We start from the raw sequence: 56,630 nt of genomic DNA on the forward strand, positions 1-56,630 counted from the left end.
GCCGTCGCGGCATGGTCGGTGGCCAGGAGGACATGATCGAGGATACGGCCATCACTATGGCCCGCGAGCGGGGGCTGGCAGCATGAAACTCGATACCAAGACCATCGCCCAGTTGGCCGAACACCTGGAGACCTGCCAGCTGGAAGCCCGCGACACGCCGAAGATCACTGACCAGCATCCGGACATGGACTGGGACGATGCCTACGCGATCCAGCGGGAAATCCTCCGCCGCAAGCTCGGGCGCGGCCGCCGCGTGATCGGCCTGAAGGCAGGCCTGACCTCCCACGCCAAGATGAAGCAAATGGGCGTCACCAGCCCGGTGTTCGGCTTCATGACCGACGACTACGTGGTGCCGGACTGCGGCGAGGTGAAAGTTGCCGAGCTGATCCACCCGAAGGTCGAGCCGGAAATCGCTTTCGTGCTCAAGCACCCTCTGCGCGGCCCGGGTTGCCATGTGGGCGCCGTGCTGGCGGCCACCGAATACCTCCTGCCGGGCGTCGAGGTCATCGACAGCCGCTATCGCGACTTCAAGTTCGACCTGAAGAGCGTGATCGCCGACAACACCTCGGCCAGTCGCTTCGTCGTCGGTGGGGTGCCCACCGCTGCAGCCGGCATCGACCTGACCACCCTCGGCGTGGTCATGGAGAAGAACGGCGAACCGGTCGCCATGGGCGTCGGCGCTGCGGTGCTGGGCAACCCGGCCTCCGCCGTAGCCATGCTCGCCAACCATCTGGCGAGCCACGGCGAAGAAATCCCGGCGGGCGCCGTCGTGCTCTCCGGCGGCATCACGGAAGCCGTGGCCGTGGCAGCGGGAGACACCGTCACGTTGCGGGTCCATGGCATGGGCGCCACGACCCTGCGCTTCGTTTGATCCCCCCCACCGAGAAAAGGAAAACAGCAATGCCGTTCGCACAAATCTACATGATCGAAGGCCGCAACGAAGAGCAGAAGCGGGCCGTCATCGAGAAGGTCAGCCAGGCGCTGGTGGAAGCCACCGGTGCGCCAAAGGAGGCGATCCGCGTCTGGATCTCGGAAGTGCCCAAGACCAACTGGGGCATCGCCGGGCAGACGGCGAAGGACCTGGGGCGCTGAACCCGCGCTCCCCGGACCACAACAATGTGGCGGCCCTCCCCGGCCGCCACATGAACATCCGGCGTCGGGCTCCTGCAGCCCCCACACGCCGGCGACGGGAAAGGCTCCACCAAGAAGAGCGTCCCGGCAACGATCCAGACGGAGGAGACCATGGCGGCACGCCATTCGATTCATCTCGCCAATACCCACGAGCGCTACACCTGCGCCGAGAGTCAGGACATCCTGCGGGCCATGGAAGTCCTCGGCCGCAAGGGCATCCCTGTCGGCTGCCGCGGCGGCGGATGCGGCATCTGCAAGGTGCGCATCACCCACGGCCCGTATGAGATCAGGAAGATGAGCCGGGCCTTCGTCAGTGAATGCGACGAGGACTCCGGCGTCGTCCTCGCCTGCCGCGTCTTTCCGCGTGGCGACCTGCACCTGGATGCACTGGATGTGCTCGCACGTTGCGTCGAGCGCAAGGCGAAGATCGGCGCACCGTAATAGACACCCGATTTCCGCTCCCCACGGCAACGTTCAGGTCTGCCGTGCGCGCAAAGGAAAAAGGCCCAAGCTTTCGCTTGGGCCTTTTTATGAATCTTTATGGTGGAGGGGGAAGGATTCGAACCTTCGAAGGCAGTGCCGTCAGATTTACAGTCTGATCCCTTTGACCGCTCGGGAACCCCTCCACGGGGTGCTACTGATTAAAAATGCCAGCAAGTCGGGCCTGTTGGCATTTTTTAAACCTTGGTGGACCGAATGAGGATCGAACTCACGACCTCCGCATTGCGAACGCGGCGCTCTCCCAGCTGAGCTATCGGCCCACGTGAAGCGCGCATTATAGCGAACTTGAGCGCAGATGCAAATGCTTAGCGTCCGTTCAGGTCTCGTCGTCTTCGCCTGAGCCCACCGCCGCACGCCCCAGGCGATCGGCCACCGCGGCCCATTCGGGCGCATCCGGCAAAGCTTCGACGAAGATGCGCACCGCTGGCGATTCGTCGAGACTACGCAGCGCAGCATACAGATCATGGCCGTAACCGGCCGGATCGGCGGGCGCGACAATCCAGGTCACGTCGGCCGGCAAACCTGCCGGTGCGGTACGGCGGGCGAGCACCGCATCCCCCGCACGAACCCGGGCGGCAATGTCCTCTGCCGACACCAACTCCAGCGGCGTCCGCGGCGCGTAATGAGCCGCGAGGGCGCCGGAGACGCGCGGAGCCGCGTCAGGCTGGACCTCCTCGCCGCGCAGGCGCGGACGGCGCCCGATGACACGGGCGATGTCATCCACGCCGATGGCGCCCGGACGCAGGATGACCGGCACGTCCCGCGACAGGTCGAGGATGGTGGATTCCAGGCCGACCTCGCAGGGTCCGCCGTCGAGGATCAGGGCGACGCGATCGCCCAGTTCCTGCCGTACGTGCTCGGCGGTGGTCGGGCTGATCCGTCCGAAACGGTTGGCCGACGGCGCAGCAATGCCGGAACCGAAGGCCCGCAGCAGTTCCAGCGCAACCGGATGATTGGGCACCCGCAGGCCAACGGTGTCCTGTCCGCCTGTAACCACATCGGGCACGCCCTCCTCCTTCTTCAGGATCAGGGTCAGCGGCCCGGGCCAGAAAGCGCGGGCCAGTGCGATGGCTTCCTTCGGGATGTCCCGCGCCCAGGTGGTGAGCTGTTCCGCATCGGGCAGATGGACGATCAGCGGGTGGTCGGCCGGACGCCCCTTGGCGGCGAAGATCCGTGCCGCCGCATCGGGGTTCAGCGCGTCGGCGCCGAGGCCATAGACCGTCTCGGTCGGCAGGGCGACCAGTTCGCCCTGCCGCAGCAGTTCGACTGCGCGCCGGATATCGTCGCCCATCGCCATTGCTGCTTACTCGTCGCGGATGCCGATGGCCGCGCGGGCTGCCATGGCCTTGGCCAGCACCTCGGCGGGATCGTCGCCGATCACCGTGAAGTGGCCCATCTTGCGGCCGTGGCGGGCGTGGTGCTTGGCGTACAGATGCAGGCGCAGGCCGGGCACGGCGTGCAGCAAGGCCCAGTCCGGCTCCCGGTAGCGGCCTTGCGGCGAACCGCCTTCGTACCACAGCTCGCCGAGCAGGTTCACCATCACCGATGCGCTGTGCTGACGCGCCTCGCCGAGGGGCAGGCCGCACAGGGCACGGACCTGCTGCTCGTACTGGCTGGTGACGCAGGCGTCGATGGTGTGGTGACCGCTGTTGTGCGGGCGCGGCGCCATTTCGTTTACATAGAGCTCGCCACGGGACACGAAGAACTCCACCGCCAGGGTGCCGATGAAGCCCAGCCGCTCGGCGATGCGCTCGGCGTATTCCTGGGCCGAATCCCGCTGGCAGGCGGAGGTCCGCGCCGGCGCGATGGAGACGTCGAGGATGCCGCGGCTGTGCTGGTTCTCGACGGTCGGGAAGCATTTGACCTTGCCACTCTCGTCGCGAGCCAGCACTACCGACACTTCGTAGTCGAGGCTCAGCATGCGTTCCAGCACGCAGGGCTCGCCCTTGAACTGGCGGAAGGCGGCCAGCGCCTCGGCAGCATTGGCGACGCGGGCCTGGCCCTTGCCGTCATAGCCGAAGCGCGCCACCTTGAGGATTGCCGGATAAAGGCCGGCATCCGCCGCGGCGATGTCGGCTTCCGCCTGGATCACCGCGAACGGCCCGTGGGGCAGTCCGTTATCGCGCAGGAAGGATTTTTCCGCGATGCGGTTCTGACACACCGCCACCGCCGCCGCGCCGGGACGCACCGGCACGAACTTGGCCAGGTAATCGAGGGTCGCCGCCGGTACGTTCTCGAACTCGGTGGTCACCGCGGCGCAGGCTTCGGACAGCTGGTCGAGAGCGGCGAAATCGTCGTAACCGGCCTGCAGGTGGCGGTCGGCGATCAGGCCGGCCGGGCTGTGGGGATCCGGGTCGAGGACCCACACCTTGTAGCCCATCTCGTGGGCCGCTGCGACGAAGAAGCGGCCGAGCTGGCCGCCGCCGAGCATGCCGAGGGTGGCGGGCGGAAGAATCATCGTTTCAGTCCTGTGAAATCAGACCGGATCGAGGGTCATCGCCAGCACGCTGGCGGTCTGTTCGGCGCGGAAGGCCTCGAGCTTGTCGGCCAAGGCTGCGTCGGTACCGGCCAGCAGCGCCACCGCGAACAGGCCCGCGTTGGCGGCACCCGCCTCGCCGATGGCGAAGGTGGCGACCGGGATGCCCTTCGGCATCTGCACGATGGACAGCAGCGAGTCCTTGCCGGACAGCGCCTTCGACTGCACCGGCACGCCCAGCACGGGCAGCGTCGTCTTGGCGGCGATCATGCCCGGCAGGTGGGCCGCACCGCCGGCACCGGCGATGATCGCCCGCAGGCCACGCACGCGGGCCTGCTCCGCGTACTCAAACATCAGGTCGGGGGTGCGGTGGGCTGAGACCACACGGGCCTCGAAGGGCACGCCGAAATCCTTCAGCACCTTGGCGGCGGCCTGCATGGTGGGCCAATCGGAATTGGAGCCCATGACGATGCCGATGACGGGTTGTTGCTCGCTCATTGTTCAGGCCTTCCGGGCTGCGCGGGTTGCCGACTCGACGGTGTTGGCGAGCAGCATGGTGATGGTCATGGGGCCGACGCCGCCGGGCACCGGGGTGATCGCGCCAGCCACGTCCTTGGCGGACTCGAAATCCACGTCGCCGCACAGCTTGCCCGCATCGGGGCCATCCTGCAGGCGGTTGATGCCCACGTCGATGACGACCGCGCCGGGCTTGACCATGTCGCCTGTGACGAACTTCGGCTTGCCGATGGCAGCGACCAGGATGTCGGCGCGGCGGGTGTGGAAGTTCAGGTCACGGGTGCCCGAGTGGCAAACGGTGACGGTGGCACCGGCAGCGGTGAGCAGCATCGCCATCGGCTTGCCGACGATGTTGGAGCGACCGATCACCACGGCTTCGGCGCCACGCAGCGGCACGTCGATGCTCTTCAGCATTTCCATCACGCCATTCGGCGTGCACGGCACGAAGGCTTCCTGGCCTTGGGACAGGCGGCCGACGTTCTCGGCGTGGAAACCGTCCACGTCCTTCTCGACAGAAATGGCTTCGAGCACGGCCTTCTCATCGAAATGCTTGGGCAGCGGCAGCTGCACCAGGATGCCGTGCACCGACGGGTCGGCGTTGAGCTCGGCGATCTTGCCCAGCACGTCGGCCGGCGCCGCATCCTGCGGGTATTCGAATTTGAGGGACTTGATGCCAGCCTTCTCGCAGCCGGCCACCTTGTTCCGGACGTACACGGCGGAGGCCGGATCGCCGCCCACCAGGATCACCGCGAGACAGGGCTGGGTGCCCTGGGCGGTCAGTTCAGCCGCCTTCGCGGCGAGTTCTCCGCGCAGTTTCGCGGAAAGCGCGTTGCCATCGATAATGCGAGCCGTCATGCCGCTGCCCCTCAGGAAAAACCCGTGAGTTTACCATGGCTTGCGCTGGGGGCGAATTTGGCTTTTGAATGAACGCGCAAAGCATCACGAGGGCTGAAAGCGTGCGCCCCCACAAAAGCACGGCACCCTACCCCGCGTCGACGCTCAAGCCCGGTTCACCTCAATGGCCATAACGTTCTGCACCAGCTCCGCCAGGGACTGCGCCGCCATCTTTTCCATCACGCGGGCGCGATGGACTTCGACGGTCTTGATGCTGATCCCCAGCACGTCGGCGATCTGCTTGTTGAGCTTGCCAGCGATGATCAGCTCGAGCACCTCGCGCTCCCGTTGGGTGAGCTGGTCGAGGCGGCGGGCCACCTCCGCATCCTGGCGGCGGCGGGCGCGGCTTTCCTGTTCCTTGGTCAGGCACTGGGTGACGAGGCGCAGCAGCTCGGCGTCATTGAAGGGCTTCTCGATGAAATCCACCGCGCCTTTCTTGAGGGCGGCCACCGCCATCGGCACGTCGCCATGGCCGGTGATGAAGATGATCGGCAGCGTGCAGTACTGGGCGCGCAGGCGCTCGTGCAACTCCAGGCCGCTCATGCCGGGCATGCGTACGTCGAGCAGCAGGCAGCCGTTGAATTCGGGACGCCAGGCTTTCAGGAAGTCCTCGGCGGAAGCAAAGCCCTCGACCTTGAAGCCTTGCGACTCGAGCAGCCAGACGAGGGAGTCGCGCAGGGCTTCGTCGTCATCCACCAGGTAAATGATCTGTTCAGGCGTCGAGGCTGGCGGTTTCACGGGTTGTCTCCAGAGGCAAAGTGAAGCGGAAGATACATCCTCCCGCGGGGTTGGCGTCTACCCACAGACGACCTTCATGAAATTCGACGATGGACCGGCAGATGTTGAGCCCCATGCCCATACCTTCCGGCTTGGTGGTGTAGAAGGGCGTGAACAGGCGCTCCCGCGCCTCGTCGGAGAGCCCGGGGCCGTGATCGGCGATCTCCACCTCCACCTGGTCGTGCTCGGTGCGGCGGGCCGATACGGTCAGCACACGCTCCTCGGCCGGCGTGTCGCGCATCGCCTCGATGCCGTTCTTGACCAGGTTGAGCACCACCTGCTCGACCATCACCGCATCGACGAACACCGGCGGCAGATCGGCCGGCAGCTGGTTCAGCACCTGCGCACCGTGGCGGCGGGCGTCCACCTCGAGAAAGCCGATCGCGTCGTCCACGATGCCCGCCAGGGACACCGACGCCCGCCGAGGCTCGCTCTTGCGCACGAACTCGCGCACCCGGCGGATGATCTTGCCGGCCCGCTCGGCCTGGGCGCTGGCCTTCTGCATGGCGGTGAGGATGTCCTCGCGCCGGTATTCGCCGGATTGCAGGCGATTGACGCAGCCCATCGAGTAGTTGGCGATGGCCGCCAGCGGCTGGTTGAGCTCGTGGGCCAGTGTCGATGCCATCTCGCCCATGGTGATCAGACGCGACGTGCGCTGCAGGCGCTCCTGCTGGGCCCGGTTCTCCTCATCCACGCGCTTGCGGTCGGTGATGTCGGTGGCGATCGCCATGCGCACCACCCGGCCATCCACCCAGCGGATGGCCCGCTCGCGGATGTGGTACCAGCGGCCTGACAGGGCATTACGCAGTTCGCCGTCGTAAAGTTCGCGAGGCACGTGGTCGGGCGTCAGGCGGCGCGGATCAACGTCGTACCACTGGGTATCGGGCGGCGTCGGCAAGCCGTAACTGCCGACCCGTTGGCCTACCGCGTCGAAGCCGTAGATGCTCTTGAAGGCCCGGTTGGCAAAGAGGATCTCGTCATTGGCCGCATCGGCCACGTACACCGCCGCATCGAGGCCGTCGAGCACCGCCACGAAACGTTCGTGGGCCGCCTCCAGCTCGGCGCGCACCCGCTTGGGCTCGGTAATGTCGGTAATGGAAGCCATCCAGCCGGTCTGCCGCCCTTCCCCATCGATCAGCGGCGACAGGTAGAAGCGGGTATCCAGGCGCTGCCCGTTCTTGCGCCGGATGCGCATCTCGAAACCGGTGTTCGGCGCATTGCCGGCGAGGGTCAGTTCCAGATTGCGCTGCAGCGGATCGTAGCTGTCCTTCGGCCAGTAGGGGAAAGGCGCCCGCGAGCCGACCAGTTCCTCCCGCGACCAGCCAGTCATGCGGCAGAAGGCCGGGTTCACATAGATGATCTCGCCGTTCAGGTCGATGGCGCGCAGACCGGTGACCAGGGATTCCTCCATCGCCTGGCGGAAGGCGTACTCGGCGCGCAGCGCCTCTTCCGCGGCCTTGCGCCCGGTGATGTCGTGGGCCACGGCGTACATCAGCTTTTCCTCGGGCACCGAATTGACGCTCCAGGCCAGCCACTTGTAGCTGCCGTCGGCGCAGCGGCAACGGTTCTCGAAGGCCCCCGGCGTACCCGAGGCGAGGCTGCGCAGGTGCTCGATGGTCTCGGCCACATCCTCCGCATGGATGAAATCGATGATGGAACGCCCCGGCAGCTCGTCCGGGAGCTGACCGAGGACCCGCTCGAAGGCCGGGTTACAGCGCCGGAACACCCCGTCCAGACTTAGGATGGCCAGCATGTCGAGGGACAGGTTGAACAGCCGGTCGCGCTCCTTCTCGACGCGTACCCGGCGGCGCATGTGGGCACGCAGAAGCCACAGGCTCCACAGCACGAACACCGACAGCCCGACGATGACGATGATCGGGAAGCCCTTCGGCAGATCGCTGGCCACGTGATAAGCCGTCGCCTGCAGGGACAGGCCGTTCCCCGGCGGATCCAGTTCCACCGAGAAGGCCAGGCTTTCGTCGAGAGGATGGACCGCCGAGTTCATGCCCAGCACCTCGCCCTCCGGCCCGGTGAAGGAGAGGCGGTACTTCTCGCCGAACCAGCTCGGCACCAGGTGCGTCACCATGCGCTCGATGGAGTACACCGCGACGATTGCGCCCAGCGGCGTGCGCCCCTGCTGTACCGGCACGTATACTTCCAGCACGGCCATGTTGCGGCCGTTCACATAGGCATCGGCATACACCGGCCGCCCCACTTCCCAAGAGCGCGCCAGAGCCGCGGCCTGGGTGCCCGACAGTGCATCGCCAGCCAGCCAGTCGGTGGTATCGAAGGGCGCCGTCCACTTGACGCGCTGCCCGCCGGCCACCCACACCACATTGACCAGCTCGGGGTTGTTGGCAATGTGCTGATTGGCCCGCACCTGGAAACCGTCGGCATCCAGGCTGCCCGCCGCCAGCTCGCGGGCCAGCTGGGACAGGAACTCCTCGGTGCCCTGCATGTGCAGGCGCATGGTCTGCTCGGCCCATTGCACGTCGCGCGCCAGCGCGTTGCGCTGGGTCTCGCGCTCCTGGTGCTGAAGTGTCCAGACGATGACCAGCATCGCCAGTGCGAACACCAGCACCGCAATGTAAGGCGCCGTCCAGTACCAGTCGGCACGGGGCAGCGCGGAAGTTCGAGACTTGTTCAGCATTTGCCTTTCATCCTGCTTGGGTCGGCCGAGGCGGGGCATCCGGGCTAACCCTAACCGGGGCGCCTCTGCCCGGCCGGGGCTGACCGCCCGGAGCTACGGGTTTTTACCAATATCCGCCCCCCAGTCGAGGGAATAGCTTGCGGCGTTCATCCGCAGCGACTCGCAACAACACCTACAACGACAGGCGGAGACACCCTTGCTTCAAATCGTGCGCCTGGCCGGCATCGTCGCCCTCAGCCTGACTGCGCTGTGCGCCAGCGCCGTCGAGCCGATCAAGGTCGGCGTGTCCGGCCCCTTCACCGGTGGTTCGAGTCCGATGGGCATCGCGATGCGCGACGGCATCCGCCTGGCAGCGCAGGAGATCAACGAAGCCGGCGGGATTCTCGGCCGGCCGCTACAGCTGATCGAGCGGGACGATGAAGCACGCCCCGAGCGCGGTGCCCAGGTCGCCCAGGAAATGATCAACCGGGAACGCGTCATCGCCGGCCTCGGCATCGTCAATACCGGCGTTGCGCTGGCCAGCCAGCGCTTCTACCAGCAGGCCCACATCCCGATGATCACCTCGGTGGCCACCGGCTCGATCATTACCAAGCAGTTCCTGCCCCCCCAGTATCCGGACAACTATATCTTCCGCGTGTCGGCGCCGGACTCCATCCAGGCGGCGATGATCGTCGAGGAAGCGGTCGAGCGACGCCACCTGCGCCGGCTGGCGATCTTCCACGACAGCACCAATTATGGCCAGCTCGGCCGCGAGGACCTGGAGCGCGCCCTCGAACGCCACGGCATCAAGCCGGTCGCCATCGAGCGCTTCAACATCCGCGACGTGGACATGACGCCGCAGCTGACCCGCGCGCGGGCCGCCGGCACCGAAGGCATCCTCACCTACGGCCTCGGCCCCGAGCTGGCCCACCTCGCCAACGGCATGGTACGGATCGGCTGGAAGGTCCCGCTGGTCGGCAGCTGGGCGCTGGCCATGTCGAACTTCATCGACAACGCCGGCCCCAACGCGGAAGGCACCCGCATGCCCCAGACCTTCATCCAGGAAGGTGAGACGCCACGGCGCAAGCGTTTCATCGAACGTTACCGCAAGGCCTTCGGTGTGGAGCGCATCCCGGTGGCCCCCGCTGCCGCCCAGGGCTACGACTCCATGCTGCTGCTCGCCACCGCCATCCGCCAGGCGCGCAGCACCGAAGGCCACCGCCTGCGGGAGGCGCTTGAATCGCTGAAGGAACATGTAGAGGGCATCGTCATGGTATATGATCGGCCCTTCTCCAAGACCGACCACGAGTCCATCGATTCGACGCGCATTCCGGTCATGGGGGAAGTACGCAACAGACAAGTGGTCTTCGCCTACGACGAAGACCGGAAGCGGGACGCGTTTCACAAATGATCCCGCCACGCGGAACACCTATTTCCGCAAGCGGCCGGGGGTTTTCTCCCTCCCTCCCTCGCCCCCGGCCGTTTTTTTTCCTTACCCCGTCGAACGAAGCTTCGCCGGCCGGAGCCCTCGGGCCCGGCCGGCGCTAAGCCTTGCGGACACCCGCTGATGTCCGCAATTCCGCTCTTCGCCAATCCACACAGTCGTCGTTCCGCACGGGCGCAGTCGCGCCCTGAGTCCGTCCACCGCAACTCTCTGCACGCGGAAAAAAACAAAAATTTACTCAGAGTAGAACTTCGTTCTTATTGCACAATGCGATAGATCGTTTTATATTGCGAAAAATCAGGACCGCGATCCGGTCCATGCAGGTTTGCAGCGAAGCCCTGCTGCCGCCACCCGCGGCAGCTATCCACAACCCGCAAGTCATGAGGAGACAAGACCATGGCCGCGAATACGCAAAACATCCTGGCGGACATCGATGCCCAGGAAACCAAGGAATGGCTGGACGCGCTCGAAGCAGTCGTCGCACAGGAAGGCTCCGAACGGGCCCACTTCCTGATCGAGAAGCTGATCGAAGCGGGGCGTGAGGAAGGGATCGACATCCCCTACTCCGCCAACACCCAGTACATCAACACCATTCCGGCCGACCAGCAGCCCAAGTACCCGGGCGATCCGGACATGGAGATCAAGCTCCATTCCTACATCCGCTGGAATGCCATGGCCATGGTCGTGCGCGCCAACAAACACACCAACGTGGGCGGCCACATCGCCTCGTTCGCTTCGGCCGCAGCCCTCTACGACGTCGGTTTCTCCCACTTCTGGAAGAGCGTCGACCACGAAAGCGGTGGCGACCTGATCTTCTTCCAGGGCCACTCGGTGCCGGGCGTCTACTCCCGCGCCTACATGCTCGGCCGCCTCACCGACGAGCAGATGGACAACTTCCGCCAGGAAACCGACGGCAAGGGCATCTCGTCCTACCCGCACCCCTGGCTGATGCCGGACTTCTGGCAGTTCCCCACCGTCTCCATGGGCCTCGGCCCCCTGTGTGCGATCTACTCCGCGCGCTTCATGAAGTACCTGGCCAGCCGCGGCCTGATCGACGCCGCCAAGGCCGAGCAGCGCAAGGTGTGGGCCTTCCTGGGTGACGGCGAGACCGACGAAGTCGAGTCCCTCGGCGCCATCGGCATGGCCGCCCGCGAGAAGCTGGACAACCTGATCTTCGTCATCAACTGCAACCTGCAGCGCCTCGACGGCCCGGTGCGCGGCAATGGCAAGATCATCCAGGAACTGGAAGCCGAATTCCGCGGCGCCGGCTGGAACGTCATCAAGCTGATCTGGGGCACCCACTGGGACGCCCTGCTGCAGCGCGACACCAAGGGCATCCTCAAGAAGCGCATGATGGAATGCGTGGACGGCGAATATCAGACCTTCAAGGCCAAGAACGGCGCCTACGTCCGCGAGCACTTCTTCAACACGCCCGAGCTGAAGGAACTCGTCGCCGACTGGACCGACGACGACATCTGGCAACTGAACCGCGGCGGCCACGATCTGTTCAAGATCTTCTCCGCCTACAAGGCCGCCTCCGAGCACAAGGGCCAGCCGACCCTGATCCTCGCCAAGACCATCAAGGGCTTCGGCATGGGCCAGTCCGGTGAGGCGATGAACATCTCCCACCAGCAGAAGAAGCTCGACATCGAGTCGATCAAGCGCTTCCGCGACCGCTTCGGCCTGCCGGTGCCCGACGACCAGCTCGCCGAGCTGCCCTACCTGAAGTTCCCGGAAGACTCCGCCGAGTACAAGTACATGCGCGACCGCCGCATGGAACTGGGCGGCTTCCTGCCCAGCCGCCGCCGCAAGGCCGAGGCGCTGCCGGTGCCGGCCCTCGACACCTTCGGCGCGCTGCTGAAGGCCTCCGGCGAAGGCCGCGAGCTGTCCACCACGATGGCCATCGTGCGCATCATGAACACCCTGCTGAAGGACAAGCAGATCGGCAAGAACATCGTCCCGATCGTGCCGGACGAGTCCCGCACCTTCGGCATGGAAGGCATGTTCCGCCAGTACGGCATCTGGAACCAGCAAGGCCAGAACTACGTTCCGGAAGATCATGACCAGCTCATGTTCTACAAGGAAAGCGTCACCGGCCAGGTTCTGCAGGAAGGCATCAACGAAGCCGGCGCGATGGCCGACTGGATCGCCGCCGGCACCGCCTACAGCGTGCATGGCGTGCAAACCATCCCGTTCTACATCTTCTATTCGATGTTCGGCCTGCAGCGCACCATGGACCTGTGCTGGGCGGCAGCCGACCAGCGCACCCGCGGCTTCCTGATCGGCGGTACCGCCGGCCGCACCACGCTGAACGGCGAAGGCCTGCAGCACGAGGACGGCCACAGCCAGCTCCTCGCCAACATGATCCCCAACTGCATCAGCTACGACCCGACCTTCCAGTACGAAGTCGCCGTGGTCGTGCAGGACGGCCTGCGCCGCATGTTCGCCGAGCAGGAGGATGTCTACTACTACATCACCGTGATGAACGAGAACTACGAGCACCCGGAAATGCCGGTGGGTGCCGAAGCCGACATCATCAAGGGGATGTACCTGTTCCGTAAGGGTGGCGAGTCGACGCAACTGAGCGCCCCGCGCGTCCAACTGCTGGGCTCCGGCACGATCTTCAACGAAGTCATCGCTGCCGCCGACCTGCTGAAGAACGACTGGGGCGTCGAGGCCGACATCTGGGGTTGCCCGAGCTTCAACGAACTGGCCCGTGACGGCCAGGACGCCAGCCGCTGGAACCTGCTGCACCCGCTCGAAGCACCGCGCAAGTCTCACGTCGAACAGAAGCTCGAAGGCGCCGTCGGCCCGGTCATCGCCGCCACCGACTACGTCAAGCTGTTCGCCGAGCAGATCCGTCCCTTCGTCAAGAACCCCTACGTCACGCTGGGCACCGACGGTTTCGGCCGCTCCGACACCCGCGAGAAGCTGCGCCACTTCTTCGAAGTGGACCGCCACTGGGTCACCCTGGCCGCCCTCAAGGCCCTGGCCGACGAAGGCAAGATCGACCGCGACAAGGTTGCCGCCGCACTGGTCAAGTACAACCTTGACCCGTCCAAGCCGAACCCCCTGTCCGTCTGATCGCCGAGGAGTACAAACATGAGCCAACTCATCGAAGTCAAAGTCCCCGACATCGGCGATTTCTCCGACGTGCCGGTGATCGAACTGTTCGTCAAGGTCGGTGACACCATCAAGGTGGACGACGCCATCGCCACGCTGGAATCCGACAAGGCCACGATGGACGTCCCGTCCTCCGCCGCCGGAGTCGTCAAGGAAGTGCTGGTCAGCCTCGGCGACCGCGTTTCCGAAGGCGCCGTGCTGATCAAGATCGAAGCCGCCGGCGCTGCCGCTGCGGTGGCCGCTCCGGCCCCTGCTGCAGCGGCCCCGGCTCCGGCGCCCGCTCCTGCCGCGGCGCCCGCCGCCGCAGCCCCGGCTGCCGCGCCGGCCGCTGGTGGTGGCGTGGTCGAGGTGAAGGTGCCGGACATCGGTGACTTCTCCGACGTGCCCGTCATCGAGCTGTTCGTGAAGGTCGGCGACAGCATCAAGGCAGAAGACGCCATTGCCACGTTGGAATCCGACAAGGCCACGATGGACGTGCCCTCCTCCGCCACCGGCGTGGTGAAGGAAGTGCTGGTCCAGCTCGGCAGCCGGGTGTCCGAAGGCGCCGTGCTGATCAAGGTCGAAACCGGTGCCGGCGCAGCCGCTCCGGCTGCGGCTCCGTCCCCTGCCGCCGTCGCCGCGGCCGCCACGCCGGCAGCCGCCCTGCTGGTGGACGGTGCCCCGGCACTGGCCGCTCCGGTCGCTGCCGCGGCTGCCGCCGCTGCAGCCGCCCCGTCCGCCGTCAAGCTCGGCGGCAAGGTGCACGCCAGCCCGTCCGTCCGTGCCTTCGCCCGCGAACTGGGTGTCGATCTAGCCCAGGTCAAGGCCACCGGTCCGAAGAACCGCATCCTGCAGGCCGACGTCACCGCCTTCGTGAAGGGCGCCATGAGCACTGGCGTCGTCCCGGGCAAGACCGTCGCCGCCGCTGCCGTCGGCAGCCTGGGTGGCGGGCTCGACCTGCTGCCGTGGCCGAAGGTCGATTTCGCCAAGTTCGGCGAGGTCGAGGTCAAGCCGCTATCACGCATCAAGAAGATCTCCGGCCAGAACCTCGCCCGCAACTGGGCGATGATCCCGGCGGTGACGTATCACGAAGACGCCGACATCACCGACCTGGAAGCCTTCCGCGTCCAGATGAACAAGGAGTACGAGAAGTCCGGCAAGAAGCTGACCATGCTCGCCTTCATCATCAAGGCCTCGGTGCGCGCGCTGCAGGAGTTCCCCGAGTTCAACACCAGTCTCGACGGCGACAACCTGGTCTACAAGAAGTACTTCAACATCGCCTTCGCGGCCGACACCCCCAACGGCCTGGTCGTACCGGTGGTGAAGGACGCCGACAAGAAGAGCGTGTTCGACATCGCCGCCGAAACCGGCTCCCTGGCCAAGCTCGCCCGTGACGGCAAGCTCAAGCCGGCCGACATGTCCGGCGCCTGCTTCACCATCTCCAGCCTCGGCGGCATCGGCGGCACCTACTTCGCGCCGATCGTCAATGCGCCGGAAGTGGCCATCCTGGGCGTCAACAAGTCGGTGATGAAGCCGGTGTGGGACGGCAAGCAGTTCGTGCCGCGCCTGACCCTGCCGATGTCCCTGACCGCCGACCACCGCGTGATCGACGGCGCCCTGGCGACCCGCTTCAACGTGTACCTCGCCCAACTGCTGGCCGACTTCCGTCGGGTCATGCTCTAAGGAGATCGCCATGAGCCTCGTAGAAGTCAAGGTTCCGGACATCGGCGATTTCTCCGACGTCCCGGTCATCGAGCTGTTCGTGAAGGTCGGCGACACCATCAAGGTGGACGACGCCATCGCCACCCTCGAATCCGACAAGGCCACGATGGACGTGCCGTCCTCCGCCGCTGGCGTGATCAAGGAAGTCCGCGTCGCCCTGGGTGACCGGGTCGGCGAAGGCAAGGTGCTGATCGTCGTCGAAGCCGACGGCGCCGGCGCCAGCCCGGCTCCCGCCGCAGCCCCGGCTCCAGCCGCAGCGCCTGCCGCCCCCGCGGTGGCCGCACCGGCTGCCGCCAGCCACGCCGGCGCGGCCGACGTGGAGTACGACATGGTCGTCCTCGGCGCCGGTCCCGGCGGCTACTCCGCGGCCTTCCGCGCCGCCGACCTGGGCCTCAAGACCGCCATCATCGAGCGCTACGCCACCCTCGGCGGCGTGTGCCTGAACGTGGGCTGCATCCCGTCCAAGGCCCTGCTGCACGTGGCGGCGGTGATCGAGGAGGCCGAACACGCCTCCGTCGCCGGCGTCAGCTTCGCCAAGCCCTCCGTCGATGTGGACGCCCTGCGCGCCCACAAGGACAAGGTCGTCGGCAAGCTCACCGGCGGCCTGGCCGGCATGGCCAAGGGCCGCAAGGTGGACGTGATCCGCGGCTACGGCAGCTTCCTCGACCCGAACCACATCGAAGTCGAGGAAACCACCGGCGACGCCCAGGACAAGACCGGCGCCAAGAAGGTCGTGAAGTTCAAGCAGGCCATCATCGCCGCCGGCTCCGCGGCGGTGCACCTGCCCTTCATCCCCCGCGACCCGCGCATCGTCGACTCCACCGGCGCGCTGGAACTACGCTTCGTGCCGGCCAAGATGCTGGTCATCGGCGGCGGCATCATCGGTCTGGAAATGGCCACCGTCTATTCGACCCTCGGCGCCCGCGTCGATGTGGTGGAAATGCTGGACGGCCTGATGCAGGGCCCGGACCGCGACGCCGTCAAGGTGTGGGAGAAGCAGAACGCCAACCGCTTCGACAAGATCATGCTGAAGACCAAGACGGTCGCCGTGGATGCCAAGGAAGACGGCCTCTACGTAACCTTCGAGGGCGAAGGCGCGCCGACGGAGCCGGTCAAGTACGACCTGATCCTGCAGTCCGCCGGTCGCGCGCCCAACGGCAAGAAGATCGGCGCCGACAAGGCCGGCGTGATCGTCACCGACCGCGGCTTCATCCCGGTGGATGCGCAGATGCGTACCAACGTGCCCAACATCTTTGCCATCGGCGACGTCGTCGGCCAGCCCATGCTCGCCCACAAGGCGGTGCATGAAGCCCACGTGGCGGCGGAAGTCGCAGCCGGCCACAAGGCAGCCTTCGACGCCACCGTGATCCCGGGCGTGGCCTACACCCATCCGGAAGTGGCATGGGTCGGCTACACCGAAGCCCAGGCCAAGGCCGAAGGCAAGAAGGTCGAAACCGCCAAGTTCCCGTGGGCCGCCAGCGGCCGCGCGATCGCCAACGGTGCCGACTACGGCTTCACCAAGCTGATCTTCGACGCGGAGACCCACCGGGTCATCGGCGGCACCATCGTCGGCCCGTCGGCCGGCGACATGATCGGCGAAGTGTGCCTGGCCATCGAGATGGGTGCCGACGCGGTAGACATCGGCAAGACCATCCACCCGCACCCAACCCTTGGCGAAACCGTCGGCATGGCCGCGGAAGTCGCCCACGGCAGCTGCACCGACGTGCCGCCTGCCCGCAAAAAGTAAAACGCCCAACGTTCCGATCCCTGTTGCAGCGTTGTTTTGGCGGCCCTTGGGCCGCCATTTTTTTCGCCTGTTCCGGGCTAGAGCGACCTGTCCGAATTTTTATGGGGGCTGGCGTCACCGCGATACGGGGTAAGCCGACACCGCCCCGCTTTAACGCGCCGGCAGCTTAGCGCCACACGCCACTCCGCGGCGTGAAACTGTCGAGCACCTTGATGTAGCTGCGCCGGGCCACCGCGTCCGGATCGCGCAGGTTGGACTGGCACATGCTGCCCTTCAACTGCGTGATGGAGTGATACTCCCGCTCGGCCATCCAGGCCTCGATGTCCCGCAGGATCAGACTCAAGCGCTCGGAACCATGGCTCAGCAGGCAGGACGCCAGATGCACCACGTCGGCGCCAGCCAGCAGCAGCTTGAGGGCCTCGTCAGCACTATGCACGCCGCCGGTGGCGGCCAGCGTCATCTGCGTCTGGGCCCGCAGGATGGCGATCCAGCGGATGCGCAACAAGGCCTCCTCACGGCTTGACAGGTGCAGTTGATCCACCATGCGCAGGCTGTCCAGGTCGATGTCCGGCTGGAAGAAGCGGTTGAACAGCGCCACGCCGCTCGCCCCGACCAACTCCAGGCGCCGCACGAAATGCGGCAACGACGAGAAGAACGGCGGCAGCTTCATCACCACCGGGATCGTCACCACGCTGCGCAGTTCCGCCAGCAAGGCCACGTAGCGCGCCTCGACGGAATCGCCGCTTTCGGCCGGATCGGCGGCCACGTGATAGACATTGAGTTCCAGCGCATCGGCACCGGCCTCCTGCAGCGCGCGGCCGAGATCCACCCAGCCGGACGGCGTCACCCCGTTGAGGCTGGCGACGACCGGGATGGACAGCCGCTGCTTGACCCGCCGCAGGTGCTCCAGGTAACGCTCCAGCGCCCCCTGGAAATGGCCGTGGTCAGGCAGGAAGCCGGACGACTCGCCGTCGTGGAAATCCGCGTGCAGCAGAAAGCGGTCGCTCATCGCGTCTTCGGCGATGATTTCCTCCTCATAGAGGGAATGCAGCACCACCGCCGCCGCGCCGGCGTCCTCCAGGCGCAGCAACGAGTCGAGCTGCTTCGACAGCGGTGAGGCGGATGGCACCAGCGGGTTCTTCAGCTTGAGGCCGAGGTATTCGGTTGTGAGGTCGATCATCGCAAGTCTCCGTCGTCAGGCGCCCGTCTTGGGGGCCTCGGCGTGGCCCTGGGCCAGTTCCTGGTAGGCCTTGAAGCGCCGGTCGGCTTCCTTCTGGGCCTCGGCGAGCAGGCGCTCGGCCGCTTCCGGATGGCTGCGGGCGAGCATCGCGAAGCGGGTTTCGCTGTCCATGAAGGCCTTGATCGGCTGGCTCGGCGGCGCCGAGTCGAGCTTGAAGGGATTGGCGCCGGCCTCTTCCAGCCGCGGGTCGTAGCGGAACAGCGGCCAGTGGCCCGACTTTACCGCCATGTCCTGCTGGCGCTGGTTGTAGAGCAGGTCCACGCCATGGGCAATGCACGGGCTGTAAGCGACGATCAGCGACGGACCGGCATAGGACTCGGCCTCGTGGAAGGCCCGCAGGGTATGCACGTCCTTCGCGCCATAGGCCACCGTTGCTACATACACGTGACCGTAGTCGGAAGCCAGCCGGGCCAGATCCTTCTTGGCAGTCGGCTTGCCGCCCGCCGAGAACTTGGCCACCGCGCCGATCGGCGTGGCCTTGGAGGTCTGCCCGCCGGTGTTGGAATAGACCTCGGTGTCGAGGACCAGCACATTCACGTCGTAGCTCAGCGCCAGCACGTGGTCGAGGCCGCCGTAGCCGATGTCGTAGGCCCAGCCGTCGCCGCCGATGATCCACACCGATCGGCGAATCAGCCATTCGGCGAGGGAATCCAGCTCCTTCGCGCGGGGATGGGCGCAGCCCGCCAGCACGCGGCGCAGCTGGGCAACCCGCTCCCGCTGGGCGCGCAGGCCGACCTCCTGGCGCTGGTCGGCAGACACCAGCCCTTCCGCCAGATCGCCGCCGATGACCGTGGCAATCTCCTTCACCAGGCTCTGCGCGTAGCCCATCAGTTGGTCCGACGCCAGGCGCATGCCAAGGCCGAACTCGGCGTTGTCCTCGAACAGGGAATTGGACCAGGCCGGTCCGCGTCCGGCGCCATTCACGGTGTAAGGCGTGGTCGGCAGGTTGGCGCCGTAGATCGACGAGCAGCCGGTGGCGTTGGCCACCAACATCCGGTCGCCGAACAGCTGGGTAGCGAGGCGGATGTACGGTGTCTCGCCGCAACCCGCACACGCCCCGGAGAACTCGAACAGCGGATCGAGCAGCATCGCGCCGGGGATGGTCGCCTGCTTGAGCTGGCTGCGGTCGAATTCCGGCAACTTCAGGAAGAAGTCGAAGTTGGCCCGCTCCTGTTCGCGCAGCGGCGCCTGGGGCGCCATGTTCACCGCCAGCCGGCTGACGTTCGACTTGTCGTGGATCGGGCAAGCCTCGACGCAGTCGCCGCAGCCGGTGCAGTCCTCCGGCGCCACCTGGTAGCTGATGTGGGTACCGGCGGGGAAATCCTTGCTCTTGGCTGGCACATGCTTGAACGTCGACGGCGCATCGGCGGCGGCTTCAACCGGAAAGGCACGCGCGCGGATCGCGGCGTGGGGACAGACGAACACGCACTTGCCGCACTGGGTGCACAGATCCGGCTCCCACACCGGAATTTCCAGCGCAATGTTGCGCTTCTCGAAGCGCGCGGTGCCACTCGGGAAAGTGCCGTCCGCCGGCATCGCCGACACCGGCAGGCGATTGCCCTCGCCGCGGTAGATCGGCAGCGTGATGTCGCGCACGAAGTCGGGCAGCGCGTCGGCAAGCGTCGGCTGGCTTGCGTCGCCATCGCCCGTCAGGCCGGCAAAGGGCACCTCGTGCAGGTTGGCGAGGGTCACGTCGATGGCCTTGTGGTTGAGGTCGGCCAGGCGCCGGCTCTTGCGGCCGTAAGTCTTGTCCACCGCCTTCTTGATCGCTGCGATGGCCTGCTCCCGCGGCAGGATGCCGGAGATGGCGAAGAAGCAGGTCTGCATGATGGTATTGATGCGCCGCCCCATGCCGGCTTCCTGCGCCACCCGATAGGCATCGATGGCCCACAGGCGCAGGCCGCGGGCGAGGATGCCGGCGCGCATCGCCGCCGGCAGGCTGGCCCACACCGCGTCCGCCGGCTGCGGCGTGTTGAGCAGGAAAACGCCACCCGGCGCCGCGTGGGCGAGCAGGTCGTAGCGCTCCACGAAGACCGTCTGGTGGCAGGCCACGAAACCCGCCATGCCCGCCTCCACCAGATAGCTGGAGCGGATCGCCGCCGGCCCGAAGCGCAGGTGGGACACCGTCACCGCGCCGGACTTCTTGGAGTCGTAGACGAAATAGCCCTGGGCCTGCAGCTCGGTGGCCTCGCCGACGATCTTGATCGAGTTCTTGTTGGCCGACACCGTGCCATCCGCCCCCAGCCCCCAGAACACCGCGTGCTGCAGGCGGCGGGACGCGTCGGTACGGAAATCCTCATCCCACTGCAGCGACAGGTTCGTGACGTCGTCCACGATGCCGACGGTGAAGCGGCGCTTCGGCGCTGCTGCGGCGAGTTCGTCGAACACCGCCTTGACCATGCCCGGCGTGAATTCCTTGCTGGCCAACCCGTAGCGGCCGCCGATCACCCGCGGCATCGGTCGCAGGCCTTCGGCAGCAGCTTCCGCGCAAGCGGTCATCACGTCCTTGAACAGGGGTTCCCCGTCGGCACCGGGTTCCTTGCAGCGGTCCAGCACCGCGATGGCCTTGACGCTGGCCGGCAAGGCTTCCAGCAGCGCCGCCGCCGGGAAGGGCCGGTACAGGCGCAGCTTGAGCAAGCCGACCTTCTCGCCGCGAGCCAGCAGGTGTTCGACGGTCTCTTCGGCGGTGTCCGCCGCCGAGCCCATTACCACCACCACCCTTTCCGCATCGGGCGCGCCGACGTAGTCGCACAGGCTGTAGCGCCGGCCGGTCAACCCGGCAAAACGGTCCATCGCGGCCTGCACAAGGCCGGGGAAGGCGTCGTAGTACGGATTAGCCCGCTCGCGGGACTGGAAGAACACGTCCGGGTTCTGCGCCGTGCCACGGATCACCGGATGCTCCGGCGACAGCGCACGGGCCCGGTGAGCCGCCACCAGCCCGTCGTCGATCATCGCCCGAACCGTGTCCAGCTCGACGGCAACGATCTTAGCGACCTCATGGGAAGTCCGGAAACCATCGAAAAAGTGAATCACCGGGATGCGCCCGGCGAGGGTCGCCGCCTGGGCGATCAGCGCCATGTCCTGGGCTTCCTGCACCGAGTTGCTGGCCAGCAGCGCACAGCCGGTGGCGCGGCAGGCCATCACGTCGGAGTGGTCGCCGAAGATCGACAGCGCATGGGTCGCCACCGCCCGCGCCGCCACGTGCAGCACGAAGGGCGTCAGCTCTCCGGCCATCTTGTAGAGGTTGGGGATGAACAGCAGCAGGCCCTGGCTGGCCGTGAAGCTGGTGCCCAGCGCGCCGGAGGTGAGGGCACCATGCAAGGCACCGGCCGCGCCGCCTTCCGACTGCATCTCGATGATCTTCGGGACTACGCCCCACAGGTTGGGCTTGCCCTGGGCCGCCCATTCGTCGGCCCATTCGCCCATGCTGGAGGACGGGGTGATCGGGTAGATGGCGATCACCTCGCTGCCGAGATAGGCCATCCGTGCGGCGGCTTCGTTGCCGTCGAGGTTGAGACAGGTACTCATGACGACTCCCTGCAGGGACGAGGTGCCCTCCGGCCGCCCACGACGGGCAGTCGGACGACACGACGCAACAATGGGAAGATCTTAAGACCGCAGCGGGCTCCAGGCCTTTGACGTGGCGCAAAGGAGGGCTCGACGAGGCCGGCGCGGCAGCGACGGCCCTGCCCCGCTCCGCCATCGGCCCCTTCGGCAGACGCATCCACGAGCGCCCGAGCAGGCATGCCGTGCGGATTTCCGCTTGACGCGCCCTGCAGGTGCCCACCATCATGGGCCCATGAACTTCCCGAAGATGTCCCCGGCCACCTCCATCCGCCGCTGCGCCCTGCGCGCATGGCGCGTTGCCGCTTGTCCGGGGCCGGGATCGGGGTAGTTCGCAGCAGCACTACCGACATCACCAAGGGCCGCGGATCTTCAGACCGCGGCCTTTTTCTTTGTCCTTCGGGACGCGTTCCACACTGCCACGAAAGGTGCGTCATGCCGGTTTCCCTCGCTTACCTCGCCATCATCCTGATCTGGTCCACCACCCCGCTCGCCATCCGCTGGAGCACCGAAGGCGCCGGTTTCGCCTTCTCCGCGCTGGCCCGCATGCTGATCGGGGCGCTGGTGGCCGCAGCGATCCTGCGCGTCGGGCGAATCGGACTACCGCTGCACGCCCGGGCACGCCGAGCCTATATGGTCGGCGGGATCGGCCTGTTCGGCATCATGGCGCTGACCTACTGGGGCGCTCGTTATGTGAACTCCGGGCTGATCTCTGTGCTGTTCGGGCTGTCGCCCTTGATGGCCGGCCTGCTGGCCGCCTGTTGGCTCGGGGAGCAGTCCCTGACGCCGGCGAGACTGGGCGGCACCCTGCTCGGCGCCGGCGGGCTGGCGTTGATATTCATGCCCGACGGCGCAGCCAGCGGCGCCAATGCCACGGCTGGCATGGCGGCGCTGCTGGTCGCAGTCTTCATCTCGTCGGCAAGCCTGGTCGCGCTGAAGCGGATCAGCGACGACAGTCCACCACTGGCCACCACCTTTGGCTCCCTCGTGGTGTCCCTGCCATTGTTCGGGCTTTTATGGCTGGCCGACGGCGCTGCGCTGCCCACCACGTTGCCCTCGCGCACGGCGGCGGCCATCGGCTACCTGGGCATCTTCGGCTCGGTGATCGGTTTCGCGCTGTACTACTACGTGATCAAGCACCTGGAAGCCACGAGGGTCGCACTGATCACGCTGATCACACCGGTAATGGCGCTGCTGCTCGGGCATCTGCTCAACCGCGAGGAGATCGGCCCGCAGGTGATGGCCGGCACAGGCCTGATCCTGCTGGGCCTCGTCGTCCATGAGAGCGGCAGCTGGCGCCCCGCCCTCGGGCGGCTGCGCAGCGCGCGCAGCTGAGCAGATCAGACCGCGTCGAAGGCCGCGTGGTACTGGACGGTGCCCGCCAGCCCGTCCAGGTGGCCGGGCTGCAGCTCGACGACCAGATAGGCCTCGTCCGGCACTTCATACGCAGAGCGGATGCCGTGGCGAGACGCCGGCACGAAGCCGAAGCGCGGGTAATAGGCCGGATGGCCCAGCACCACGACGGCGCCGGCCCCTGCCTCACGGGCCTGGCGCAGCCCCTCGACGACCAGCGCCGAACCGACGCCGCTGCGCTGGTATTCCGGGCGCACGGCCATCGGCGCCAGCGCCATCAGGCGCGCCCGCGGATGGCCGGGCAGATGGACCGGCGTGAGCAGGATGTGGCCGGCAACGATGCCCTTGTCGTCAGCCACCAGCGACACGTAGGGGAAGGTATGCCCGCGCAGGGCATCCACCAGGTCCGCTTCGGCCGGGCTTTCAAAGGCGGCGAGGTTCACCTCGCGGACGGCGGCCACGTCGGCCGGGGTTTCGTTGCGGATCCGCACGCGGCAGGTTCTCCAGGCAGTCGGGAAAGCCCGGCAGGATGCCCGTCCTGCCGGGTGACGTCCACCTCAGCGTTCAGCCTCGACCGCCTCCAGGCGCTCCTTGCGCAGGGACAACCACACAGAGGAGCCGATCAGCGCAGCCACTACGCCGAGAGACATACCCACCGGCACATGCACCACGTCCACCAGCATCATTTTGCCGCCGATGAAGACCAGCACCGCCGCCAGGCCGAACTTGAGCAGCGAGAAGCGCTGAGCGAAGTCGGCGAGCAGGAAGTACATCGCACGCAGGCCGAGGATCGCGAAGATGTTGGAGGTCAACACGATGAAGGGGTCGGTGGTGATCGCGAAGATCGCCGGGATCGAATCCACCGCGAAGATCACGTCGGAGGCCTCCACCAGCACCAGAGCCAGGAACAGCGGCGTCGCATAGCGGACCAGGCGGCCACCCTCCTCCCGCTGCACGAAGAAGCGCTGGCCGTGGAACTCGGTGCTGATCTTCATGTGGCCGCGCAGCCAGCGCACCAACGGGTTCCGGTTGAGGTCGGTCTCGTGCTCGGCACTGACGAACATCTTCACGCCGGTCAGCAGCAGGAAGGCCCCGAACACGTAGAGCAGCCAGCTGAACTGGGTGATCAGCCAGGCGCCAGCGAAGATCATCAGCGTGCGCAGCACGATCGCGCCGACCACGCCGAACAGCAGCACCCGCTTCTGCAGCGCCGACGGCACCGCGAAGAAGGAGAACAGCATCAGCCACACGAACACGTTGTCGACGGCCAGCGCCTTCTCGATCAGGTAGCCGGTGACGAACTCCAGCGCCCTTGCGTTGGCCACCTCGCGCCCGGCCGTGCCATCCAGATACCACCACAGGGCGCCGGCAAACAGCAGCGCAACGCTGACCCACACCACCGACCACAGGCCGGCCTCCTTCAGGGACACCTTGTGTTCCTTGCCACCGCCGACCACCAGCAGGTCGATGGCCAGCATCACCAGCACGACGCTCGCGAAGCCCGCCCACATCCACCAGGTACCAATGCTTTCCATGTGAAATCTCCCAAAACGGAACCAAACAAAAAGGCCTTTCGTCCGGCGATGACGAAAGGCCAATGAGCTTGGTCCGGCGGGGGAGCCGAATTGCCGAAAGACGCTTTGCCATCGCGGCAAAGGTCTTGCTCACAGTCGCCCTTGATTCTCGAACGACTGCCCGGTAGCCGGGAGACGAGCCGCGACGCCGTGCATGGCACGGCGGGTTCGCGCGGCATTCTCCGTATTGACGGCCCACCGACGTGGAGCTACTCCCCTTTGGGACACTCGAAATATAGAGGCCACCCCGGCAGAACGCAAGGGCGGAAGTGGAACTCAGCCCTCATCGGGCAGCATCCCGAGGAACTGGGCCTCGATGGTGTCGATATGGGCGACGCCCACTTCGGCGGCAATCTCGCGGCACAGCTCGAAGGCGTCGAGCAGGTCGGCCCGGGTCGTGCAGTTGCGCAGACGTTCGCGCACCGGCAGGTCGGCCTGGCGCAGGCTCTGCTCCATCGCATTGAGCAGGTAGAGGCGGGCCAGCGCCAGGGAACGGCGGCGCCCGGACTGCGGCTCCGGCCGTGCAAGTGGGCCCTGCAGGCGCGCCGCCGGCGGCACCGAAGCCCTGCTGGCCGGCGGCAAGCCCCCATCGGCAGGCGCCACCAGGCCCAGCTCGCGCAGTTCCGCCAGCGCCTCGCGGATGTTGCCCAGCGCCGACGCCGAGGCGCAGAGTTGGGCGACGCTGTTACGGCCGTCCACCAGGATCAGCACGGTCCGCAGACGGTTCGGCACCCGACGGCTGCGGTTGGCGATCTCCGCCAGCCCCTCGGCCGTCTTCTCCAGAATCCATTCGTCATTCATCTCGCATCTCCTGCCAGCAACCACATCGGCACGGAGCATACGGTATGAAAGCTTCAGCCACGTGACATACGTCACAGTGCTCCGGGGCGTCGCCGGCCCCTGTGGCGGAAACTCGCCGGAGCGTGGGCAAAGATGACCGAGAAGACCAGGATGGTCCAGAACAGGGCCGGGCGCCTGGCCTCGTCGAAAAAGAACCAGCCGAGCAGCGCGAACTTGACGAGCAGGGACAGCCCGGCCGGCTCTGCCAGCCAGCGGGGGTTGGACCACGCGTCGAGGGCCGCCATGCCCAGGCCGGACAGCACCAGCAGCATGGAGAAATGCGAATCCGCGGTCGTGCCGCCCACCAGGCCGGCCCCCACACCGACCACGCCGGCCAGATGCGCGGCGCGCAGCGCCACGCCCAGCCAGCGCCGGCCCGGGAAATCCCGGTAACGGGACGAGGCGCTCATACGCTCACCTCAGCCCGCCGTAGGGGGCTCCCAGGTGTAGCCGCGCCGCCCCAGCTCGGCGGTGATCAGTGCCATCGCCGCGTCGACCCGGGACGCCGGCCCCTTCATGCCCAGCTCGATGTGACGTCGCCCGCCCTCGCCCCCCACGCTGGGCAGGCTGAACAGGGTCGCGTCGGGAAACTCGAGGGTGATGCGCTCCATCAGGTCGATCAGCTTGCCTTCCATCGCGTCCCACACGATCACCGAGCGTTCCACGTAGTCGGCCTGGTGGTGCAGGTGCTTGAAGTGCGTATCGAGCACCCATTCGACCATCGGCCAGGCCATGATCGGAAAGCCCGGCACGAAGAAGTGATTGCGGATCGAGAAGCCGGGAATCCGGTTGTAGGGATTCGGCACGATGTCGCTGCCTTGCGGATAGACGCCCATCTGCAGGCGCTGCGGCGTGGTCTCGTCGCCGAAGCGGGCACGGATCTCGGCCTCGGCCTCCGGATGCAGGACCAGCGGCAGCCCGAGGGCTTCGGCGGCCGCCTGGCGGGTGTGGTCGTCCGGCGTGGCGCCGATGCCGCCGAAGCTGAACACGATGTCGCCGCTGGCGAAACTCTCCTTCAGAGTCTGGACCAGGCGCGGGCGCTCGTCGCCGACGTAGCGCACCGACGCGAGGCGCAGGCCGCGGGCCTTGAGGAGTTCCAGCACCTTGGCCAGGTGCTTGTCCTCCCGGCGGCCAGACAGGAGTTCATCGCCGATGATGATGGCGCCGAAGGCCGGCTGAGCTACTTGAGTCATTCACTGCACCTCGATGATGTTCTCGTTCTGCCGCGCCACACGCAGCGCCGACAGCAGATAATGGACGAAGGCCAGCCCCGCCAGGGCCGGCGCAAACAGGTTGAGGACCGGGACGTGGGCCATCACCGCTCCCACCAGTCCGACGCCGAACAGGCCGCTGGCCTCCCGGCGAGGCAGATCCTTCATCTCGAATTTGTCGGCGTGAGCCATCAGCGCATCGTAGCGGAAGGCCCGCTGGTTGAGCCACGCGGTGAGCAGCAGGGAGATCACCAGCCCGACGCCAGGAATCAGCCACAGGGGCAGGCTGAGGACCAGCAGCACGAGGAACTGCAGCACCGAGGTCAGCGCGTTCCACACGCTGCCGACCTGGCTGCCGCCGGCACGCCGGGCCAGATCGGCGTAATCGCTGGCTGCCACTCGCTCGGTCATCAGCGGCAGCGCCACCGCCGCCACCAGCAGCGCAGCGGTCACGTAGATGATCAGCAGTGCCAGCAGCACCAGGCCCAGCTTGAACATGAACAAGGCCACCAGCAACGCCGTCTCCGAGCCGGCCAGCCAGGAGCCGACCAGCGGCAGGCCGGTGATCAGCTCGGAGCCGACGGCCACGATGCTGCCCCAGCTGAGGATCAGCGTCGTGGTCCACAGAATGGCCGCAACCAGGGTCGGCCACATTAGATGCCACAGCACGCCCGGCCGGCCAAGGCTACGCAGCGCGGAGAAGTAGGACAGCAGAACAGATTTCATGCTTTCAGGTTCATCCCTTCAATCGTGAGGTTTCGCAGCGCGGTAGCGACATGCCTTCATCGCGTTGGAAGCGGCATTTCCCTTGGGCTCTGGAGCAGCACAGACCGGCAAGCCCACAGGTTGCCTTCCGCCGCGACAGCTCTCCAGCATTGTGGCCTATCGGCGCCTGCCGGTCATCGCCCGGTGACGCCGCAGTCCCTCAGGCCCCGCGCGACGGCAGCCGCGGTCAGAGTCCGCCGTTCAGCGCCTGCCAGCTGGCGTTCCTCGTCGCGATTGACGATGACACCGGCCTCAAGCAGCACCGCCGGCACGGTTGCGGCTTTCAACACCACCAACGTGTCGTAGTAATACACGCCGCGCTGCACGTCCGCCCACTCGAGGCCCAGGCCGGGCGCCGACGCCGCATGATGGGTCGCAATGGGCAGGCCGGCTTCGCTCAAGGCCGCGCCGATGGCACGGGCGCAGGCCAGGCTCTCATCGAAATGCGGATTGAGGCGCGACACGTACAAGGAGTAACCGGCGAAACCGTCCGCATGGCGCAGCGCACGGCCGCTCCAGACCCATGGCTCCAGCTGGCTCTCCTGCACCGAGTCGTGGTGGATGGACAGGAAGAAGCCCGCCCCGGCGGCCTCCGCCTGCCGCGGCCGCTCCCGCAGATCCGCCATCTCGCCGCGCCAGCCGATCAGCCGCACCGGCACGCCGTCTGCCACCAGCCTGGCGGCCAGCACCGCGGCGAGAGACTGGTTGTACTCGAATTCGGCGACCCCGTAGGCACTGGTCGCACCGGGACGCTCCAGGTAATGGCCGACATCCACGGCGACAGGTACGGCTTGTGCGGCCCCCACCGACACGGTAAGCAACAAGAGCGCCAGCCGACGCCTCACTCGTCGCTCACCTGACGGACGCGAAACCCCTTCTCGGCCAACATCGCCAGCAACCCCTTCGGACCGCCGAAATGACCCGCGCCCACGGCGATGAAAGGCCGCCGCCCGGTCCGCAGGCGTGCCACGATGGACTCGGCCATTTCCCGGTTACGGCTGTCGAGCAGGTCGGCGAGCATCGGCGTCATGGCTTCGACGCTAGCCTCCTCGCGCAGCATGCGATCCACCGCCACGCTGTCGCCGCGCCGCCAGGCCGTCAGCAGGCGGCGGAAATACGGCTCGGCTTCGTCCCGTTCGATCAGGCCGACGACTTCGGCCAGGCTGGCCACCTGGGCGGCGTCCCCACCCGCCCCCATCGCGGAAACCTGGCGATCGACGGTCTCCAGTGCCCACACGGACTGACCACGGCCCCTCGCGCTGCGGGCCAGCCACAGGTCCACGCCCTGGCTGGTCCCCAGGCCGGCACGCTGGGCGGCCTGCAGCGTCAGCAAGGTGCCAACCATCCAGGGCTGCATGCGCTGCACAGCTTCCTGCGACAAGCCGACACGGGTCAGCGCCCGGGCGAGCCGGACGCGCAGATCGGGCGGCAGCATGTCGTCGAGGCGCCGCCCGGCCGGCAACAGACTGGCCTGCAGCAAACGCGGCGACAGCGCCGGATCCTCCGGATCCAGTTCCAGCCCGAGGCTGTCCGCCTCCGCCAGCGCCGCCCGGACCCGCCCCGGCAGCGGGAAGCAGCCCGCGTCGCAGACGTGGATCGTGCCGTACAGCCAGGCCCGCGGCCGGCCCTGCTCGTCGCTGAGCTCCCACAGATACAACGGCCCCTTGGCCATGGCACTGCCGGCCAGCACCAGCAGGCCCAGCAGCAGCCAGAGCTGCCTCCACCACCTCATCCCCATCCTCACGCCCACATCCCACCCGCTACAATGCGCGTCCATTGAAAAGGCGCATCATGCCCCAAACACAGCCTCTCCCGCCCGCCATCCTGCTGCTGGGTCCCACCGCCAGCGGCAAGACCGCCTGCGCGCTGTCCCTTGCCCAGCGCCTTCCGGTGGAAATCATCAGCGTCGATTCGGCGCTGGTGTACCGCGACATGGACATCGGCACCGCCAAGCCCAGCCGGGAAGAGCAGGCCGTCTGCCCGCACCACCTGATCGACATCGTCAGCCCGGAAGAAGCCTATTCCGCCGCCCGCTTCTGCGAGGACGCACGCCGCCTGATGGCCGAGATCACCGCTCGCGGCCGCATCCCGCTGCTGGTTGGCGGCACCATGCTGTACTACAAGGCGCTGCGCGAAGGCCTGTCGGACCTGCCCGAGGCCAACGCCGGACTGCGCCGGGAGATCGAGGACGCCGCCACCCGCGACGGCTGGCCGGCGCTGCACGCCGAGCTGGCCCAGCTGGACCCGGACGCCGCCGCCCGCCTCGAGCCCAACGACGCCCAGCGCATCCAGCGTGCGCTGGAAATCGTCCGCCTCACCGGCCAGCCGCTGGCTGCCAGCTACGCCCGCCGGGAACAGCTCGCCGACAGCCACCGCTACATCCCGCTCGCGCTGACGCCCGGCGACCGGGCCGTGCTGCACGCCCGCATCGCCCGCCGCTTCGACGCGATGCTGCTGGCCGGCTTCGTCGATGAAGTCGTCGCGCTGCGCAAGCACTACCAGCTCGACCCGAATCTGCCGTCGATGCGCTGCGTCGGCTACCGCCAGGCGCTGGAATATCTCGACGGCTACATCGACCTGCCGACGATGCGCGACAAGGGCATCTTCGCCACCCGCCAGCTCGCCAAACGGCAGATCACCTGGCAGCGCAACTTCCGCGACAACTGGGGCGACCTGGTGGAGCTCGACTGCCTCGCCGCCGACCTGGAAAAGCAGGTGTGTACGCTCGTCGACCAGGCCTTGTGAGCGCCACCCGAATGCACGGATACTAGGGCCATCGACGCCGTGGGAGCTCCGCCATGCCCTTTCTGCATATCCGTTCCCAGGCCTTCCCGGAAGCGCGGGACACCGGGCCGCTGCTCGACGCGATCCGCCTCGAACTGGCCCAGGCCGCGGCGCTGCCGCCGGACCAGATCTCGGTGAGCTGGACCTTCCTGGCCGAACAGCACCCGGCCGTCGCCGGGCTGGCCATGGCCCTGCAGTCCCGCGACGCCAGGCCGGTACTGGCCGAACTGCGGGTGACCGAGGACGGCCTTGACGCCATCCGCTCGGAAGATCTGCTGAAGGCGGCCGTCGCGGGCATCGCGCGCCATGCGGGCATCCCCGAGGAGCAGGTCTTCGTCGCCTACCGCCCCGCCAGTGCGGACAGCGACACCGATTTCGATACCCGATCGATAGTCCGCTGGTAAGCTGCGGCGTCCTTTCGAGTGGATTCCCCGCCGATGCGTAGAACCCTGCTGCCCTCGTACGTAGCCATGGCCCTTGCCGCGGCCATCGCCTGTACCACTGCCCATGCCGAGCGCGGGCCCGACACACCCGATGACACCCCGCCCGTCGCGGCCACCACCGAGGACGCCGCGATGCCGGCAGCCCCCGCGGAACCGCCCGGCCCGACGGCCCAGGCCATCCTCCCGGCGCAGGCCAACTGGGTCGAACCGCCCAACCTGCCCGGGCTGCAGGCCGCCTGGCTGATCGGCACCGAAACGGCCCCCGGCCCCTACGCACTTCGCCTGCGCCTGACCCAGGGCGGACGCATCGGCGTGCATGTGCATCCGGACGACCGCATCACGACGGTACTGTCCGGCACCCTGTACGTGGGTTTCGGCACCATCTTCGACGAAACGCGGGTCCAGCCCATCCCGGCCGGCGCCGTCTACCTGGCCCCCGCCGACCAGCCTCACTACGTATGGGCGCGGGACGGCGACGTGGAATACCAGGAAAGCGGCTTCGCCCCGACTGCGACGAACTTCGACATGCGCTGATCATCCCGCGGGGCGGGCCTCCCGTAGGGGCGAATTCATTCGCCCACAGTCGGCTCGACAGAGTCCGCGGGCGAATGAATTCGCCCCCACAAGGAACCCCTGCAGGGGCCTACCTCAGGCCGACACCGCGATGCTGCCGGTACTGCCCGTGGCGTCCGACGTGGCGCTGGTGGCACCGTAAGTCCGCATCAACTCCATCAGCCGGTGCATCAAGGCCGCATCGCTGCGGTTGGCTGCGGACGTGCTCGATGTCGTCGAAGCGGTGCTATCCGACGTAACCGTGGACGCGCCGGACGTCGAGCTCTGCGACTGCTCGTAGGCCATTGCCTCCTGGCGCGTCACCTTGCCGTCGCCATCGGCATCGGCCTTGTCGAAGTTATTGACGACGTCGGAGATCAGGCTGGAACGCTGGCTGTCCGTTGAGCCGATTTCCTGCAACTGGCTGGTGAGCTGGTCCTTGGTGAAGCCGGTATCGTTCTGGTCGTCACCCCCGCCGTGGCCCTGGGGCGGCGGGGGCGGCATGCCGCCGGCGCCTTGCATGCGGCTGCTGAAGGCCTGGCTGTCGAGGGCCTCGGCGAGCTTCTGCAGGCCGCTCGAGAACTCGCTCTCCGTCACTTGCCCGTTGCTGTCGCTGTCCAGTGTCGAGAAGAGCCGGCGGGCATCCGACGAGGCCTGGCTCGACGTCGTCGAGGCGGCGTCCGTCGATGTGATGGACGAACTCGCCGAAGACGAGCTGGTGGACGAATAGACCTGGCTGAAGGCCGATTCCAGGTCGCTTTCCTGGATGTAGCCCTGTCCCTTGGTATCGAGTTTGGAGAACAGCTTGCTCGCCAACTGGGCCGGGTCGGGACGCGCTCGCGTCGTATACGCCGAAGCGGCACTGTAGTTACTACCTACGCTGCTGACCATGGTGCATTCCTTTCCGTAAGTGACCGGGAAGAGCCATGATTGAGACTCTTGCCGGGCCCGCGCCCGCGAGCTGCGGACCAGGCCCTGGTCTTTAGCAACTTAACGGCCGGAAAGCCCCTGCCTGGGCGGCACAAGGGGTTAAGGCGGGTAAAGTTGGGTTAAGCCCCAAGGCCGGAAAATGCGCTGGCCCGGGCCCTGACGAGCGGACACGATGCGCCCTGGGCAGCAGCGACCGCCCGGCGGAAAAAAATGCCGGTCGAATCCACTGGCCCGGCATCGATGGGCAGCACGTCCCGCCCCCCTTTCCACCCATTCCGGGGAAAGCCGCGCCAAAGCGGCAAAAGTCGACCGCAGAGCCGGCAATTTGCCGGGCGGCTCAATAGTGGCCCCGCCCCTCGCAGCCCCGTTCGGGGTAGGGATAGAGCATGTTGAAGGCCTCGCTGCGGCCGTCGGGCTGCACCAGGCGCACATGCTCGCGGCGGAATTCCCGCGCCTGCCGGAGGCCGCAGGCATGGGCGATCATGTCGATCTCCCGGTTCATGTTGCGGGCGTAGTTGGCGACCCGCAGGTATTTCTCCTCCACCACCAGCCCGCGCTGCAGCTTGGCGTTGTGCGTGGTGATGCCGGTCGGACAGGTGTTCTGGTGGCAGCGCATGGCCTGCACGCAGCCCAGCGAGAACATGAAGCCCCGCGCGGTGTTCACGAAATCCGCCCCACAGGCCAGCGCCCAGGCGGCCCGCGCCGAGGTGACCAGCTTGCCGGAGGCGATCACGCGGATACGCTCGCGCAGGTCGAACTCGATCAGCGTGTCCACCACCCGCGGCAGCGCCTCGTCGATGGACAAGGCCATGTGGTCGGCCAAGGCCTGGGGCGCCGCCCCCGACCCGCCCTCGCCGCCATCCACGGTGATGAAGTCCGGCGCATCCTGCAGCCCGCGCCGCAGGATGGCCTCGCACAGTTCGTGCATGAAGCGCCGCCCGCCGATGGCCGTCTTGATGCCGGTCGGCTTGCCGGTCACGCTGCGCACGCGCACGACCATGTCCAGCAGCTCATTGACGTTGGCGACATCCCGATGGCGGTTGGGGCTGATGGAATCCACGCCCACCGGAATGCCGCGGATCGCCGCGATCTCCGGCGTCACCTTGGCGGCCGGCAGCACGCCGCCCTTGCCCGGCTTGGCGCCCTGGGACAACTTGATCTCGAAGGCCTTCACCGCGTCGTGTGCGGCCAGCTCGCGCAGGCGCGCGTCGGACAGATGCCCATCCGCATCGTGCACCCCATATTTGGCGGTGCCGATCTGCATGATGATGTCCGCCCCGCCCTCCAGGTGCGCCGGCGCCAGCCCGCCCTCGCCAGTGTCGATCCAGCAGCCGGCCTCGGCCGCCCCCCGCGACAGGGCCAGCACCGCCGGCCCGGACAGCGCGCCGTAGCTCATGCCGCTGATGTTGACGACCGACCGTGCGACGAAGGGCCTGGCCGCGTAGCCCTCGCCGATGCTCAGCGGCGCGGTGGGTTCCTGTTCTTCCTCCAGCACCGGAAAGCCCGCATTCACGAAGATCAGCGCCCCCGGATGGCGCATGTCGTAAGTGGAGCCGAAACCGATCACCCCGCCCTCGTTCTTGGCCAGCCGATACACCCAGCCGCGGGTGGCGCGGTTGAAGGGCATCTCCTCCCGGTCGCCGAGAAAGAAGTACTGCCGGAAATATTCGCCCAACTGCTCGAAGAAATAGCGCAGATGGCCGACCAGCGGATAATTGCGCAGGATCGCGTGCTTCTTCTGGGTGATGTCCTGCACATACCAGTAGGTCGTTCCCCCGACGATGGCCAGGGCGATCACCACGCCCAGACTCACCTCCAGAACACCCATCATCGTGCCCATGACTCATTCCCCCCAGGTGTTAGAATTCGAGCCGATACATCTTAGGTGAACCCCGATGGAATTTGCAGAACAGCTTCGCGTTGAAGTCCAACGCTCCGTGGCGGCCTCGCTGGCCGAAGACATCGGCACCGGCGACCTCACCGCCCGCCTCATTCCCTCCAATCGCACCGCCCGCGGCCGCGTGATCACCCGCGAAGACGCCGTGCTGTGTGGCACCGCGTGGTTCGACGCCGCCTTCACGACGCTGGAGCCGGACGCCTCGGTGATCTGGCACGCCCGTGACGGCGAGCGCATCAAACCCGGCCAGCTGCTCTGCGAGGTGGACGCCAGCGCCCGCGCGCTGCTCACCGCCGAGCGCACCGCCCTGAACTTCGTGCAGCTGCTGTCCGGCACGGCGACCCTCACGTCCACCTTCGTGCAGGCCGTGGCCGGCACCCAGGCCAAGATCGTCGACACCCGCAAGACCCTGCCCGGCCTGCGCCTGGCACAGAAGTACGCGGTCAAGGTCGGCGGCGGCACCAACCACCGCATCGGCCTCTACGACGGCATCCTGGTCAAGGAAAACCACATCATCGCCGCCGGCAGCATCAAGGCTGTGATCGAGCAGGCCCGCGCCATCGCCCCGTCCAACGTGTTCATCGAAGTCGAAGTCGAGAACCTGGTCCAGCTCGAGGAAGCCCTCACCGCCGGCGCCAAGATGATTCTCCTCGACAACATGAGCCTCGACGAGATGCGCGACGCGGTCGGCATCAACAAGGGCCGCGCCGAGTTGGAAGCCTCCGGCGGCGTCAACCTGGAGCGCGTACGCGCCATCGCCGAAACCGGCGTGGACCGCATCTCCATTGGCAGCCTGACCAAGGACGTGCGCGCCATAGACCTGTCCCTGCGCCACGTCGAGGAATAAGCCGCAATCCATGCGGGCCCGGCCGGATGCCGGGCCTTTTTCATTTCAGGAATCGTGTCTCCGACCATGAACATCGAATTCGACGGTCCCGTCTCCACCGCCAACGCGAACACCCTGCGCCAGGTCATCGAAGCCCTGCTGGAACGCATCCAGGACCGGGACGAGGAGCTCGACCTGTCCAGCCTGTCGCGCATCCGCGTCGTCGACGACCTGCCGGCCGCCGAGCAGCACTTCGGTGCCGCGCCGGTGGCCGACGAGCACCTGTCGCGCATCGTCGCCGACGAGGGCAAGCTGGCCCTGCTCTTCGATGGCAGCAAGCTGTGGCAGATCCTGTCCGGTGACGGCGCCGAGATCGCCCGGCTGATCCACCACCTGCACAAGGAATGCTGGCGCCTGCACGATGCCCAGGCCACCTTGGAAGCGGTAGCCGAAACCCCGCTGGCCAGAGCGCTGGCGCCCATCGTCAGCGCCATGTGGCAGGAATACCGCATCAACCGGCGCAGCGCCTGGTCGGTGCCGGCCGACGCCGACCTGCTGCTGAACCACCTGGCTGCGCTGCTGCAGGCCCTGCCGGACGGCATGCAGGAGGAAATCACCCTGTACTTCGCCGACCAGGACCTCGACGGCCTGTTCGCCAAGAGCCTCGGCCGCATCGCCCACCTGATGCAGGCCGTCGCCCACGTGCAGGGCTATCTGGACGGCCTCGGCCAGCCGCTCTCCGCCATCAGCGCCGAGATGCACGAGCTGGTATCCAAGTCCTTCCTGTCGCCGATCTGGGCCGCCACAGCCCAGCACCTGGCCGCCGGCCACGCCATCGGCCCCGGCGAGCTGGCCGACATCCCCCTGCGCCGCGACGTGCAGGCCGCCTTCGCCAGCTTCGGCCTGCAGATCCGCGAAACCGACGACGGCAGCGACGTGTGGGTGGACGTGCAAGCCTTGGCGAAGCCCGAAACCCTGCACTGAGCGCCGAGGACCAATCCGCGGGGGCGAGTCCATCCGCCCTTGCGGCACCGCCGCGCCCCGCCTGGGCTCAGAGTGGCTCCGCGAAGCAGGCCCGCTGACGGCCTCCGCTCTTGGCCCGGTACATGGCCTTGTCGGCCATGGCAATGAGCTCCGTGGCACCGGTCGCATCGTAAGGATAGCGGGACACACCGATGCTGCCCCCGGAACGCAGGGTCGCCCCGTTGTGCATGACGGGCTGGGCCAACGCATCCAGGGCCTTCCCGGCCACATGGGCAATGGCTTCGGAGTCGTCGGCGCCGTCGAGCAGGATGATGAATTCGTCCCCCCCCAGGCGCGCTACCGTATCGCTGGCCCGCACCAGCTGCTGCAGACGGACGGCCGCAGCACACAGCATGGCATCCCCCGCGGCGTGCCCGAGGCTGTCGTTGATCGTCTTGAAGTTGTCCAGGTCGATGAAGAGCAGCGCCAGATGCCCGTTGTTGCGCCGCGCATGGGCCAGGGCCTGGTCCAGCCGGTCGAGAAACAGACGCCGGTTCGGCAGGCCGGTCAGGCTGTCGTGGCTGGCCAGGCGATCAAGGGCCCGCTGCTTCTCTTCCAGGCTGTCGAACTGGGCGTGGATCTGCTGCTGCATGTCTTCGATGCTGCGCGCCAGCACGCCGATCTCGTCCTGGCGCCGGCTCGGCAGGCGCTGCCCGGCGGCCCCCGGCGCAAAACCCCGCACCGCCTGCACGATCTGGTTGAGCGGCCGGGTCAGCGCCCGCGCCAGCAGAATCGCCAGGAGAACGGCCAGGGCACTGAAACCCAGCACGATGCGCAGCGTCGCACCACCGAGGCGATCGCTCTGTTCGACCACCTCGGCGAGGGGCTGCGACAGCCCCAGGATGAAATCGTCCTCGCTGTGCAGCGTGGCGAAATGCTGGCGGACGAAGGCTGCCACCACGGCCGCCTGCCCCACCGGGCGGGACGTGGTCACCAATTGAGCGGCCTGCCCGGCCCGATCGGCCAGCAGTGCCTCAGTGGCGGGAAACGGGTCCTGCACACGGGCCCGCTGCCCGCGATCGAAGGCAAAGGCCAGGCGGGGATCGGGATGGATCAGGAAATCGCCGGCTCCGTTGGTCAGGTAGAGCTGCAGGCCGGGAGGCAGGTCGGCCGCCAGTTGGGCGAACAGCCCGTTCAGGTCCACATTGATCACCACCAACCCGAGCACCGGCCCATCCGGTGTTTCCCGGACCGGGGCGGCCACCTGCAGTGACGGCTTGCCTTGCCCTGCGTGGGCGCCGACCTCGTGGTTGATCTCCGCCCGCGAGACGAACACCGTGCCGGACGGCAGGCGCAAAGTCTCGAAGACATAGGGGTAGTGCCCCTTCTCCTGGAGTTCATCGCCTTCGATACGCACCACGCCGCTGTCGTCCCGATCCACCCGGACGCGCTCCAGCCCATGATCGGCCACATCGATGAGGCGCATCTGGAAATACTCGGGGTGGGTTTCCAGCATGCGCTGGAAGAGCAGCGCCACATTGCGCTCGCTGGTGACCTGCAGGATCGGATCGGCACGCCGCAGCAGGCGCGCGGCCTGGGGATGTTCGGCGACCAGGCGCACGTCGCGGGCGGTATTGTCGAGACCGATCGCCAGCTGGCGCACCAGAACCCGCGTCGAGGTGAGCAGACGCGCCTCCGCCGCCGCCAGGAGCATCGCCCGGCTCTCGGCGTAGCCGTAGTAACCGGTCAGACCGGCCGCCAGCACGCCGACGAGGGCCAGCGCGAGGCCCAGACGGACCGCGATGCCCATCCTCATGGCGCCATGACCCGCGTGGCCCGGTCGCCCGAGTGGATGCGCGCCCACAGGCGTTCCCGGCGGGACGTATCCTCGACCGCGGCCAGCCAGGCGATGCGGTCATCCGGCCCGCCGGTACCCGATTCGACCAAGGTATTGGCGAGGCCCTGGCGCTGGACCAGCAGACTACTGGCCGTATCGCCGAGCAAGTGATCTATCCATGCATGGACCAGGTCGGTGTCGCGCGCACCGCGAACGATGGCCCAGCAGTCGAGCCAGGCCAGCGCGCCTTCGCGGGGAAGCACGTACCCCACGTCCGCCCCCGCCGCCCGCAGCATGTGCAGCTGCTGCAGCCCGTAGTTGGCAAACATCAGCGCCACACCGTGGCGCAGGAACAATTGCACCGATTCCTCAGGGCGGGTGTAGAAGCCGAGCACGTTGCGGCGCAGCGCAATCAGCTTGTCCACGGCCCGCCCCCACTGCGCCTCCTGCAGCCGAAACGGCGATGAAAGACCGAGCGCCTGGGCGGCCAGCGAGAAGCTGTGGGCCCCACCGCTGTAGGCCAGCACCCGGCCGCGATGGCGGGGGTCCCACAAGGCCGAGATGGAGGCCGGCGCTTCGGGAAACTGGCGACGGTCATAGATCAGTCCCATCGTCGAATACGTGTAGGGAATGGCATAGGCCGCGGGCCGGCCATTGCGGACGTGCACCAGCCCCGGGATCTCGGCCAGCTTGCGGAAACGCGGCAACTGGCGGCGCGTGCCGGGGATCCGTGCCGGATCCACCGGTTGCACGAGGCCGGCGGCGATATAGCGCTGCAACTCAGCGGTATTGACAGCCATGACGTCGAAATCGCCACCGCCGTTGGCACTCACCTTCTGCCACAGACTTTCGTCGGAATCGATGACGGTCAGTTCGACCCGCGCGCCGCTCTTGCGCTCGAAGCTCCGGACCACGTCCGCATCCGCATAGCCGGGCCAGGCCAACACGCGCAACACCCCGCCCGCGTGGGCACCTCCCGCGAAAACGCCGGACAGGATTCCGGCCACCAGCACGACAAGCGACGCCAGACGAAGGGACGAAGCACGCAGACTCATGCCAGTGATGATACGCGGGGCGCCTTGCGCCTCCTTGGCACTCCGTCACTCCCAGTCCGTGAGAGAACGCCCGATTCGGGGCACAGGCTCACAGCAGCTTGCGCAGTTGCTCCAGCAGTTGCGGCAGTTCACTCTCCAGCGCCACCAGGGCCGCCCGTGCCGCAGCCACAGCGCCCTCGGCAGCACTCTTCAGGGGAGCCTCGACGGCCGCCGCAGTCTGCTGGATGCGCACGAGACCGAGGCTGGCCGCACTGCCCTTCAGGGAGTGGGCGGCCCGCTGCGCGGCGTCCAGGTCCTCCGCATCCAGTGCGGCCCGGATACGTGCGACCTCGCCCTCGTGGGTGTCGACAAACATGGCCAGCAGACGCCGGTAGGTGGCGAACTTGCCACGGACCAGACTGAGCCCGAATGCCAGGTCCACGCCATCGATGCCGGCCAGCCGGTCCCGCAGCGCCTGTTCCTGCCCGGCCGCCAGCACGTCGTCGTGCTCGCCCTGGCGCCCCCCGCCCGCCGGAGCACGGGGCGGCATCCAGTGGATCAACGCGGCGAACAGGCTGTCCGGATCGACCGGCTTGGCCACGTGGTCATTCATGCCGGCCTCCAGACAGGCACGCCGGTCCTCGTCGAAGGCATTGGCGGTCATCGCCAGGATCGGCAGGGACTTGCACTGGGGCAGCTGGCGCAGCGCCCGGGTGGCCTCCAGACCATCCATGTTGGGCATCTGCACGTCCATCAGGACCAGGTCGTAAGCGGTGTGGGCGACCTTCTGCAAAGCCTCCATGCCGTCATTGGCCACATCCACGCGCAAGCCGGTTTCTTCCAGCAGCGCAAGGGCCACCTCCTGGTTCACCGGGTTGTCCTCGGCCAGCAGGATGTAGCGGCCGCGCAACGGCGACAGGTCTACCGCAACAGGCCCGGCCGCGCGCGCCGGCGCCACGCCGGAAAAGACCTCGGCGATGGCATCGTGGAGCATCGAGGGGGTGACCGGTTTGCTCAACTGGGACTGGATACCCATCGTGTGCAGCTGCTCGGTGGTCCACTCGCTGCTGTAGGCGGTCGCCAGAATGATCCTGGCCTCGGAGCCGAGGGCCAGAATCCTCCGGCTGGTCTCGATGCCATCCATGCCGGGCATCGCCCAATCCATCAGGATCAGGTTGAACGGGCTGCCGCCCAGCAGTGCCTCGCGAGCCAGGGCCACCGCGTGCTCGCCGGAGTCCGCCGTCGCCACCCGCACGGAAAACGCATTGAGCATGTCTTCCATCGCTGTACGCGCATCGGCGTTGTCGTCCACCACCAGCACACGCAAGGTTTCATCGAGCTTCACGCCAATACGGGGAGCCGGCGTGCTTGCCGTGCGCTGCAGGGGCAATTCAAACCAGAAGGTGCTGCCCTTGCCCAGTTCGCTGTCCACTCCGACCCGACCGCCCATCAGTTCGATCAGGCGCTTGCTGATCACCAGTCCGAGGCCGGTGCCACCGAACTTGCGGGTGGTCGAGGCGTCGGCCTGCACGAAGGCCTGGAACAGGCGGTTGCGCTGCTCCTCGCTGAGGCCGATGCCGGTGTCGCTGACTTCAAAGCGCACCGTCACCGTATCGGGAGCTTCGGCCAGCAGGCGTGCCCGGAAGATCACACAGCCGGCATCCGTGAACTTGACCGCGTTGCTGGCAAAATTGACCAGAATCTGGCCCAGGTGCATCTGATCGCCGTGCAGGACCGCCGGAATGGCCGGATCGATACGGTTGATCACTTCCAGGCCCTTCTCCGCGGCCCGGTCGCAGATCAGGTCGTTGAGATTGCGGAAGACCCGGTCGAGTTCGAAATCGGCATATTCGATGGTCAGCTTGCCGGCTTCGATCTTCGAGAAATCCAGAATGTCGTTGATAACCCCCAGCAGGTGACGCGCCGCCTGGGAGATCTTGTCGAGCTGCTCGATCTGGCGTGCGTCCACTGCCGAGCGGCGGATCAAGTGGGTCAGGCCGACAATGGCGTTCATCGGCGTGCGGATCTCGTGGCTCATGTTGGCGAGGAAGCTGCTCTTGAAGCGGCTGGCGTCCTCGGCGGCCTCCTTGGCCACGGCCAGTTCCTGGGTACGCTGGACGACCAGATCTTCCAGATGCAGCTGGATGTCGCGCAGCGCATGGGTGCGCTTGTCGAACATCTCGGCCAGTTCCTCAAGCTCATCGTGGGTACCGATCGGTGCACAATGCCGCTCCGGGCTGCCGTCGGCGGCCGCCACCCGCTCCCGCAGCAGCACAATGGGGCGCGATATCGAGAAACCGATCCAGTAGGCGATGGCAATCGCCACCAGGGTCAGGACCAGCCCCAGCAGCGCCACGTCGCCGATCGCGCTGACCGCTGGCGCCAGATAATGCTGGCGCGGCGCCGATACCTCGAGCTGCAGGCCCAGGCCATTGAGAAAGCTCTGGTTGCGGTCGCTGACCGCCTGGCGGGCGATCAACACATCGCTGGCATCGGCAGGGTGCTGCTCGAACAGGGTTTGTCCGTCGAGGACCAGACGGTGTCCCAACAGGGGGTCGGTGGGCAGCACACGACGAGCCACCGCCCCCAGGTCGTAGACCACTACCAGCACGCCCTGGGTGGTGCTGTAGTAGGTTGCCGGGACGAAAACAACCCAGTGGCCGCGGCTGCGGTCGATCAGATAGCTGACCACCCCATTGGCCAGCGTGCTGCGCAGTTCGGCGGAATCACTGTAGGTTGGCAGCGTTTCCAGCGTCGAATACACCGGCTTGCCGTCATAGCCGAGCAGCGCCACGGCATACACGTCGCGCCCCTCGCGAAAGTTCTTGATCAGCTCCGGCAGGTAAGTCTCGCGCCCCTGGGCATCGTTGAGGCCATTGACCACCAGAGGGTTCCTGACCAGCACGTTGGCGCTTTCGAGCAGATACTCGATGCGCTGCTGCAACAGACGGGCATCCTGGCCGGCCCGCTCCTCCAGCTCGTGGGTCAGGTTGGCGATGATCGCCGAATGCAGCCGGAAACCCACCGTGGTCGCCACGGTGACCATCGACAGCGCGACGAACAGCCCGAAAACCCAGGTGATCCGCCGCCTCACGCTGCGGGTGATGAGCGCCAGTTTCATTCTGCAGACACTATACGGCCCCGGGCGTCGAAGCGCGCCAGGCGCAGCTGTCCGCGCTCGAGTGCGTCGTGACGCTCTGCGGTGAATGGGGGGTTGTAGTCGCGCAGCACGCCGGGATAGGCATGCAGCGATTCCAGCGCGCTGCGTACCGCCGCATGGTCATCCCCCCTCGCCTGGCGGGCAGCCCGGGCCAGCATGTGGGTAAGCTCATAAGCATGCACGCTGGCAATCAGCGACGGCACCATCTCGTCGCGCCCCAGGGCGTAGCGCTCCCGGTAGTGCTGGAGGAATTTGCGGAAACGGGGATGCGCTACCGCATCGTCGAGCAGGATGGACTGCACGAAACGCAGGTCCACACGTCTCAACGCACCCTGGGTGGTCTGCCAGAAATCGCCGCTGGTCAAGCCCACATGGGCGAACACCGGCAGCGTCTTTTCCTGGCGGGCCATCGCCTGCACGATCTTCTGGCTCTCGACGGCATTTGCCACCAGCACCACCGCGCCGGCCCCGCTGGCCATGATCGCCCTGACCCGCGCTTCGGTGCCGGCATCGCCCACGTTGAACCATTCGATCTCGACGCGCCCTGCCGGCAGCTTGTCTATCATCGGCTTGAGCGCCTCGTCGTTGCTGCGCCCCCACGCCGAACGTTCGAGCAATACGACCACCCGCCCACCCGTCCGCAGCGCGCGCTCCAGCAGGAACGGTGCCGCCAGGGTGTCGCTGATCGACACCCGGAAGGTGTAATTGGGTCGATAGCCGTGTTCGACCAGGCCACGCCCGGTGCCCCACGGGATGAGGAAGGGGATCTTCAGGCGGTGAATATCCTCCAGCTCATCCATGATCACCGCCGTCTGCACACCACCGACCACGCCCAACAGGGAAGGCAGCGCGGCAAAACGCTCGAGATTTTGGCGCCCGGACTGGGCATTGGTGGCATGGTCACGACCGATCACCTGCAGCGGCACACCCTGGACGCCACCGCTGGCATTGATCTCCTCGACCGCCAGTTGCACGCCGCGGTAAATGGCTCCGCCCCCCTGGGCACTGCGCATGGAAAAATCCGCATCGATGCCAACCACCCACGGCGACGCCGCACGGCGCGGCACGGTGCCTCCCGGGGCCTGTTCCTGTTTGAGGTAACGCAGCTCGTCGGTCTTGACCAGCAGGTCGTAGCCGACCTCGAAGCCGAACTTGTCGGCGATCGGAGCCAGCGCCTTGCGGAAGGCCTCGCGTTCCTCCGGCGTCAGGGTATGGATCTCGACCCCGGCAGCACGAATGGTCTCGACGAACTGGGCCTCGCGGCGGGACGTTTCCTGACGTTCCCACACCGTGAGTTCCTGCGCGTTGCGCCGGATGATCTCCCGCAGTTCCGGCGACAGGGACTCGAACACCGATTTGCTGACCGAGAACACGTAGGCCAGATAGGCGTGATTGCTGAGGGTCAGGTGCTTCTGGACCTCGTGGAAACGCATCCCGACGATGGCCACCAGCGGGTTCTCCTCGCCGTCCACCGCCCCATCGGCCAGCGCCTTGTAGGTCGCGTGAAAGTCGATCGGAATGGCCTGAGCCCCCAGCACCTCGAACTGCTCCGCAATGATCCGGCTCTTCATCGTGCGGATGCGCAGCCTGGCGAAATCCTGCGGGCGACGGATCGGCGTATTGGCGGTAAATTGCTTGAAGCCGTTTTCCCAGAAGGCCAGGCCCACCAGGTCGATGGCGTTGAGCTTGGACAGCAGGATGCGGCCCGGCTCACCGTCGAGCATCGCGTACAGCTCCTCGCGGCTCGCGAAATAGAACGGCAGGTCGGCGTATTGCATCGCCGGGATCGCCGAACTGAGCTTGGCAGTGGGCGTCAGCACCAAGTCGAGCTTGCCGCTTCGCGCCATCTCGAGCATCTGATCGTCGCTGCCCAGTTGCTGGTCGGGAAACACCGTGACCTTCAGCTTGCCCTTGCTCTGCTCGCCAACCTGCTCGGCAAAGCGCAAGGCCGCCGCATGCAGGGCGCTGCCGGCGGCAATGTTCAGGCCGAGGCGCAGCTCACGCACATCGCTTGCCGTGCTCCTGGCAGCCTTGCCCGCCATACCACCGGACACATCCGGACGCTCCCCGCGTTGAACGGACCACCACAGCACCAGCAACACACCGACCACCACGAAAGCCACCAGCGAAAGCGCACGAATCGGGTGTTTGCTCATCAGTTTTTCTGTCTAGGCTGGATAGCTAATCATATACCGATCGAAACCCCCTTGTTGCAGCATGGTTTTACCCCGGCGGACGAATGCCGCACGCGTCGTCAATTCCCGGGCCGCCAATGCGGCGTACGGGATGGGCTTGCGAAGCGTCGGCGCCGCGCAAGCTCAATAATGCGGCGGAATCTCGTCACGCAGATCGCGGGCCTCCGCCGCCGGCGTGGCGGACTGCATCTGCTGGTAGAGCAGGCGGATCTGACGCTGTAGCGCGTCGATCTGCTCCTGCTGGCGGTGGACAGTCAGGTTGAGGCTGTCCACAAGGTCTTCGGTGAGGGCGAGCTTGATCTCGATTTCGGTGAGTCGGGATTCCATGGCGTCCCCTTGGCGGGCTGTTGTCGGAGGCGGATTGTCCCCGAAGATCACGGCAAGCGTCGAGATACCTTGCGGTGCGGGTCCGTCCACAGATCCTTTGCCTGCTCACACAGCTTCGACTCCTCGTTCGGCCTCCGCCTGGAAAGCACGATCATGTTCCCGAAGGCCGACAGATCGCAATCGAAGGGCATGCTGTCGTCGCCTGCCGTCTGGACCTTGGCCTGGTGCTTGAGCGCCAGCAGGTCGATGATCGTTTCATCGGTGACACACATCCGCCCCCGTCCCCTCACCCCTCCCAAGCCAGCACCATCAGATTCCGCGGCGTCAGGCTGCGCTCGCAGAAAGTGCCGACCTCGACCCGGAAACCGGCCTCCTCGAAGCCGCGCACCAAGTCCATCACCAGCCACATCTCCAGCGGGCGGCGAAAGGCGTGGCGGACCAGTTCCAGGCGCTGGACTTCGCCCCGGCGCCGTTCGCCGACCGCCAGCCAGTGCGCCCAGTCCACCTCCGCCGGCAGGCGTACGCCCTGGCGCTGCGCGACCGCCTCGCCGTAGCTCGGAAAGTCGCCGGACAACAGCTGCGACGGCATCGGCGGAAACGGTCGGATGGCCTCGCCTTCGAGCGCGTTGCGCAACGCGATGAAGCCCAGCTTCCAGGCCTGGTCGCGGGCCAGACGTTGGCGCAGGCGCTGGGGCGCCGTCACGGTTTCGGTCACGGCCAGGCGCAGCGCCCGCCCGTCCAGTGGCAAGGATGCTTCGCGACTGACCGGCCGGTAACCGTCCTGGGCACCGCGGTAATAACAGCACGGGGCGATGCGGTAGCCACGGGCACCGTCCGCCGCGGCGCCGCGCACCAGGCTGCGATGCAATTCACCGCAGGCGTGCAGCGCGAGCACCTCGCGCCCCTGCACGTGGGCGCGGGACGCCGGCTCCAGCGCATCGGCGCACAGCACTGCCTGGTCCACGCCGACGCGGAACGCCAGCCGCCCGGCGTCCTCGCACAAGTCCGGGTCGATCTCCAGCGAACTCACCGGCTGGCCGTCGCTGAGGGCCAGCCGCCGGCCCAGGTGGCCCTTGCCGGCACACCATTCCAGCAGCGGCGCCGCCACCGCCGGCCCATGGCTGGCGAAGGCCTCGATTTGCGCCCGCTTGCGGCCAGGGATGAACCAGTCGAAGTGCGCCCCGCTCGGTGTCAGACTGCGCGTCGGCAGCGGCGCCACATCGCTCAGCCGTCCGAGTTCATTCACAAACGGCAGATGGCCTGCCAGCCAGGTGCGACACGCCTCCGGCGACGCAACCAGGGCCTCGAGCTCAGCATCGACGAGCCCCTGCACCGCCTCGGCCAGGGCCGGCCAATGGTCGCACCAGGCGGGACGCTGAACATAGAATGGGGGCGGCTGCCAGAATGCCTGGTGGTCCTGCAGCAGCGACTGAAGCGCCAGGAAGCGCGCGCGATGATTCATGGTTCCATTTACAACCCAGCCCCGCAAAATCAGGAGGACACCACCGCATGGCCGCATCCCTGCCCGATTCCGAAGCCATACTCGATTTCTGGTTCAAAGAGAGCACGCCGAAGCAATGGTTTGCCCGCTCGGACGATTTCGACCGCCTCATCGCCACCCGCTTCAGCGCGATATACGCAGCCGCCGCCAGCGGTGAGCTACAGGCCTGGCGCGCTACAGCCGACGGCCGGCTGGCCGAGATCATCGTGCTCGACCAGTTTTCCCGCAACCTATTCCGCAACGCCCCACGCGCCTTCGCCTGCGACGGCATGGCACTGGTGCTGGCGCAGACCGCCGTCGAATGCGGCGCCGACCAGGACCTGCCGGTGACCCGCCGGGCCTTCCTGTACATGCCCTACATGCACAGCGAGTCGGCGCTGATCCACACCCACGCGGTCCGGCTGTTCAGCCAGCCGGGCCTGGAGGGCAACCTGGATTTCGAGCTGCGCCACAAGGCCATCATCGACCGCTTCGGGCGCTACCCGCACCGCAACGCGGCACTTGGGCGCCCATCCACGCCGGAAGAAATCGAGTTCCTGCAAACGCCTGGCTCATCATTCTGACGCAGTGCGCCATAACTCAATAAGGCTTTCCCCGTAACCGGAGTCCCCAACCGTGAAGCACCTTTTCCCCCTCCTGCTATGCCTCGCCTGTAGCGCCGCCCACGCCCACGCCCCCTTCGCCGGCGAAGATTTCAGCGGCACCTACGACTGCACCGGCGACGACAGCCACGAAGGCAAGTACACCGGCACCGTGACCTTGGAGCGGGTGCCCGCCCAGAGTACCGCCAAGCTCGGCGCCTACAGCTTCAAGCTGGAAGTGCCCGGCTACGGCGCCTACCCGGGTCACGCCGCCGCCAACGGCCGGCAGATGGCCATCCACTTCGCGCTGACCGACGCCAGCACCAAGGACTACGGCACCGGCATCGCCACCTTCAGCAAGACCAAGGCCGGTAAGTGGCGCTTCAGCAAGTACTACTACGAGCCCGAATTCAAGGGCGGTAACTTCGGCACCGAAACCTGCGTGCGCCGCTGAGCAAACGCACATTCAGGCCCGGTGCGGCTTTCCGGGCTATGGTCGACGCACCCCGCGGGACCGGGGATAATGGCGGGTTGCAAGCTGCCGGACGAGCAGCGCACTCACCCCCGAGAGCACCACCATGACCCATTCCCGCAAGCAGCTCGAACTCCTCGCCCCCGCCAAGAACGCGGACATCGGCATCGAGGCCATCAACCACGGTGCCGACGCCGTGTATATCGGCGGCCCGGCCTTCGGCGCCCGTGCCAACGCCGAGAACACCATCGCGGACATCGAGCGCCTGACCCGCCACGCCCACCGCTTCGGCGCGCGCATCTTCGTCGCCTGCAACACCATCCTCCACGACGAGGAAGTGGCCAGCGCCGAACGCCTGATCCGCCAGCTCTACGAAGCCGGAGCCGACGCGCTGATCGTGCAGGATATGGGTCTGCTGGAACTCGACCTGCCGCCGATCCAGCTGCACGCCAGCACCCAGACCGATATCCGCCACGCCGACAAGGCGCGCTTCCTGCAAGACGTGGGTTTCTCGCAGATCGTGCTGGCGCGGGAGATGACGCTCACCGAGATCCGCAAGGTCGCCGCCGCCACCGACTGCGCGCTGGAATTCTTCGTGCACGGCGCGCTGTGCGTGGCCTTCTCCGGCCAGTGCTACATCAGCCACGCCCACACCGGCCGCAGCGCCAACCGCGGCGAGTGCTCCCAGGCCTGCCGCCTGCCCTACGATCTCGCCGACAAGGACGGCAACCTCGTCGCCAGCAACCAGCACCTGCTGTCCATGAAGGACAACAACCAGAGCGCCAACCTGCGCGCGCTGGCCGACGCGGGGATTTCCAGCTTCAAGATCGAAGGCCGCTACAAGGACATGGCCTACGTGAAGAACATCACCGCCCACTACCGTCTGTTGCTCGACGAGATCATGGAGGACACGCCGGAATATTCCCGCAGCTCCGCCGGGCGCAGCACCTTCCTGTTCCAGCCGCTGGCCGACAAGACCTTCAACCGCGGCGCCACCGACTACTTCGTCAATGGCCGCACCGCCGACATCGGCGCCTTCGACTCGCCCAAGTTCGTCGGCGAACCGGTCGGCAGCGTGATCCGCCTGGACGGCAAGCAGCGCCGCTGGTTCGACACCACCAGCGCCGTCGAGCTGCACAACGGCGACGGCCTCAGCTTCTACGACCGCAAGGGCGAACTGGTCGGCCTGCGGGTGAACCGCGCCGAGCGCGTCGGCGACGATTTCCGCGTGCACACCGCCGACGCCGTGCCGGCCGAGCTCTTCCCCGGCAGCGGCGTGTTCCGCAACCGCGACCACGAGTTCGAGAAGATGCTCGAGAAGAAGTCCGCCGAGCGCCGCATCGCGGTGGACCTGCAGCTCACCGAAACGCCGGACGGCTTCGCGCTGACCCTCACCGACGAGACCGGTGTGTCCGCCAGCGCCGAACTGCCCCACGCCAAGGAGCCCGCCAAGGACGCCGAGCGCGCCCTCGCCGGCCTGCGTGACAACCTCGGCAAGCTCGGCGCGACGATCTTCAGCGCCCGCGCCATCGAGCTGCAGCTCGACCAGGCCTGGTTCCTGCCCGCCGGCGCCATCAACGCGCTGCGCCGCGAGGCTGTCGAAAAGCTGGAAGCCGCGCGCCTCGCAGCACTGGCGCCGCTGCCGCGCCGGGCGGCGGTCGAGCCGCCGGTGCCGTATCCGCAGACCGAGCTCAGCTACCTGGCCAACGTGCTCAACCAGAAGGCGCGGGACTTCTACCAGCGCCACGGCGTGCAACTGATCGAGGCCGCCTACGAGGCCAATGAACACCTCGATGACGCCTCGCTGATGATCACCAAGCACTGCCTGCGCTACAGCTTCAACCTGTGCCCGAAGGAAGTGAAGGGCATCCGCCCGGACCCGATGACGCTGATCAACGGCAAGGAAAAGCTGACCCTCAAATTCGACTGCAAGCGCTGCGAGATGCACGTGGTCGGCAAGATCCGCCAGTCCGTGCTCGACATGCCCGCCGTGCCGGTGGTCTTCCACGCCAAGGTGCCGGAAGGCTTCCACGCGCCCCACTGAGTCCTGTCACCCTTACCTTCGTGAGATCCGGGACTCCGAGAACATCCATGGGAAACCGTAGGGGCGAATTCATTCGCCCTATCTCTCCAGATCAAACTCTGCGGGCGAATGAATTCGCCCCTACGAAATAACGCCATCCCATGAAGATCGCCCTTGCCGTCGTCCTGTTGATCCTGGCCCTGATCGTCGGCCCCGCCGCGTGGCAGTACGCCCACTTCGACCCGAAGGCCGTGCCCACCTCCGGCCTGCCGTGGCAGATCGACGTGCTGCCGGGGGGCGAAGCGCGGGTCTTCGGGCTGACCCTCGGACGCAGCACACTGGCCGACGCCCGCACCCGCTTCGGCGAGGAGCTGCAACTGGCGGTGATCGCCGAACCCAACGAAACCGGCAACGTGGAAGGCTATTACGAGAGCATCACCACCGGCTTCGTGGCCGGCAAGCTGATCGTTACCGCCGACTTCGACAAGGCCACCATCGAAGGCATGCGCGAGCGCTCGCCGAAGACCGAGTACATGCAGAGCACTACCCGCAAGGCCACGCTGGCCGACGCCGACCGGGCCGCCGCCCTCGCCGCGCCGATCCGCGGCCTAGCCTTCATCCCCAGCGTCAATCTGGACGATGCGGTGATTCAGGAACGCTTCGGCGCGCCGGCCGAGCGCATCCGCGTCAACGACCACCTGGAACACCTGCTCTACCCGGAAAAGGGCCTGGACCTGGTGCTCGACAGCAAGGGCAAGGAACTCCTGCAATACGTCGCGCCGGCCCGCTTCGAGGCCCTGCGCGCCCCGCTCAAGGCCCAGGCGGCCGCACCGGCCAAACCCTGAACCCAGCTCGCTGAACCCGGCTCACTGCGCGGAATCAGCCCCGCGCATTCACCCAGTCGATGATGCCGGCGGCGCTGCGGAAATCATCCGACGCGCGTACCGGCACACCACTGTCCCGCTCGCCCCACATGCGCGCCAACGCGTTGCCGGGGCCGATCTCCAGTACCACGTCCGGCTGCATCTCCAACACCGCGCCGAGGCAGGCGTCCCAGTCCAACGGCGTGCTGATCTGGCGCGCCAGCGCGTCCATGCCGTCGGCCGCCGTGCGGGCCGCCCGTCCGTCGATGGCGCTGAAGACCGGGAAGGCCAGCCGGCCGCTGCGGTGCGGCGCCAGCAAAGGCGCAAAACCGGCACTGGCCGGCGCCAGCAAAGGCGCAAAACCGGCACTGGCCGCCGCCAGCAAAGGCGTATGGGACGGCGTGCCGACGCCGAGGCGTACCACCCGGCTGGCTCCCGCCGCCTGGGCCAGTTGTTCGGCTTCGGCAAGCCCGGCGGCGTGCCCGCCGAGCACGAAATGGTCAGGCCCGTTGCGGATCGCTACCATCAGACCGCAGCGCGCCGCCAGCTCCGCCACCGCCTCGGCGCGCAGGCCGAGCACCGCCAGCAAGCCAGCCGAGCCGGCCACGCAGGCATCCATCAGCGCCGCCCGCTGCGCGCACAGCGCCACGCCGGCCTCCAGCGGAAAAGCGCCGGCGGCGCAGCAGGCCGCCATTTCGCCGAGGGAATAGCCCGCCACGGCCACCGGCCGCGGCAGCGCAGGCTGCAACTGGCGCCACAGGTGCATCTGGCAGGCGAAGATCAGCGGCTGGGCGACCCGGTTGGCCTGCAGCTCGGCAACGGAAGGCGCCGCCGAACTCCACGTTTCAGGAATCGCCGCGGCCAGCGCCGCCCCCAGTTCAGGCGCAGCACCTTGCCGCAAGGCGTCGAAATGAGCGGGCTGCTGGTTGCCCTGCCCGCTGAACAGAATCGCCAGGCGCATGGTTGGCCTCAGAGTGCGTCGAGGAACAGCGTGACCCCGAGCAGATCGGCGCTGCCGCCGGGGCTCAGGTTACGCGCGACGAATTCGCGATGGATGTGCTGCGCCCTCGCCTCCCAACCGTCCGCCGCCACGCCGCCGGCAGCCAGGAAATCCAGCGCACGCCACTGGGCGAAGGCCAGCCCTTCGGGCCCGCCGCGCCACAGCAGGTTGGTATCTTCCAGGCGGGCGATCAGCGCAAACAGGCACTGCAACGCCGCCCGCTGCGGATCGCCGGTCAGGCGCAGGGCGTCCCGGTACGCCGGCAAACCCACCTCCAGCGCCGCCGGAAATCCGTCCGCCGCCTCCCGCCGGGCGCCGCCGCTGCCGTAGCGCCGCGCCACCTCGGCACCGTGGCTGTGGGACGCGGGGCTGGCCGAACCGAGGATCGCCGCGCCCCAGCGCCGCGTCACCTCGACGCATACATCGGCCGCGGCAAAATCGCGCCCCTCCGCGTGCAGCGCGCCTGCAGCCGCGCACAGCAAGCCGATGTTGAAGATCGCCCCGCGGTGCGTGTTGATGCCGCCGGTCGCCTGCAGCATCTTCGCCTCGGCCGCCACGCCCAATTGCCGCAGCGGCTCGAAGGACGGGCCGGCGGCGCCGACACGGGCGATCTCGGGAAAGTAATCGCGCAGGGACTGCAGGCTGCGCACGAAAGTGCGGAAGTCCATGTCCGTGTGGCTGCCGGAATCGGCCGGGCTGACCAGACCGGGCTTCGGCGACAGCGCCACCTCCCGGTACAGGGCGCGGATGGCCAGGCTACCGATGCGGGCCGCGAAACCCTCAACAGAGGCAGTAGGCAAGACGGCCGGGCGGAGATCCTCCCGGCGCAGGGCAAGGGCGTCAGACATTCAGCGCCTCCTCCTCGAACTGTTCCAGCACCACCGACAGCGGCAGCAGGCCGACATCGACGCCGCCCTTCACGAGCACCTTCGCGCCTGGCTTGCTCCAGGCGGCAGCCAGCTCCCGCCAGGCCACCGCGCAGCCGTCCGGGAAGCGGATCTCCCCGTCGAGCCCGCAGGGCAGCGCCGCCGCGCCATCGGCGAGCAGACGCAGGCAGGCTTCGGCCTGGACGACAGAGGCCACGTCGCAGATCAGGTCCACGTCGGACTCCGGATGACGGTAGGCCTCTCCGCTCAAGGCCTCCCAGGCCAGCGAGCCATAGACACCGACACTGACGCCGGCCGCCGCCAGCCGCTCCGACAGCGCGGCCAGCGGCGCGGCCACGTCGTCGGCCAGGCGATGCAGGCACTCGGCGATGCTCAGAGGACGGCGGACCTGCAGCAGATCCGCCTTCTCCACCAGACAGCCGACGCGCCAGCGCCCTTCGGCAGCCGGCAGAGTCAGCCCCAGCAAGGCTTCGCTGCCGCCGGCCAGCTGGCGTGCCACCACCAGCGGACGGTCGGCGGCGATCCACGCGGCAACCCGCGCCGACAAGGCTTCGTCGAGCACCCCGCACAGGAAGCGCACTGGCGCCCCGGCGCGCACTGTGGCCAGATCGTGGCGACGCATGGCGTCGCGCCTCAGGCCGACACCACGGCGGCCGCCGTGGCTGCGGCGAGATGGCGCCCGCCCCGCTCCGCACCACGGGCCATCCGCTCGTCGGCGGCTGGCCCGGCGGCCTGCTGGCCGGCCAGCGCCGCCTCCAGCAGCGCGGCACGCGGCGCGTCCCAGATCGCCTCGATGGCGCCCATGCGCAGGTAGTTCTCGGCGCCGGGCGCGAAGGTCGGCGATTCGGCAGCCAGCTCCTGCAGGCGCTCGTACGGGATCTTGGTGACCCGCGCCATCGCCTTCAAGTCCATCACGCGCACCTGGGCGTCGGCCAGCGCATAGGTCTTGTCCGCCATCAGACCGAAGGACAGGAAGCCGCCGCTGACTGCCTCGCCGGTCACCAGCGCGAGGCTCGTGTGCCCCTGGCGGCGGGCCAGGTCCACGCAGCGGGCCAGGTGGGCCAGGCTGCCGTTGAGGCACAGCAGCTCCTCGGCGCGGGACAGGGCCTGACCCTTGGTATCGACGAGGAAGACGATGGGCCGGCCGGGATGCTCATCGACCACATCGAGCACCCGCCCAGCCAGGCCGAGGGCGATGTCATGGCCGATGGCGGCGGCGTCGGTGGTGCCGAGCACCGTCACCGTGCCGAGGGCGGTCTGGGCGCAGCCGGCGACGAGCTGGCCGTGGACGCTCACGTCGTGCCCGGCCGGGAAGAGGCCGTCGAGAATGTGCTGGAGGTTCATGCCGGCAATCCTTTCTTCAGGGCGACCAGGCTGTCCCGGTCCATCAGCGGAATCTGTCTGGGTTCGGCAACGCCGAGGGCCTGCCACACGTCGAGGCCGTCGCGCAGGCCGGCGAAGCGCTGGCGGCGCTCCGTCAGGCGCGCCTGCTCGGCACGCAACGTGCTGCTCGCCGGCATCGGCTTCTGCCAGCCGGACAGCAGCGCGATGGCGCCGTCACGGAAGCTGGCCGCATCGTCCTCCACCAGTTCGGCGCAGTCGCCGGTCAGGTAGCGGTGCTTGCCGCCGGTGACGCGCCACACCAGCGCGCGGTCCTTGGAGTCGAACTCCTCGACGCCGGCGACGGTCTCGATGACCTCCGGGCCGGACAGGGCCAGCCGCCCCTCCTCGGACATCACGATCGCCGAGCACAGGCGCGACACGATGCCCATGCCGCCGAAGGCGCCGCAGCTGCCGCCGACCAGCGCGATAACCGGCACGCCGGCTGCCCGCGTGTCGAGCACCGCCCGCATGACCTCGGAGATGGCGATCAGCCCGGCGTTGGCTTCGTGCAGGCGCACGCCGCCGGAGTCAGCCATGAAGATCACCGCCGCCGGCTTGTCCTGCACCGCGCGGCGCAGCAGGCCGACGATCTTGGCGCCGTGGATCTCACCCACCGCGCCGCCCATGAACTGCCCTTCCTGGGCGATCACCAGCACCGGCCGTCCGCCGAGGCTCGCCGCCCCGACGATCACGCCATCGTCGAAGGCGCCGGGGATGTCCAGCACCGCCAGGTGCGGGCTCGGCTCGGAGGCCTCCGGCGGCAAAAATTCGCGGAAGCTGCCGGCATCCAGCACCGCCGCCACGCGGGCGCGGGCGCTGGCCTCGAAGTAACTGCGGCGCAGCACCAGCTTGTTGGCCACGGGCGCGTTCATTGGACACCTCCGGTGTATTCGCCGAGGGCCTGGCCCAGGCGCAGGCTGACGACCGCCGGGGTCGCGCCCATGTCGTTGATGGCGATGCGGGTGCCGCCGGCCGCGTGGCGGGCAGCGAATTCGGCGATGACGGCCTCCCAGATGCGGCCGAAGCCGCGGGCCGAGGTCTTCACCGACACGACGCAGGCGTCGGCCTCGTCGCCCGGACGGATCAGGATCTCCAGGTTGCCGGAGCCGACCACGCCGCACAGGGCCGCGCCGGCGGCCGGCGTAGCGGGCTGGGCGGGGAAACGGAATTCGAGTTTTTCCATGGTGCTCACCAGTTGCGGAAACGGGCCGGCGGGGCGTAGAGGCCGCCCGACCAGCGCACGAGGTCTTTGATGGAACGGGCCGCGAGCAGGTCGCGGTTGGCCCGGCGAGGGTCGATGCCCAGGTCTTCGGCGCGGCGGATCACGCCGCGCTGGCGCAGTTGTTCGACCATCTGGCGATCGCGGGCCATGCCCACCGGCGTGAAGCCGGCGACGCCGCGGATGGCCTGTTCGCGCTCTTCCGGCGTGCGGCACAGCAGCAGGTTGGCGATGCCCTCCTCGGTCACGATGTGGGTCACGTCGTCGCCGTAGATCATGATCGGCGGCAACTCCATGCCCATGCTCTCCTGCAGCTTCCAGGCGTCCAGCTCTTCGACGAAGACCGGCGCCATGTGCTCGCGGAAGGTCTCGACCATCTGCACCACCAGCTTGCGGCCGCGGATCGCGTTCGGCCCGCCAGCTTCGCGGCCGGCCTTCAGCCAGGCCGGCGAGGCGTGACGGCGGCCGTGGGGATCGGAGCCCATGTTGGGCGCGCCGCCGAAGCCGGTGATGCGCCCCAGCGTGGCGGTCGAGCTGTTGCCGGCCAGGTCCATCTGCAACGTCGAGCCGATGAACATGTCGCAGGCGTACAGGCCGGCTGTCTGGCTGAAGGCCCGGTTGGAGCGCATGCTGCCGTCGGCGCCGGTGAAGAACACATCGGAGCGGGCCGGGATGTAGTTCTCCATGCCCACTTCAGAGCCGAAGCTGTGGATGGACTCGACGCAGCCGGACTCGATGGCCGGGATCAGCGTCGGGTGCGGGTTGAGCGCCCAGTGGGTGCAGATCTTGCCCTTCAGGCCCAGCTCGGTGGCGTAGGTCGGCAGCAGCAGCTCGATGGCCGCGGTGTCGAAGCCGATGCCGTGGTTGAGGCGCTTGACGCCGTACTCGGCGTAGATGCCCTTCAAGGCCATCATCGCCATCAGCACCTGCACGTCGGTGATCTGCGCCGGGTCGCGGGTGAACAGCGGCTCGATGTAGTTGGGCCGCGGCGCGACGACGTAGAAATCCACCCAGTCGGCGGGGATGTCCACCCGCGGCAGCGTGTCCACCAGCTCGTTCACCTGGGCGATCACGATGCCACCCTTGAAGGCTGTCGCCTCGACGATGGCCGGCGTGTCCTCGGTGTTGGGGCCGGTGTACAGATTGCCGGCGGCGTCCGCGGCGTGGGCGGCGATCAGGCACACGTTCGGGGTCAGGTCCACGAAGTAGCGGCCGAACAGTTCCAGGTAGGTGTGGATCGCGCCGATCTCGATCTGGCGGTCCTGCACCAGACGGGCCAGACGCCCGCCCTGGGGGCCGGAGAAGGAGAAGTCGAGCTTGCTGGCGATGCCGCGCTCGAACAAATCCACATGGCTGGGCAGGGCCAGCACCGACTGCACCATGTGCAGGTCGTGCAGGCGTTCGGGGCTGCAGTCGGCCAGGGTTTCGGAAAGAAAGTCGGCCTGCTTCTGGTTGTTGCCTTCGAGGCAGACCCGGTCGCCCGGTTCGATCACCGCTTCGAGCAGCTCGCCGACGCGGGGCGCCTCGACGCGGCGCGCCAGCCCGAGGGCGGCGGCCCGTTCCAGGCGCTGCTGGCGGCCACGGCGACGGGTGTCCCAGGCTCCGGCAGGATGGGGAGCGTTCATGGAATCTCCTGTTGTGTCAGGTTGGGGAAGCCGGCTCAGCCGACGATGGCCTTGGTGGCCAGGAACAGGACCGACGGGCCCATCAGGCAGCCCAGGCCGGTGTGGAAGGTGGCGACCAGCGCGCCGTAGGGGACCAGGCGCCGGTCGGTGGCGGCCAGGCCCGCCGACACGCCGCTGACGGTACCGGCGAGGCCGCCGAAGACCATCGCCGAGCGCGGGTTGTCGAGGCCCATGAAGCGGGCGGCGACCGGCGTGAACACCATCACCATGATGGCCTTGATGAGGCCGGTGGCGATGGCCAGCGCCATCAGGTCGGAGCTGGCGCCGATGGCGGCGCCGGTCACCGGGCCGACGATGTAGGTCACCGCGCCGGCGCCGATGGTGGTCATCGCCACCGCGTCGGTGTAGCCCATCGACCAGGCCACGCTGGCCCCGACAACGAAGGGAATGATGGTGCCCAGCAGCAGGGCCATCACGCCGACCAGACCGGCTTTCTTGGCCTCATCCACATGCACCTCGAAGGCGGTGGCGACGATCGCGAAGTCGCGCATCATGGCGCCGCCCATCAGGCCGATGCCGGCGAACAGCTTGAGATCGGCGAGGCCCTTGCTGCCGCCGGTCTGGATGCCGCCCCAGTAGGCC

Annotated in this window: 51 protein-coding genes and 2 tRNA genes (1 of these 53 running past the window's edge); 18 read left to right on the forward strand and 35 right to left on the reverse strand. The window is 67.4% G+C overall.

What is annotated here, in order from left to right; translation table 11 throughout:
- From B4920_RS21835 to B4920_RS21850, 4 genes are all read left to right on the forward strand, one after another.
- On the forward strand, window positions 1-86 hold an 86-nt coding region (locus tag B4920_RS21835), incomplete at its 5' end, for a hypothetical protein (protein WP_139379595.1).
- Entirely contained in the window at window positions 83-871 is a 789-nt protein-coding gene (gene dmpH, locus B4920_RS21840) for a 2-oxo-3-hexenedioate decarboxylase (RefSeq protein WP_079436798.1), read from the forward strand. The genes B4920_RS21835 and dmpH, both read left to right, overlap by 4 nt.
- A 29-nt stretch (window positions 872-900) precedes the next feature.
- Entirely contained in the window at window positions 901-1,092 is a 192-nt protein-coding gene (locus B4920_RS21845; RefSeq protein WP_254051019.1) for a 2-hydroxymuconate tautomerase, read from the forward strand.
- Window positions 1,093-1,242: 150 nt separating this feature from the next.
- Entirely contained in the window at window positions 1,243-1,572 is a 330-nt protein-coding gene (locus B4920_RS21850; protein WP_079436800.1) for a 2Fe-2S iron-sulfur cluster-binding protein, read from the forward strand.
- A 100-nt stretch (window positions 1,573-1,672) separates the two neighbouring features.
- Here B4920_RS21850 and B4920_RS21855 read toward each other — a convergent pair.
- From B4920_RS21855 to B4920_RS21890, 8 genes are all read right to left on the reverse strand, one after another.
- Window positions 1,673-1,757 (reverse strand) — tRNA-Tyr (locus tag B4920_RS21855).
- A gap of 59 nt (window positions 1,758-1,816) precedes the next feature.
- Window positions 1,817-1,892, reverse strand: a tRNA-Ala gene (locus tag B4920_RS21860).
- Between the two features lie 56 nt (window positions 1,893-1,948).
- A complete protein-coding gene (locus tag B4920_RS21865; RefSeq protein ID WP_079436801.1) occupies window positions 1,949-2,929 on the reverse strand; it encodes an L-threonylcarbamoyladenylate synthase in 981 nt (326 codons plus the stop codon).
- A 6-nt stretch (window positions 2,930-2,935) separates the two neighbouring features.
- Complete coding sequence (locus B4920_RS21870; RefSeq protein WP_079436802.1) at window positions 2,936-4,090, reverse strand: 5-(carboxyamino)imidazole ribonucleotide synthase; 1,155 nt, start codon at window positions 4,088-4,090, stop codon at window positions 2,936-2,938.
- 18 nt (window positions 4,091-4,108) lie between these two features.
- Window positions 4,109-4,606, reverse strand: coding sequence for a 5-(carboxyamino)imidazole ribonucleotide mutase (gene purE, locus B4920_RS21875; RefSeq protein ID WP_079436803.1), 498 nt, complete (start codon window positions 4,604-4,606; stop codon window positions 4,109-4,111).
- 3 nt (window positions 4,607-4,609) lie between these two features.
- Window positions 4,610-5,479 carry a bifunctional methylenetetrahydrofolate dehydrogenase/methenyltetrahydrofolate cyclohydrolase FolD gene (gene folD / locus B4920_RS21880; RefSeq protein ID WP_079436804.1) on the reverse strand — a complete coding sequence of 290 codons (870 nt, stop codon included), beginning with the start codon at window positions 5,477-5,479 and terminating at the stop codon, window positions 4,610-4,612.
- Window positions 5,480-5,623: 144 nt separating this feature from the next.
- Window positions 5,624-6,256, reverse strand: coding sequence for a response regulator transcription factor (locus tag B4920_RS21885; protein ID WP_079436805.1), 633 nt, complete (start codon window positions 6,254-6,256; stop codon window positions 5,624-5,626).
- Window positions 6,231-8,945, reverse strand: coding sequence for a PAS domain-containing sensor histidine kinase (locus tag B4920_RS21890; RefSeq protein WP_079436806.1), 2,715 nt, complete (start codon window positions 8,943-8,945; stop codon window positions 6,231-6,233). Before B4920_RS21890 ends, B4920_RS21885 begins: the two co-directional genes overlap by 26 nt.
- A gap of 214 nt (window positions 8,946-9,159) precedes the next feature.
- On the opposite strand from B4920_RS21890, the gene B4920_RS21895 reads away from it, so the two are divergent.
- From B4920_RS21895 to lpdA, 4 genes are all read left to right on the forward strand, one after another.
- Window positions 9,160-10,335: an ABC transporter substrate-binding protein gene (locus B4920_RS21895; RefSeq protein ID WP_254051022.1), complete on the forward strand. Its 1,176-nt coding sequence runs from the start codon at window positions 9,160-9,162 to the stop codon at window positions 10,333-10,335.
- Between the two features lie 429 nt (window positions 10,336-10,764).
- A complete protein-coding gene (aceE, locus tag B4920_RS21900; protein ID WP_079436807.1) occupies window positions 10,765-13,452 on the forward strand; it encodes a pyruvate dehydrogenase (acetyl-transferring), homodimeric type in 2,688 nt (895 codons plus the stop codon).
- An 18-nt stretch (window positions 13,453-13,470) separates the two neighbouring features.
- On the forward strand, window positions 13,471-15,153 hold the full coding sequence (gene aceF / locus B4920_RS21905; RefSeq protein WP_079436808.1) for a dihydrolipoyllysine-residue acetyltransferase: 1,683 nt from the start codon (window positions 13,471-13,473) through the stop codon (window positions 15,151-15,153).
- A gap of 10 nt (window positions 15,154-15,163) precedes the next feature.
- The gene (gene lpdA / locus B4920_RS21910; RefSeq protein ID WP_079436809.1) at window positions 15,164-16,939 is read left to right on the forward strand and encodes a dihydrolipoyl dehydrogenase; all 1,776 of its coding nucleotides are present in this window, start codon (window positions 15,164-15,166) and stop codon (window positions 16,937-16,939) included.
- A gap of 166 nt (window positions 16,940-17,105) precedes the next feature.
- Here lpdA and B4920_RS21915 read toward each other — a convergent pair whose 3' ends face one another.
- On the reverse strand, window positions 17,106-18,119 hold the full coding sequence (locus B4920_RS21915) for a dihydroorotate dehydrogenase-like protein (protein WP_079436810.1): 1,014 nt from the start codon (window positions 18,117-18,119) through the stop codon (window positions 17,106-17,108).
- Between the two features lie 15 nt (window positions 18,120-18,134).
- The gene (gene nifJ / locus B4920_RS21920) at window positions 18,135-21,707 is read right to left on the reverse strand and encodes a pyruvate:ferredoxin (flavodoxin) oxidoreductase (RefSeq protein ID WP_079436811.1); all 3,573 of its coding nucleotides are present in this window, start codon (window positions 21,705-21,707) and stop codon (window positions 18,135-18,137) included.
- Between the two features lie 471 nt (window positions 21,708-22,178).
- Here nifJ and B4920_RS21925 point away from each other — a divergent pair, with 471 nt between their 5' ends.
- Window positions 22,179-23,078, forward strand: a complete 900-nt coding sequence (locus B4920_RS21925) for a DMT family transporter (protein WP_079436812.1) — start codon at window positions 22,179-22,181, stop codon at window positions 23,076-23,078.
- A gap of 5 nt (window positions 23,079-23,083) precedes the next feature.
- Here the strand turns inward: B4920_RS21925 and B4920_RS21930 are convergent, their stop codons facing one another.
- From B4920_RS21930 to B4920_RS21965, 8 genes are all read right to left on the reverse strand, one after another.
- Window positions 23,084-23,587: a GNAT family N-acetyltransferase gene (locus tag B4920_RS21930; RefSeq protein WP_079436813.1), complete on the reverse strand. Its 504-nt coding sequence runs from the start codon at window positions 23,585-23,587 to the stop codon at window positions 23,084-23,086.
- 66 nt (window positions 23,588-23,653) lie between these two features.
- Window positions 23,654-24,631: a TerC family protein gene (locus B4920_RS21935; protein WP_079436814.1), complete on the reverse strand. Its 978-nt coding sequence runs from the start codon at window positions 24,629-24,631 to the stop codon at window positions 23,654-23,656.
- Window positions 24,632-24,946: 315 nt separating this feature from the next.
- Complete coding sequence (locus B4920_RS21940; protein WP_079436815.1) at window positions 24,947-25,471, reverse strand: hypothetical protein; 525 nt, start codon at window positions 25,469-25,471, stop codon at window positions 24,947-24,949.
- A 71-nt stretch (window positions 25,472-25,542) separates the two neighbouring features.
- Window positions 25,543-25,920 carry a hypothetical protein gene (locus B4920_RS21945; protein WP_079436816.1) on the reverse strand — a complete coding sequence of 126 codons (378 nt, stop codon included), beginning with the start codon at window positions 25,918-25,920 and terminating at the stop codon, window positions 25,543-25,545.
- 9 nt (window positions 25,921-25,929) lie between these two features.
- Entirely contained in the window at window positions 25,930-26,703 is a 774-nt protein-coding gene (locus tag B4920_RS21950) for a molybdopterin-binding protein (RefSeq protein WP_079436817.1), read from the reverse strand.
- The gene (locus tag B4920_RS21955) at window positions 26,704-27,447 is read right to left on the reverse strand and encodes an EI24 domain-containing protein (protein WP_079436818.1); all 744 of its coding nucleotides are present in this window, start codon (window positions 27,445-27,447) and stop codon (window positions 26,704-26,706) included. It lies immediately after the preceding gene.
- Between the two features lie 173 nt (window positions 27,448-27,620).
- A complete protein-coding gene (locus tag B4920_RS21960; protein WP_088179528.1) occupies window positions 27,621-28,331 on the reverse strand; it encodes an N-acetylmuramoyl-L-alanine amidase in 711 nt (236 codons plus the stop codon).
- Window positions 28,328-29,218: a TraB/GumN family protein gene (locus B4920_RS21965; RefSeq protein ID WP_161493369.1), complete on the reverse strand. Its 891-nt coding sequence runs from the start codon at window positions 29,216-29,218 to the stop codon at window positions 28,328-28,330. Before B4920_RS21965 ends, B4920_RS21960 begins: the two co-directional genes overlap by 4 nt.
- 59 nt (window positions 29,219-29,277) lie before the next feature.
- Between B4920_RS21965 and miaA the strand changes: the two genes are divergently transcribed.
- The 3 genes from miaA to B4920_RS21980 are packed head-to-tail and all read left to right on the forward strand — an operon-like array spanning window position 29,278 to window position 31,247.
- The gene (miaA, locus tag B4920_RS21970; RefSeq protein ID WP_079436820.1) at window positions 29,278-30,231 is read left to right on the forward strand and encodes a tRNA (adenosine(37)-N6)-dimethylallyltransferase MiaA; all 954 of its coding nucleotides are present in this window, start codon (window positions 29,278-29,280) and stop codon (window positions 30,229-30,231) included.
- Window positions 30,232-30,284: 53 nt separating this feature from the next.
- The gene (locus B4920_RS21975) at window positions 30,285-30,674 is read left to right on the forward strand and encodes a hypothetical protein (RefSeq protein ID WP_079436821.1); all 390 of its coding nucleotides are present in this window, start codon (window positions 30,285-30,287) and stop codon (window positions 30,672-30,674) included.
- Window positions 30,675-30,707: 33 nt separating this feature from the next.
- Window positions 30,708-31,247 carry a cupin domain-containing protein gene (locus tag B4920_RS21980; protein ID WP_216819986.1) on the forward strand — a complete coding sequence of 180 codons (540 nt, stop codon included), beginning with the start codon at window positions 30,708-30,710 and terminating at the stop codon, window positions 31,245-31,247.
- A 114-nt stretch (window positions 31,248-31,361) separates the two neighbouring features.
- On the opposite strand, the gene B4920_RS21985 is transcribed toward B4920_RS21980, so the two are convergent.
- Complete coding sequence (locus B4920_RS21985) at window positions 31,362-32,156, reverse strand: EF-hand domain-containing protein (RefSeq protein WP_079436822.1); 795 nt, start codon at window positions 32,154-32,156, stop codon at window positions 31,362-31,364.
- 376 nt (window positions 32,157-32,532) lie between these two features.
- A complete protein-coding gene (locus B4920_RS21990) occupies window positions 32,533-34,035 on the reverse strand; it encodes an FMN-binding glutamate synthase family protein (protein WP_079436823.1) in 1,503 nt (500 codons plus the stop codon).
- A gap of 55 nt (window positions 34,036-34,090) precedes the next feature.
- Between B4920_RS21990 and nadC the strand changes: the two genes are divergently transcribed.
- Entirely contained in the window at window positions 34,091-34,939 is an 849-nt protein-coding gene (gene nadC / locus B4920_RS21995) for a carboxylating nicotinate-nucleotide diphosphorylase (RefSeq protein WP_079436824.1), read from the forward strand.
- A gap of 66 nt (window positions 34,940-35,005) precedes the next feature.
- Window positions 35,006-35,902 (forward strand): hypothetical protein, encoded by an 897-nt coding sequence (locus B4920_RS29580; RefSeq protein ID WP_079436825.1) that lies wholly within the window; start codon window positions 35,006-35,008, stop codon window positions 35,900-35,902.
- A gap of 67 nt (window positions 35,903-35,969) precedes the next feature.
- Here B4920_RS29580 and B4920_RS22005 read toward each other — a convergent pair whose 3' ends face one another.
- From B4920_RS22005 to B4920_RS22035, 7 genes are all read right to left on the reverse strand, one after another.
- Window positions 35,970-37,691, reverse strand: a complete 1,722-nt coding sequence (locus tag B4920_RS22005; protein ID WP_088179529.1) for a diguanylate cyclase — start codon at window positions 37,689-37,691, stop codon at window positions 35,970-35,972.
- Window positions 37,692-37,693: 2 nt separating this feature from the next.
- Complete coding sequence (locus B4920_RS22010) at window positions 37,694-38,773, reverse strand: extracellular solute-binding protein (protein WP_079436827.1); 1,080 nt, start codon at window positions 38,771-38,773, stop codon at window positions 37,694-37,696.
- Window positions 38,774-38,861: 88 nt separating this feature from the next.
- Window positions 38,862-41,873 (reverse strand): response regulator, encoded by a 3,012-nt coding sequence (locus tag B4920_RS22015; protein WP_079436828.1) that lies wholly within the window; start codon window positions 41,871-41,873, stop codon window positions 38,862-38,864.
- Window positions 41,870-44,068 carry a DctP family TRAP transporter solute-binding subunit gene (locus B4920_RS22020; RefSeq protein WP_079436829.1) on the reverse strand — a complete coding sequence of 733 codons (2,199 nt, stop codon included), beginning with the start codon at window positions 44,066-44,068 and terminating at the stop codon, window positions 41,870-41,872. The genes B4920_RS22015 and B4920_RS22020 overlap by 4 nt, the downstream gene beginning before the upstream one ends.
- 162 nt (window positions 44,069-44,230) lie before the next feature.
- Window positions 44,231-44,434, reverse strand: coding sequence for a SlyX family protein (locus B4920_RS22025; protein WP_079436830.1), 204 nt, complete (start codon window positions 44,432-44,434; stop codon window positions 44,231-44,233).
- Window positions 44,435-44,481: 47 nt separating this feature from the next.
- Entirely contained in the window at window positions 44,482-44,706 is a 225-nt protein-coding gene (locus tag B4920_RS22030; RefSeq protein ID WP_079436831.1) for a hypothetical protein, read from the reverse strand.
- 14 nt (window positions 44,707-44,720) lie between these two features.
- Entirely contained in the window at window positions 44,721-45,896 is a 1,176-nt protein-coding gene (locus tag B4920_RS22035) for a methyltransferase (RefSeq protein WP_079436832.1), read from the reverse strand.
- Window positions 45,897-45,943: 47 nt separating this feature from the next.
- Between B4920_RS22035 and B4920_RS22040 the strand changes: the two genes are divergently transcribed.
- The 4 genes from B4920_RS22040 (at window position 45,944) to B4920_RS22055 (ending at window position 49,856) form a co-directional block, all read left to right on the forward strand.
- Complete coding sequence (locus B4920_RS22040; RefSeq protein WP_079436833.1) at window positions 45,944-46,498, forward strand: DUF924 family protein; 555 nt, start codon at window positions 45,944-45,946, stop codon at window positions 46,496-46,498.
- A 52-nt stretch (window positions 46,499-46,550) separates the two neighbouring features.
- Window positions 46,551-46,970, forward strand: a complete 420-nt coding sequence (locus B4920_RS22045; protein ID WP_079436834.1) for a hypothetical protein — start codon at window positions 46,551-46,553, stop codon at window positions 46,968-46,970.
- Between the two features lie 124 nt (window positions 46,971-47,094).
- Window positions 47,095-49,032, forward strand: a complete 1,938-nt coding sequence (locus B4920_RS22050; protein WP_079436835.1) for a U32 family peptidase — start codon at window positions 47,095-47,097, stop codon at window positions 49,030-49,032.
- A 140-nt stretch (window positions 49,033-49,172) separates the two neighbouring features.
- The gene (locus B4920_RS22055) at window positions 49,173-49,856 is read left to right on the forward strand and encodes a hypothetical protein (protein ID WP_079436836.1); all 684 of its coding nucleotides are present in this window, start codon (window positions 49,173-49,175) and stop codon (window positions 49,854-49,856) included.
- 34 nt (window positions 49,857-49,890) lie between these two features.
- On the opposite strand, the gene B4920_RS22060 is transcribed toward B4920_RS22055, so the two are convergent.
- The 8 genes in view from B4920_RS22060 to madM are tightly spaced (at most 35 nt apart) and all read right to left on the reverse strand, a layout consistent with a single transcriptional unit that may run on beyond the window.
- Window positions 49,891-50,835 carry an acyltransferase domain-containing protein gene (locus B4920_RS22060; RefSeq protein WP_079436837.1) on the reverse strand — a complete coding sequence of 315 codons (945 nt, stop codon included), beginning with the start codon at window positions 50,833-50,835 and terminating at the stop codon, window positions 49,891-49,893.
- 8 nt (window positions 50,836-50,843) lie between these two features.
- On the reverse strand, window positions 50,844-51,722 hold the full coding sequence (mdcB, locus tag B4920_RS22065) for a triphosphoribosyl-dephospho-CoA synthase MdcB (protein ID WP_079436838.1): 879 nt from the start codon (window positions 51,720-51,722) through the stop codon (window positions 50,844-50,846).
- Complete coding sequence (mdcG, locus tag B4920_RS22070) at window positions 51,715-52,383, reverse strand: malonate decarboxylase holo-[acyl-carrier-protein] synthase (protein ID WP_079436839.1); 669 nt, start codon at window positions 52,381-52,383, stop codon at window positions 51,715-51,717. Before mdcG ends, mdcB begins: the two co-directional genes overlap by 8 nt.
- Window positions 52,384-52,394: 11 nt before the next feature.
- Window positions 52,395-53,105 carry a biotin-independent malonate decarboxylase subunit gamma gene (mdcE, locus tag B4920_RS22075; RefSeq protein WP_079436840.1) on the reverse strand — a complete coding sequence of 237 codons (711 nt, stop codon included), beginning with the start codon at window positions 53,103-53,105 and terminating at the stop codon, window positions 52,395-52,397.
- Complete coding sequence (locus B4920_RS22080; protein ID WP_079436841.1) at window positions 53,102-54,016, reverse strand: biotin-independent malonate decarboxylase subunit beta; 915 nt, start codon at window positions 54,014-54,016, stop codon at window positions 53,102-53,104. The genes mdcE and B4920_RS22080 overlap by 4 nt, the downstream gene beginning before the upstream one ends.
- Entirely contained in the window at window positions 54,013-54,327 is a 315-nt protein-coding gene (mdcC, locus tag B4920_RS22085) for a malonate decarboxylase acyl carrier protein (protein ID WP_079436842.1), read from the reverse strand. The genes B4920_RS22080 and mdcC overlap by 4 nt, the downstream gene beginning before the upstream one ends.
- Window positions 54,328-54,332: 5 nt before the next feature.
- Window positions 54,333-55,988, reverse strand: a complete 1,656-nt coding sequence (mdcA, locus tag B4920_RS22090) for a malonate decarboxylase subunit alpha (protein ID WP_079436843.1) — start codon at window positions 55,986-55,988, stop codon at window positions 54,333-54,335.
- 35 nt (window positions 55,989-56,023) lie between these two features.
- Window positions 56,024-56,630 carry the 3' portion of a malonate transporter subunit MadM gene (madM, locus tag B4920_RS22095; RefSeq protein WP_079436844.1) on the reverse strand. It continues 155 nt past the right edge of the window, so 607 of the gene's 762 nt are visible here — the last part of the coding sequence; the start codon falls outside the window, past its right edge — the gene reads right to left on this strand; the stop codon is at window positions 56,024-56,026.

Origin of the sequence: Zoogloea sp. LCSB751 (assembly GCF_002028455.1) — a bacterium.
Classification (GTDB): domain Bacteria; phylum Pseudomonadota; class Gammaproteobacteria; order Burkholderiales; family Rhodocyclaceae; genus Zoogloea.

Excerpts from the sequence above, each read along its gene's own strand:
- dmpH (WP_079436798.1), top strand. The coding sequence starts at position 83 with ATGAAACTCGATACCAAGACCATCGCCCAGTTGGCCGAACACCTGGAG.
- B4920_RS21845 (WP_254051019.1), top strand. The coding sequence starts at position 901 with ATGCCGTTCGCACAAATCTACATGATCGAAGGCCGCAACGAAGAGCAG.
- B4920_RS21850 (WP_079436800.1), top strand. The coding sequence starts at position 1,243 with ATGGCGGCACGCCATTCGATTCATCTCGCCAATACCCACGAGCGCTAC.
- B4920_RS21865 (WP_079436801.1), bottom strand. The coding sequence starts at position 2,929 with ATGGCGATGGGCGACGATATCCGGCGCGCAGTCGAACTGCTGCGGCAG.
- B4920_RS21870 (WP_079436802.1), bottom strand. The coding sequence starts at position 4,090 with ATGATTCTTCCGCCCGCCACCCTCGGCATGCTCGGCGGCGGCCAGCTC.
- purE (WP_079436803.1), bottom strand. The coding sequence starts at position 4,606 with ATGAGCGAGCAACAACCCGTCATCGGCATCGTCATGGGCTCCAATTCC.
- folD (WP_079436804.1), bottom strand. The coding sequence starts at position 5,479 with ATGACGGCTCGCATTATCGATGGCAACGCGCTTTCCGCGAAACTGCGC.
- B4920_RS21890 (WP_079436806.1), bottom strand. The coding sequence starts at position 8,945 with ATGCTGAACAAGTCTCGAACTTCCGCGCTGCCCCGTGCCGACTGGTAC.
- aceE (WP_079436807.1), top strand. The coding sequence starts at position 10,765 with ATGGCCGCGAATACGCAAAACATCCTGGCGGACATCGATGCCCAGGAA.
- aceF (WP_079436808.1), top strand. The coding sequence starts at position 13,471 with ATGAGCCAACTCATCGAAGTCAAAGTCCCCGACATCGGCGATTTCTCC.
- lpdA (WP_079436809.1), top strand. The coding sequence starts at position 15,164 with ATGAGCCTCGTAGAAGTCAAGGTTCCGGACATCGGCGATTTCTCCGAC.
- B4920_RS21915 (WP_079436810.1), bottom strand. The coding sequence starts at position 18,119 with ATGATCGACCTCACAACCGAATACCTCGGCCTCAAGCTGAAGAACCCG.
- nifJ (WP_079436811.1), bottom strand. The coding sequence starts at position 21,707 with ATGAGTACCTGTCTCAACCTCGACGGCAACGAAGCCGCCGCACGGATG.
- B4920_RS21925 (WP_079436812.1), top strand. The coding sequence starts at position 22,179 with ATGCCGGTTTCCCTCGCTTACCTCGCCATCATCCTGATCTGGTCCACC.
- B4920_RS21935 (WP_079436814.1), bottom strand. The coding sequence starts at position 24,631 with ATGGAAAGCATTGGTACCTGGTGGATGTGGGCGGGCTTCGCGAGCGTC.
- B4920_RS21940 (WP_079436815.1), bottom strand. The coding sequence starts at position 25,471 with ATGAATGACGAATGGATTCTGGAGAAGACGGCCGAGGGGCTGGCGGAG.
- B4920_RS21945 (WP_079436816.1), bottom strand. The coding sequence starts at position 25,920 with ATGAGCGCCTCGTCCCGTTACCGGGATTTCCCGGGCCGGCGCTGGCTG.
- B4920_RS21950 (WP_079436817.1), bottom strand. The coding sequence starts at position 26,703 with ATGACTCAAGTAGCTCAGCCGGCCTTCGGCGCCATCATCATCGGCGAT.
- B4920_RS21955 (WP_079436818.1), bottom strand. The coding sequence starts at position 27,447 with ATGAAATCTGTTCTGCTGTCCTACTTCTCCGCGCTGCGTAGCCTTGGC.
- B4920_RS21965 (WP_161493369.1), bottom strand. The coding sequence starts at position 29,218 with ATGAGGTGGTGGAGGCAGCTCTGGCTGCTGCTGGGCCTGCTGGTGCTG.
- miaA (WP_079436820.1), top strand. The coding sequence starts at position 29,278 with ATGCCCCAAACACAGCCTCTCCCGCCCGCCATCCTGCTGCTGGGTCCC.
- B4920_RS21975 (WP_079436821.1), top strand. The coding sequence starts at position 30,285 with ATGCCCTTTCTGCATATCCGTTCCCAGGCCTTCCCGGAAGCGCGGGAC.
- B4920_RS21980 (WP_216819986.1), top strand. The coding sequence starts at position 30,708 with ATGCGTAGAACCCTGCTGCCCTCGTACGTAGCCATGGCCCTTGCCGCG.
- B4920_RS21985 (WP_079436822.1), bottom strand. The coding sequence starts at position 32,156 with ATGGTCAGCAGCGTAGGTAGTAACTACAGTGCCGCTTCGGCGTATACG.
- B4920_RS21990 (WP_079436823.1), bottom strand. The coding sequence starts at position 34,035 with ATGGGCACGATGATGGGTGTTCTGGAGGTGAGTCTGGGCGTGGTGATC.
- nadC (WP_079436824.1), top strand. The coding sequence starts at position 34,091 with ATGGAATTTGCAGAACAGCTTCGCGTTGAAGTCCAACGCTCCGTGGCG.
- B4920_RS29580 (WP_079436825.1), top strand. The coding sequence starts at position 35,006 with ATGAACATCGAATTCGACGGTCCCGTCTCCACCGCCAACGCGAACACC.
- B4920_RS22005 (WP_088179529.1), bottom strand. The coding sequence starts at position 37,691 with ATGGGCATCGCGGTCCGTCTGGGCCTCGCGCTGGCCCTCGTCGGCGTG.
- B4920_RS22010 (WP_079436827.1), bottom strand. The coding sequence starts at position 38,773 with ATGAGTCTGCGTGCTTCGTCCCTTCGTCTGGCGTCGCTTGTCGTGCTG.
- B4920_RS22015 (WP_079436828.1), bottom strand. The coding sequence starts at position 41,873 with ATGAAACTGGCGCTCATCACCCGCAGCGTGAGGCGGCGGATCACCTGG.
- B4920_RS22020 (WP_079436829.1), bottom strand. The coding sequence starts at position 44,068 with ATGAGCAAACACCCGATTCGTGCGCTTTCGCTGGTGGCTTTCGTGGTG.
- B4920_RS22025 (WP_079436830.1), bottom strand. The coding sequence starts at position 44,434 with ATGGAATCCCGACTCACCGAAATCGAGATCAAGCTCGCCCTCACCGAA.
- B4920_RS22030 (WP_079436831.1), bottom strand. The coding sequence starts at position 44,706 with ATGTGTGTCACCGATGAAACGATCATCGACCTGCTGGCGCTCAAGCAC.
- B4920_RS22035 (WP_079436832.1), bottom strand. The coding sequence starts at position 45,896 with ATGAATCATCGCGCGCGCTTCCTGGCGCTTCAGTCGCTGCTGCAGGAC.
- B4920_RS22040 (WP_079436833.1), top strand. The coding sequence starts at position 45,944 with ATGGCCGCATCCCTGCCCGATTCCGAAGCCATACTCGATTTCTGGTTC.
- B4920_RS22050 (WP_079436835.1), top strand. The coding sequence starts at position 47,095 with ATGACCCATTCCCGCAAGCAGCTCGAACTCCTCGCCCCCGCCAAGAAC.
- B4920_RS22055 (WP_079436836.1), top strand. The coding sequence starts at position 49,173 with ATGAAGATCGCCCTTGCCGTCGTCCTGTTGATCCTGGCCCTGATCGTC.
- B4920_RS22060 (WP_079436837.1), bottom strand. The coding sequence starts at position 50,835 with ATGCGCCTGGCGATTCTGTTCAGCGGGCAGGGCAACCAGCAGCCCGCT.
- mdcB (WP_079436838.1), bottom strand. The coding sequence starts at position 51,722 with ATGTCTGACGCCCTTGCCCTGCGCCGGGAGGATCTCCGCCCGGCCGTC.
- mdcG (WP_079436839.1), bottom strand. The coding sequence starts at position 52,383 with ATGCGTCGCCACGATCTGGCCACAGTGCGCGCCGGGGCGCCAGTGCGC.
- mdcE (WP_079436840.1), bottom strand. The coding sequence starts at position 53,105 with ATGAACCTCCAGCACATTCTCGACGGCCTCTTCCCGGCCGGGCACGAC.
- B4920_RS22080 (WP_079436841.1), bottom strand. The coding sequence starts at position 54,016 with ATGAACGCGCCCGTGGCCAACAAGCTGGTGCTGCGCCGCAGTTACTTC.
- mdcC (WP_079436842.1), bottom strand. The coding sequence starts at position 54,327 with ATGGAAAAACTCGAATTCCGTTTCCCCGCCCAGCCCGCTACGCCGGCC.
- mdcA (WP_079436843.1), bottom strand. The coding sequence starts at position 55,988 with ATGAACGCTCCCCATCCTGCCGGAGCCTGGGACACCCGTCGCCGTGGC.